The 41,293-nt window shown below is 73.0% G+C and carries 31 protein-coding genes; 11 read left to right on the top strand and 20 right to left on the bottom strand.

What is annotated here, in order from left to right; genetic code table 11:
* Together ABD207_RS16755 and ABD207_RS16750 are read right to left on the bottom strand one after the other, a co-directional pair.
* On the bottom strand, window positions 1-621 hold a 621-nt coding region (locus tag ABD207_RS16755), incomplete at its 3' end, for a TerD family protein (protein WP_344013802.1).
* A gap of 298 nt (window positions 622-919) precedes the next feature.
* A complete protein-coding gene (locus ABD207_RS16750; RefSeq protein WP_344005638.1) occupies window positions 920-1,549 on the bottom strand; it encodes a M48 metallopeptidase family protein in 630 nt (209 codons plus the stop codon).
* A gap of 307 nt (window positions 1,550-1,856) precedes the next feature.
* Between ABD207_RS16750 and ABD207_RS16745 the strand changes: the two genes are divergently transcribed.
* Together ABD207_RS16745 and ABD207_RS16740 are read left to right on the top strand one after the other, a co-directional pair.
* Window positions 1,857-3,071, top strand: coding sequence for a TOMM precursor leader peptide-binding protein (locus ABD207_RS16745; RefSeq protein WP_344013801.1), 1,215 nt, complete (start codon window positions 1,857-1,859; stop codon window positions 3,069-3,071).
* A complete protein-coding gene (locus ABD207_RS16740) occupies window positions 3,064-4,425 on the top strand; it encodes an ABC1 kinase family protein (protein WP_344013800.1) in 1,362 nt (453 codons plus the stop codon). The genes ABD207_RS16745 and ABD207_RS16740 overlap by 8 nt, the downstream gene beginning before the upstream one ends.
* A gap of 94 nt (window positions 4,426-4,519) precedes the next feature.
* On the opposite strand, the gene ABD207_RS16735 is transcribed toward ABD207_RS16740, so the two are convergent.
* The 5 genes from ABD207_RS16735 to ABD207_RS16715 form a co-directional block, all read right to left on the bottom strand.
* Entirely contained in the window at window positions 4,520-4,720 is a 201-nt protein-coding gene (locus ABD207_RS16735) for a hypothetical protein (RefSeq protein ID WP_344013799.1), read from the bottom strand.
* Window positions 4,721-4,875: 155 nt separating this feature from the next.
* Window positions 4,876-5,199, bottom strand: a complete 324-nt coding sequence (locus ABD207_RS16730; RefSeq protein ID WP_344005646.1) for a hypothetical protein — start codon at window positions 5,197-5,199, stop codon at window positions 4,876-4,878.
* On the bottom strand, window positions 5,196-5,564 hold the full coding sequence (locus ABD207_RS16725; RefSeq protein ID WP_344005648.1) for a WhiB family transcriptional regulator: 369 nt from the start codon (window positions 5,562-5,564) through the stop codon (window positions 5,196-5,198). The genes ABD207_RS16730 and ABD207_RS16725 overlap by 4 nt, the downstream gene beginning before the upstream one ends.
* 172 nt (window positions 5,565-5,736) lie before the next feature.
* The gene (locus ABD207_RS16720) at window positions 5,737-6,051 is read right to left on the bottom strand and encodes a hypothetical protein (protein WP_344013797.1); all 315 of its coding nucleotides are present in this window, start codon (window positions 6,049-6,051) and stop codon (window positions 5,737-5,739) included.
* Window positions 6,052-6,215: 164 nt separating this feature from the next.
* Window positions 6,216-8,426 (bottom strand): ATP-dependent DNA helicase UvrD2, encoded by a 2,211-nt coding sequence (locus tag ABD207_RS16715; protein ID WP_344013795.1) that lies wholly within the window; start codon window positions 8,424-8,426, stop codon window positions 6,216-6,218.
* Window positions 8,427-8,724: 298 nt separating this feature from the next.
* Between ABD207_RS16715 and ABD207_RS16710 the strand changes: the two genes are divergently transcribed.
* A complete protein-coding gene (locus ABD207_RS16710) occupies window positions 8,725-8,982 on the top strand; it encodes a mycoredoxin (protein ID WP_344013794.1) in 258 nt (85 codons plus the stop codon).
* Between the two features lie 137 nt (window positions 8,983-9,119).
* Here the strand turns inward: ABD207_RS16710 and nudC are convergent, their stop codons facing one another.
* From nudC to ABD207_RS16685, 5 genes are all read right to left on the bottom strand, one after another.
* Complete coding sequence (gene nudC / locus ABD207_RS16705) at window positions 9,120-10,064, bottom strand: NAD(+) diphosphatase (protein WP_344013792.1); 945 nt, start codon at window positions 10,062-10,064, stop codon at window positions 9,120-9,122.
* Window positions 10,065-10,247: 183 nt separating this feature from the next.
* Entirely contained in the window at window positions 10,248-11,660 is a 1,413-nt protein-coding gene (locus ABD207_RS16700; protein WP_344013791.1) for a dipeptidase, read from the bottom strand.
* Window positions 11,661-11,670: 10 nt separating this feature from the next.
* Window positions 11,671-15,381, bottom strand: coding sequence for a UvrD-helicase domain-containing protein (locus ABD207_RS16695; RefSeq protein ID WP_344013789.1), 3,711 nt, complete (start codon window positions 15,379-15,381; stop codon window positions 11,671-11,673).
* 214 nt (window positions 15,382-15,595) lie between these two features.
* A complete protein-coding gene (locus tag ABD207_RS16690) occupies window positions 15,596-19,615 on the bottom strand; it encodes a UvrD-helicase domain-containing protein (protein ID WP_344013787.1) in 4,020 nt (1,339 codons plus the stop codon).
* Window positions 19,616-19,866: 251 nt separating this feature from the next.
* Window positions 19,867-20,202, bottom strand: a complete 336-nt coding sequence (locus tag ABD207_RS16685) for an MGMT family protein (protein ID WP_344013806.1) — start codon at window positions 20,200-20,202, stop codon at window positions 19,867-19,869.
* Between the two features lie 350 nt (window positions 20,203-20,552).
* Here ABD207_RS16685 and ABD207_RS16680 point away from each other — a divergent pair, with 350 nt between their 5' ends.
* The 3 genes from ABD207_RS16680 (at window position 20,553) to ABD207_RS16670 (ending at window position 26,707) form a co-directional block, all read left to right on the top strand.
* Window positions 20,553-23,387: a lysylphosphatidylglycerol synthase domain-containing protein gene (locus ABD207_RS16680; protein ID WP_344013786.1), complete on the top strand. Its 2,835-nt coding sequence runs from the start codon at window positions 20,553-20,555 to the stop codon at window positions 23,385-23,387.
* Between the two features lie 140 nt (window positions 23,388-23,527).
* On the top strand, window positions 23,528-25,075 hold the full coding sequence (locus tag ABD207_RS16675) for an alpha/beta hydrolase (RefSeq protein WP_344013785.1): 1,548 nt from the start codon (window positions 23,528-23,530) through the stop codon (window positions 25,073-25,075).
* A 135-nt stretch (window positions 25,076-25,210) separates the two neighbouring features.
* The gene (locus ABD207_RS16670) at window positions 25,211-26,707 is read left to right on the top strand and encodes an alpha/beta hydrolase (RefSeq protein ID WP_344013783.1); all 1,497 of its coding nucleotides are present in this window, start codon (window positions 25,211-25,213) and stop codon (window positions 26,705-26,707) included.
* A gap of 665 nt (window positions 26,708-27,372) precedes the next feature.
* On the opposite strand, the gene moeZ is transcribed toward ABD207_RS16670, so the two are convergent.
* From moeZ to ABD207_RS16635, 7 genes are all read right to left on the bottom strand, one after another.
* Window positions 27,373-28,551, bottom strand: a complete 1,179-nt coding sequence (gene moeZ / locus ABD207_RS16665) for an adenylyltransferase/sulfurtransferase MoeZ (protein WP_344013781.1) — start codon at window positions 28,549-28,551, stop codon at window positions 27,373-27,375.
* 62 nt (window positions 28,552-28,613) lie between these two features.
* Window positions 28,614-29,387: a spherulation-specific family 4 protein gene (locus tag ABD207_RS16660; protein WP_344013780.1), complete on the bottom strand. Its 774-nt coding sequence runs from the start codon at window positions 29,385-29,387 to the stop codon at window positions 28,614-28,616.
* Window positions 29,375-30,373: an NAD-dependent epimerase/dehydratase family protein gene (locus ABD207_RS16655; RefSeq protein WP_344013779.1), complete on the bottom strand. Its 999-nt coding sequence runs from the start codon at window positions 30,371-30,373 to the stop codon at window positions 29,375-29,377. The genes ABD207_RS16660 and ABD207_RS16655 overlap by 13 nt, the downstream gene beginning before the upstream one ends.
* A gap of 115 nt (window positions 30,374-30,488) precedes the next feature.
* On the bottom strand, window positions 30,489-31,586 hold the full coding sequence (locus tag ABD207_RS16650; protein ID WP_344013777.1) for a hypothetical protein: 1,098 nt from the start codon (window positions 31,584-31,586) through the stop codon (window positions 30,489-30,491).
* The gene (locus tag ABD207_RS16645; RefSeq protein WP_344013804.1) at window positions 31,583-33,289 is read right to left on the bottom strand and encodes a DUF3492 domain-containing protein; all 1,707 of its coding nucleotides are present in this window, start codon (window positions 33,287-33,289) and stop codon (window positions 31,583-31,585) included. The genes ABD207_RS16650 and ABD207_RS16645 overlap by 4 nt, the downstream gene beginning before the upstream one ends.
* Window positions 33,290-33,498: 209 nt before the next feature.
* Window positions 33,499-35,064, bottom strand: coding sequence for a DUF3152 domain-containing protein (locus ABD207_RS16640; RefSeq protein WP_344013775.1), 1,566 nt, complete (start codon window positions 35,062-35,064; stop codon window positions 33,499-33,501).
* 389 nt (window positions 35,065-35,453) lie between these two features.
* Entirely contained in the window at window positions 35,454-36,521 is a 1,068-nt protein-coding gene (locus tag ABD207_RS16635; RefSeq protein WP_344013773.1) for an alpha/beta fold hydrolase, read from the bottom strand.
* 207 nt (window positions 36,522-36,728) lie between these two features.
* Here ABD207_RS16635 and ABD207_RS16630 point away from each other — a divergent pair, with 207 nt between their 5' ends.
* From ABD207_RS16630 to ABD207_RS16615, 4 genes are all read left to right on the top strand, one after another.
* Window positions 36,729-36,956 carry a hypothetical protein gene (locus ABD207_RS16630; RefSeq protein WP_344013771.1) on the top strand — a complete coding sequence of 76 codons (228 nt, stop codon included), beginning with the start codon at window positions 36,729-36,731 and terminating at the stop codon, window positions 36,954-36,956.
* Window positions 36,957-37,132: 176 nt separating this feature from the next.
* Window positions 37,133-37,801 carry a TetR/AcrR family transcriptional regulator gene (locus tag ABD207_RS16625; RefSeq protein WP_167997239.1) on the top strand — a complete coding sequence of 223 codons (669 nt, stop codon included), beginning with the start codon at window positions 37,133-37,135 and terminating at the stop codon, window positions 37,799-37,801.
* 144 nt (window positions 37,802-37,945) lie between these two features.
* The gene (locus tag ABD207_RS16620; RefSeq protein WP_344005685.1) at window positions 37,946-38,173 is read left to right on the top strand and encodes a DUF3107 domain-containing protein; all 228 of its coding nucleotides are present in this window, start codon (window positions 37,946-37,948) and stop codon (window positions 38,171-38,173) included.
* A 182-nt stretch (window positions 38,174-38,355) separates the two neighbouring features.
* Window positions 38,356-38,625, top strand: coding sequence for a hypothetical protein (locus tag ABD207_RS16615; RefSeq protein ID WP_344013769.1), 270 nt, complete (start codon window positions 38,356-38,358; stop codon window positions 38,623-38,625).
* Window positions 38,626-38,821: 196 nt separating this feature from the next.
* On the opposite strand, the gene ABD207_RS16610 is transcribed toward ABD207_RS16615, so the two are convergent.
* Window positions 38,822-39,580, bottom strand: a complete 759-nt coding sequence (locus tag ABD207_RS16610) for a ferritin-like fold-containing protein (protein WP_344013767.1) — start codon at window positions 39,578-39,580, stop codon at window positions 38,822-38,824.
* Between the two features lie 483 nt (window positions 39,581-40,063).
* Between ABD207_RS16610 and ABD207_RS16605 the strand changes: the two genes are divergently transcribed.
* The coding region (locus ABD207_RS16605) for a DEAD/DEAH box helicase (RefSeq protein WP_344013765.1) at window positions 40,064-41,293 on the top strand (1,230 nt) is incomplete at its 3' end.

Raw genomic sequence — 41,293 nt, 5'->3', positions numbered from 1 at the left:
GGCGAACGGCGGCGGCGAGGCGGTCTGCGCCGGCGGCGCGAAGCCGGGCGCGGCACCGCCGGCCTGCGGCTGCTGCGCGGCGGCCGGCTCCTCCTCGGCGACCTCGCCGCCGAAGTTCTTCAGCAGTGCGTCGAGTCCGCCGTCGAAGCCCTGGCCGACGGCGGCGAAGCGCCAGACGTCCTTGAAGTAGAAGTCACCGAGCATCACGGCCCGCTCGGTGGTGAACTCCGAACCGTTGAACGGATAGCGGGCGACCTCCTCGCCGCCCGCGACGATGCGGAGATAGCCCGGGCCGATCTGGGACATCTGCCCGGCGCCGTCGATGGTGGCGGTGAAGGAGAGCTTCTTGATGTGATCGGGAATCCGGTCCAGCGTGACCCGGAAGGACTCCGTGTCGCCCGCCTGGGCGCCCAGGAGCTGGATGGACTCCTCCGGGGACTTCGGCTGGTTGTAGAACACGAAGTACCGGTCGTCGGAGAGCCGTTCGTCGGCGTCCAGACCGAAGCAGCTGATGTCGAAGGTGAGCCCGGGACCGGAGATCTGTACGCCTACGTACAGATCCGTGCCCGCCGTGAGATCACTGATCTTGGCCTTGTGGCCGCGTTGGAATTCCCTGGCCATGCGTACGACCGTCCCCCATCCCGAATGTGAGTGCGTCGCGCCAGGCTAACGTCAATCCCGGACACCGGATGAAGTCGGTACAGACCCGGTACAGAACGATCGCCGGCACCTTACGGTGGGGCCTCACGGGAGCCGGTCCGGGGCCGGACTTCCCCGGTCCGGGGTCGGTCCTTCGAGAGGCCGGCCGGGTCTGCGGCGTGAGGCCTGCCGTGTCTGCGGTCAGTCGTCCTGAGGCCGGTCGTCCCGCTCGGACGCTCGCCTTGCGGTCGGTCGTCCTGAAATTCGGTCGTGTCTGTGGTCAGTCGTCCTGAGGTCGGTCGTCCTGCGCGGGGCGCTCGTCCCGGGCGCCCGGCACGTGCGGCAGCCGCTCGGCGGCGACCACGCCCTCGAGGTACCCGCGGGCCCGCTCGGTCTTCGGGTACGCCTCCAGCAGCCGCCAGAAGCGCGGCCCGTGCCCGGGCACCAGCAGATGGGCCAGTTCGTGGCAGAGGACGTAGTCGACGACGTACTCGGGCATGCCCTGCAGCCGGTGCGACAGGCGGATGCTGCCGTCGGAGGGAGTGCACGAGCCCCAGCGGGTGTTCTGGTTGGTCACCCAGCGCACCGAGGCGGGCCGGGGACGGCCCTCGAAGTACTGGGCGGAGAGCCGCTCGGCCCGCTCGGCCAGCTGGGCGTCGCCGAGCGCCCGCCTGCTCTCCTGCGCGGCCAGTTTGTCGAGCATGACGGTGACCCAGCGCTGCTCCTCCGCCTCGGACATCCGGGCGGGGATGAGCACGACGGTGCGATCGCCCTCGCGGTACGCGGAGACCGTTCTGCGTCGGCGGGCGCTCCTGCGGACCTCGATCGCGCTCGCCCGTGAGCCGCTCGTCGGCTGGCTCGTCGTGCTGCGCTGTGACTTTCCGGCGCGGTGCAGTGGGTCGGCGGGCACGCCCCGACCGTACCCGCTGAGCACCGGGAAGTCCCGGCTCCGGGACGGTTCGATGCGGTTACGGCCACCGGGCGCCGGATTTGTACGACGAATCCCGCCCGCCTGTGGACAACTTTCGTCGGCCCTCGCCGCATCCGGGCATGCTGGCAGTCGCCGGGCCTCGACCGGGCCCGGCCGGAACACGGGGACGACCCGGACGGACGTCCGGTGGACGATCCACGCACGCCAGTGCGCGATTCAGGCACACGAGGCACACGAGGCACACGAGTACGCGATCCAGGCACACGAATACGTACGGGGGACTGTCATGCATCCGGTGGTGAAGCCCGCGCTCCGGCGCGGCTGGCGCGATCTGAACACGGTGCAGTTCGGGATGACGCCGGCGCAGGCACTGACGCTGGGGCCGGTGGACACGGCGACGGGCAGCTTTCTCGAGCTGCTCGACGGCACGCGCGGCCTGGAGCTGCTGCGCGCCCAGGGCCCGCGGATGGATCTGCCCGGCAACCAGGTCGACCGGCTGGTGAGAAGGCTGGCACGGGCCGGGCTGCTGGACGACGCTCGGGGCGGCGGGCCGGCCGCCGACGCGCTCCGCGAGAAGCGGGAGGTCATGGAGCGGCTCGGCCCCGATCTGGCCTCGCTGACCCTGACCACCTCCGAGCCGGGCGAGGCCCTGAGGCGGCTGGCCGCCCGCCGCGAGACGCGGGTGCAGGTGCGGGGTGCGGGCCGGGTGGGCTCGGTGCTGGCGGCACTGCTGTCCGGGGCCGGCGTCGGAGGGGTCGAGGTGCGCGACGTGGGGCAGGTCGAGCCGTGGGACGTGACGCCGGGCGGGCTGCCCGCCGAGGCCGTCGGCGAGCGCCGGGAGGCGGCGGTCCGCCGGATCGTGCGCCGCGCGGCACCGGACCGGCCGCCCCGCCGCGCCGAGCGCCCTCGGCTGTCGGCGGACACCCCCTGCTTCTCCCTGGTGGTGCTCGCCCCGCGGGACGACGTCGCCGTGCACGCGCCCGACCCGGTCTCCGCCGAGCCCCTGCTGGCCTCGGGCACGCCCCATCTGTACGCCGGGGTGGTGGAGGGAACCGGTGTGGTGGGCCCGCTCGTGCTGCCGGGCGAGACCGGCTGCGCGGGCTGTCTCCAGCAGCACCGCACCGACCGGGACCCGGTCTGGCCACGGCTGGTCGCCCAGTGGCGGTCCGGGAGAAAGCACCGAATGACTGCCTGCGACCTCGCTCTTGCCACTACGGTGGCCGGACTGGCAGCCGCCCATGTGCTCGCCTTTCTCGACGGCCGTCTTCCGTCCAGTGCGGGAGCCCGGTGGGAGGTCGCGCTTCCCGGCCTCGACTGGCATGCGCGCCGGGTCCTGGCGCATCCGGCATGCCCGTGCGGAGCGGCGGAGAAAGGTAAGGGAGAACACACCTCCGGTCAGGGGCGGTCGCACGAGACAATGGCCGTGCACGGGCCGCCGGAGGGGTCGCTCCACGAGGCGCACGCACAGCGGCCGGCAGGGACTTGGAGGGCGCATGTCTGATCTTCCCCGCAAGGCGGTCACCAGGACCGCCAAGCTGGCGGCGCTCCCGCTCGGCTTCGCCGGGCGGGCGACCTGGGGACTCGGCAAGCGGATCGTGGGCGAGTCCGCGGAGATCGTCGGCCGCGAGCTGCAGCAGCGCACCGCCGAGCAGCTGTTCAAGGTGCTCGGTGAGCTGAAGGGCGGGGCGATGAAGTTCGGTCAGGCCCTGTCGGTCTTCGAGTCGGCGCTGCCCGAGGAGATCGCCGGTCCCTACCGTGCGACGCTCACCAAGCTGCAGGAGGCGGCCCCGCCGATGCCCAGCCGCACCGTGCACGGGGTGCTGGACGAGCGGCTCGGCGAGAACTGGCGCGATCTTTTCCTGGAGTTCGAGGACAAGCCCGCGGCGGCGGCCTCCATCGGCCAGGTGCACCGGGGCGTCTGGCACGACGGCCGCGAGGTGGCGGTGAAGGTGCAGTACCCGGGCGCGGGCGAGGCCCTGCTGTCCGACCTGAACCAGCTCAGCCGCTTCGCCCGGCTGCTGGGCCCGCTGGTGCCGGGCATGGATGTGAAGCCGCTGATCGCGGAGCTGAGGGACCGGGTCTCCGAGGAGCTGGACTACGGCCTGGAGGCGCAGGCCCAGCGAGTTCACGCGGAGGAGTTCGACGGCGATCCGGACGTGGTGGTGCCGGTGGTGGTCCACCAGACCGACCAGGTGCTGGTCACCGAGTGGATGGACGGCATCCCGCTGTCGGAGATCATCTCGAACGGCACCGAGGAGCAGCGCAACCGGGCCGGGCAGCTTCTGGCGCGCTTCCTCTTCTCGGGTCCCGCCCGCACCGGTCTGCTGCACGCCGACCCGCACCCGGGCAACTTCCGGCTGCTGCCCGGCGGTCCGGACGGTGAGGACGACTGGCGGCTGGGCGTGCTGGACTTCGGCACGGTGGACCGTCTGCCGGGCGGACTTCCCGTCACCATCGGCGAGGCGCTGCGGATGACGCTGGACGGTGAGGCGGAGACCGTCTACGAGATGCTGTGCGAGGAGGGCTTCGTCAAGGAGTCCATAGAGCTGGACCCGGACGCGGTCCTCGACTATCTGCTGCCGATCATCGAGCCGGCGCAGGTCGACGAGTTCACCTTCACCCGCGGCTGGATGCGCAGCCAGGCGGCCCGGGTCGCCGATCCCCGTTCCCCCGCCTACCAGTTGGGCAAGCAGCTCAATCTGCCACCGGCGTATCTGCTGATCCACCGGGTGACGTTGAGCACGATCGGTGTGCTGTGCCAGCTGGGCGCGACGGTCCGGCTGCGGGAGGAGCTGGAGGAGTGGCTGCCCGGGTTCGTGCCCGAGGCCGAGGAGGAGCAGGCGGCCGAGGCGTGAGAGGCGCCCGGCTCCCGGCTGGGTGACCGCCGGCCAGGTCACCGCCGGCCCGGGTTCCGCTGCCCGCCGCTTCCTCCATGTTCCTGGACGCTCCCTACCACCACTGCGAGTCCAGCCTGCCCTCTATCGCGCGCAGGTTCTCCCGTGAGCAGGCCTCGCAGTAGTGGCGGTGCTCGCCCTGCTCCACGGAGAAGGTCCAGGTCGGTTGTGGTCCCTTGGCCCGGGCGCCGCAGCGGGCGCACACGAGGGACTCCGCCGGGGAGCCGTCGTCGCTGTCACCGGGATGACTCGTCATCCGGCGACGATAGCGCCGCACCGGGCGGCCCGCCCCCGGACGCACCGCGGGGGCCGGCCCGCTTCGATACGGACCGGCCCCCGCAGGGGAGCTCTCCTCCCGGTCGGGAGGCCAGCGCTCTCAGCTGGTGACGGTTACTGCTTGACTGCTGCCGGCTACTGCATGACGGCCATGGCGAGCGCACGGCGGGCACGCCGCGAGGCACGCTCGGCTCGCCGCTGCATGCGGCGGGCGGTCGCCAGGCGCGAGGCCAGACGCTCGCGCTCGGCCTCCTGCAGTCGCTCGTGCATATGCGCACGGGCCAGGGCTTCTGGGATGAGTTGCATCTCTCGGGTCCTGTTCTGGCGCGAGTCGTTCGCGCCGCTGGTGGTGAAGTCTTCGGTTGCGGAGCCTGCGGGCTCGTGAGTGGACGGCGTCATCGGGGCCTGCTTCTGGGGGTCGTGCGTGAGGGGACGGTCGATCGTTCCGCGGGTGTTCATGCCGTGACCGGGTTCTTGCGCGGGCGACCACGCGGCCGCTTCCGGGCAACGACAACCCCCTGGACGAACAGCTCGCCACCCCAGACGCCCCAGGGCTCACGCCGCTCCTTGGCGCCGGCGAGGCAGGCCTCGATCAGCGGGCAGGTGCGGCAGAGGGACTTGGCGTACTCCACGTCCGCCGGCGACTCCGCGAAGAAGACCTCCGGGTCGTAGGAGCGGCAGGGGACGGGCACGTCCAGGTTCTCGATGGCGTCGTCGAGCGCGGTGAGCGCGGTGAGCGGAGTCAAGGTCGGGTCCTCCGTGGAGCCGGGCTTGGGGATCGTGTCGGAAGGCGGTACGGACGGGGCGTGCGCTTCGAGTTGCACGGTTCGTCTTCCTCGTCTGGTCGTGTCCGGCCGGTTGGCCGGATGGGCGGCTGGTACCGGGTCTCTTCTTGTCCCGAGGCCCCTTCGTTCCGCTGTCCGCGTTGGTGGACAAACAGAAGGGCCGCGGATCCCGGATGGGGTTCCGCGGCCCTGAAGGCGCCGGCCTGACGAATCAGGCTGGATCACTCCAGGGTTCTGGCCCACGGAAGGCCCACATCTGGTTGTGCTGCGTCTGCTTCCGGAATCCGGCACCGGTCGCCGCAAAGGCATAGGCCTGCGCCTGCGCCACTACTGCTTCCAGTGCCTCGGTCGGTCGCTCGTCGCGCCCACGAATGGCAAGACCCGCGGGAGCAATGGCGGACTCCAGGTGCGCGGCGGCACGGAGGCCGGACACACCGGTGCCCTTGTTCGAGGCGCCGAGCATGCACAGGGAGACGGCCGAGCGATCGGTCATTTTGACGTCGGAGCTGAAGTTGATGCTGATCACTGGACTCGCCTCCTCTCGGCGCATCGGGGACTGGGCTGAGCCAGTCCGGCGGATATGCAAGTACAACACGGAATCAGCGCCTCCGAGAAGGCCGCCGCTTCCGTGCCTAAGAACCTATGGGGATTCCCGGGGCATGCGCAAACTATTTTTTCGACGAGTTCGTATCAGTCCCGTTCCTGCTCCCCGGCGGGCTCCCGGCCTGCGCAGATGGCCAGAACGTCCGCGCCGTAGCGGCCCAGCTTGCGTCTGCCCACACCGGGGATGCGCGCGAGTTCGTACTCGTCCTCGGGCGAGGACTCGGCGATCGCCATCAGGGTCTTGTCGGTGAAGACGCAGAAGGCGGGCTGCCCGCTGCGCCGCGCCTGCTCGGCCCGCCACTCGCGCAGCCGCTCGTAGAGGCCCTCGTCCATGTCGGACGGGCAGTCCTCACAGCGCATCAGTTTCATCTCGCCCGCGTCGGTCAGCGTGCGCCCGCAGACCCGGCAGCGGGCGGGGGTGCGCAGTCTGCGCCGCGGGCTCCCGGTCCCCGCCGGCCCGGTGCGCGCCGCCGGGAAGCCGCGCTCCACGCCTCCCGTGCCGCCGGCCGCTCCCCTGGCCCCGGTGCCGGTCGATCCCGGTCGCAGGCCGTCGAGGAAGCGGCTGGGGCGGCGGTTCGGGCGGCCGCCCGGGGAGCGGGAGAGCGCCCAGGACAGGTGCAGCCGCTCGCGCGCGCGGGTGACACCGACATAGAGGAGGCGGCGTTCCTCCTCGATCTGCTCGTCGGTCTTTGCGTAGGTGATCGGCATCATGCCCTCGGCGACCCCGACCAGGAAGACCACGTCCCACTCCAGGCCCTTGGCAGCGTGCAGGGAGGCGAGGGTGACGCCCTGGACGGTCGGGGCGTGCTGGGCTCCGGCCCTCTCGTCGAGTTCGACGACGAGGTCGGGCAGGCCGGCCTGGTGCCGGACGGCGGCGAAGTCCTGGGCGAGGTTCACCAGGGCGGCCAGGGACTCCCAGCGTTCCCGCACCGCTCCCGAGCCGGCCGGGGGCTCGGGGGTCCAGCCCTCGCCGGAGAGCACGGCGCGCACCTGGGAGGGCAGGTCGACGGCGTCGTCGAGGAGGTGGTCGTTGCCGCCGAAGCGGGCCGCGGCGCGCAGGGCGGCGATCGCCTTGCGCACCTCGGGCCGGTCGAAGAAGCGCTCGGCGCCGCGCAGCTGGTAGGGCACCCCGGCGTCCGCGAGGGCCTGCTCATAGGTCTCGGACTGGGAATTGGTGCGGAACAGTACGGCGATCTCGCTGGCCGGAACACCGGATTCGATCAGTTCCCGGATCCGGTGGGCGGCGCCCTCGGCCTCGGCCGGTTCGTCGCTGTACTCGGTGAAGACCGGCTCGGGGCCAGGGGCGCGCTGGGAGACGAGCTCCAGCCGGTGGTCGGCGGCGCGGCCGCGGGCCTGGGCGAGCAGCCCGTTGGCGAGGTGGACCACCTGGGGGGTGGAGCGGTAGTCGCGGACGAGTTTGACGACGGTGGCGCCCGGATGGCGGGTGCGGAAGTCGAGGAGGTAGTCCGGGGTTGCGCCTGTGAACGAGTAGATCGTCTGGCTGGCGTCGCCGACCACGCACAGGTTCTCCCGGTCGCCGAGCCACAGTTCCAGCAGGCGCTGCTGGAGGGGGCTGACGTCCTGGTACTCGTCGACGACGAAGTGCTGGTACTGGGCGCGGACCTGCTCGGCGACGTCGGGGCGGTCCTGCAGCACGGCCACGGTGAGCAGCAGCACGTCCTCGAAGTCGATTACGCCGCGCTCGCGCTTGAGGTCCTCGTAGACGGAGTAGATCTGGGCGATCTCGGCGGGGTCGCGGGGGGTCTCGCGGCCGGCCTTCGCGGCGGCGGGCGCGTAGTCGCCGGGGACGGTCTGGGTGACCTTGGACCACTCGATCTCGGAGGTGACGTCCCGCAGCTCACCGCGGTCGAGCCGGATGCGGCAGGCGGCCGCCGCGTCGGCGACGAGCTGGACCTTGCGGTCGACGAGCCGGGGCATGGACCCGCCGATGGCTTTCGGCCAGAAGTACTGCAGCTGCCGCAGGGCCGCCGAGTGGAAGGTGCGGGCCTGGACGCCGACGGCGCCGAGCTGGCGCAGCCGGCCGCGCATCTCGCCGGCGGCGCGGTTGGTGAAGGTGACGGCGAGCACGCTGGACGGCTGGAGGATGCCGGCGCGCACCCCGTAGGCGATCCGGTGGGTGATCGCCCGGGTCTTGCCCGTACCGGCGCCGGCCAGCACGCACACCGGACCGTGCAGCGCGGTGGCGACCTCGCGCTGCTCGGGGTCGAGCCCTTCGAGCACCGCATCGGCCGAGTCGGGTACCTGCGGGAAGAGCGAGGAGTGCGTTGCTGCTGTCACACGGCCATGCTGCCAGGTCGCGGGAGACGGGTGAGCCGGTTGTCCACAGGCAGGGGCTTGCAGTCGTATCAATGCGGCAGGCGTCACGTCCGCCGCATGCGGCGGGCACCACTTCCGGCCAGGGCGGCGGGCATCACCTCCGGCCAGGGCGGCAGGCGTCGTCCGGCTGATGCGGCGGGCATCACGTCCGTCTGGCCCGGCCGGGCACCGACTGCGGGAATTGTGGCGCTTTCAAGTACGTTCCCCTGTCAGCAGCACCGACTTCTTTCCCTCAGCCGCCGAAGGAGCGCACAAGGACATGCTGGGCACTGTGACGATGTACAGCACCACGTGGTGCGGCTACTGCCGCCGACTGAAGAGCCAGCTGGACCGCGAGGGCATCGCGTACACCGAGATCAACATCGAGCAGGACCCGGAGTCCGCGGCGTTCGTGGAGAAGGCGAACAACGGCAACCAGACGGTGCCCACGGTGCGGATCGTGCCCGCCACCGGCGGCGAGGAGATCGTGATGACGAACCCGAGCCTGGCCCAGGTGAAGCAGGCCCTCGCGGTCTGATCCCCGGCGTCCGGGCATCGGCGAACGAGAGGGGCGGTTCCTTGGCCGGAACCGCCCCTTTCGCGTGCTCGGAACCGTCCCTTTCGCGTGTCCGGAAGCGCCGCTCTCGGAGTGCTCGGCACCGCCCCTCCCGGTGCTCAGACGAAGCTGCGGGTCGGGAGCGGCCTGCCGTACCAGCGTTCGATGAGGCGGGCGGCGATGGAGATGCCGTAGGGCGGGAGGACCTCGCCGGACTCGAAGGCGGCGGTCAGGTCGTCGCGGGAGAACCAGCGGGCCTCGTGGATCTCGTCCCCGTCGACGCTGATCTCCGTGGAGGTGGCCCGGGCGAAGAAGCCCAGCATCAGGCTGGACGGGAAGGGCCAGGGCTGGCTGGCGATGTACTGGACCTCGCCGACGCTGATGCCGACCTCCTCGTGCACCTCGCGCCGCACCGACTGCTCGATGGACTCGCCGGGCTCCACGAAGCCGGCGAGCGTCGAGAAGCGGCCCTCGGGCCAGTGGACCTGGCGGCCCAGCAGGATGCGGTCGTCCTGGTCGGTGACCGCCATGATCACGGCCGGGTCGGTGCGGGGGTAGTGCTCGGCGCCGCAGGCCGTGCAGCGGCGGATGTGACCGGCCGCGGCGATCACGGTGCGCTCGCCGCAGCGGGAGCAGAAGCGGTGGGTGCGCTGCCAGTTCTCCAGCCCGACGGCGTGCACCATCAGCGCGGCGTCCCTGGGGGACAGCAGCAGGCCCGCCTCGCGCAGGCCGGCGGGACGCGCCGACTGGTCCATGCGGCCGGGCAGGGAGTCCTTCTGGAGGGCGAAGTAGGCGACGCCGTCCTCGTCGATGCCGAGGAAGTAGCGGTGCGCCTCGGTGAGCGGGGCCTCGAAGGAGGGCGTCATGACGAGCTCGGTACGGCCGTCGGGCGTCTCGTCGATGAGCACCTGGCCGCCGGAGACCACGAAGCAGCGCGTCGAGGGGTGGCTCCACGCCGCCGCGAGCCATGCCTCGTCGAGCCGGTGGTGCGCGGCGCGGTCGATGCCGCTGGGCGCGGTGAGCGAGATGGGGCGGTCGGCGGTGTGGTCGGTCCAGGTGGTCACGGGTGCTTCCAACTCCCCCAGTGGAACGGATCGGGTCGGCGGGCGGTTCGGCGGACGTGGGGCGGGAGGCGACCGGTCCGGCGGCGCTTCCGGCCGGTGGGCGGGGTTCTTCCAGTGTGCCCCGGCCGGGTGGCCGGTCCGGACCCGCCCGTCGGCGGGCCGGGCCCGGGGCCGCTCGGTTCTTCAGGGGGCGTGCCGCCAGTGCTCGGCGAGGTCGCCCCACAGGTGGGCGGAGGTCTCGACGCCCTTGAGCAGAAGATCGAGCTCGACCTTCTCGTTGGGGGCGTGCCAGCCGTCGGACGGGACGGAGATGCCGAGGAAGAGCACGGGGGCGCCGAGCACGTCCTGGAGGTCGGCGGCCGGGCCGGAGCCGCCCTCGCGGGTGAAGCGGACGGGTTTGCCGAAGGCCCTGCCCATCGCTCGGACCACGGACTGCAGCGCCGGGTGGTCCAGCGGGGTCAGGCACGGGCGGGTGGCGGAGCTGAAGCCGATCTCGCAGCGGATGCCGTCGGGCACCTGGGCCCGGGCCCAGTCGCCGACGATCTTCTCGATGTGCGCCGGGTCCTGGCCGGCCACCAGCCGGAACGACAGCTTCACCATGGCGGAGGACGGGATGATCGTCTTGCTGCCGGCGCCCTGGTAGCCGCCGCCGATGCCGTTGACCTCGGCGGTCGGGCGGGCCCAGATGCGCTCCAGGGTGCTGTAGCCGGCCTCCCCCGCGGTGCCGTGGGACTTGGCCGTGGCCAGCCACCGCTCCTCGTCGAAGGGCAGCTCGGCGAAGAGCTCCCGCTCGCGGTCGGTGAGTTCGATCACGCCGTCGTAGAAGCCGGGGATCGCCACGCGCCCGTTCTCGTCGTGCAGGGCGGCGACCAGGCGGCCGATTGCGGTGGCGGGGTTGGGCACGGCGCCGCCGAAGGACCCGGAGTGGATGTCCTGGTCGGGGCCGTACAGCCGTATCTCGCACTCGGCGAGGCCGCGCATCCCGGTGCACACGGTGGGGGTGTCCTCGGACCACATCCCGGTGTCGGAAACGATCACGGCGTCGGCGGCGAGCCGCTCGGCGTGCTGCTCGACCAGCGCCCGGAAGTGCGGCGAGCCGGACTCCTCCTCGCCCTCGATCAGCAGCTTCAGGTTGACGGCCGGGGTGGTGCGGCCGGTGGTGGCGAGGTGGGCGCGGACGCCGAGGAGGTGGAAGAACACCTGCCCCTTGTCATCGGCCGCCCCGCGCGCGTACAGGCGGTTCCCCTTGACCACCGGTTCGAACGGCTCGCTGTCCCAGCCGTCCGCGCGGGCGGCGGGCTGCACGTCGTGGTGGCCGTAGACCAGCACCGTGGGTGCGCCGGGGTCGGCGGAGGGCCACTCGGCGTAGACGGCCGGGGCACCCGGGGTCGGCCAGACCTCGGCGGTCGAGAACCCGGTCTCCTTGAGCTTGGCGGCGAGCCACTCGGCGCTGCGGTGCACGTCGGCGGCGTGTTCGGGCTGGGCCGACACGGAGGGGATGCGCAGCCATGCGGCGAGGTCGTCGAGGAAGGCGGCGCGGTGCTGATCGATGTATGCACGGACGGCGTCGACGGCACTGTCAACGGGCTGGCTCATGCCCCCGAGCCTATCGGCCCGCGGGGGCGTCCTCGGCGTGCGGTATCTCACCGGACGGCTCCCCGAGCAGCAGCCGCTCCAGCCCGGCGCGGTCCGGCAGCCCCTCGGGGCGGACCACCTCGCCGGTGCGCACGTACAGGAACGCGGCCGTGACGTTCTCCAGGGGTACGCCCTGCTGCTCGGCCCAGGCGAGCCGGTAGACGGCGAGCTGGAGCGGGTCGGCCGTGGGGGCGCGGTTGGTCTTCCAGTCGACGATCTCGTACGTGGCCTGTTCGCCCTCGCCCTCCCCGGTCCGGTAGACGGCGTCGATGCGGCCCCGCACCACGCGCCCGGCGAGGCTGAGCTGGAACGGGGCCTCCACGCGGTAGGGCGTGCGGCGGGCGTACTCGGTGCGCTCGAAGGCTTCCTTGAGCGCCTCGAGATCGCGTTCGTCGGCGATCTCCGCCTCGCTGCCGGGCAGCTCCTCCGGCTCCAGCATGGGCAGGGTCAGCTCCTCGAAGCGGGACTCGACCCAGGCGTGGAAGCGTGTGCCCCGGCGGGCGGCGGGCTGCGGCGGGCGGGGCATGGGGCGGGCCAGCTCCTTGGCGAAGCCGTCCGGGTCGGCGGCCAGCCGCAGCAGCTCGGAGGCGGTGAGCGAGGCCGGCAGCTGCACCTCGGTGACGCTCTGGCGGGCGCGCAGCAGCTCCCCGGTGAGGGCGTCGAGGTCGCGGTCCCAGGAGGCGACGGTGCGGGCTTCCTCCGGGGTGAGGCGGCTGTCGGCGGGCTCCGCGGGGTGCGAGGTGCGGAGCTGTGCGGGCCCCGGCGCGCGGGTGCGGCCGCTGTCTTCCGGGGCTGTGGTCTGGCGCGGGATGGTGGGGCGGTCCGGGGCGGTGGGCCGGTCGAGGCGGTCCGAGGGGTCCGGCAGGTGGTGGTCGCGGTCCTCGGCGAGCGTGCCGCTGGTTTCGGCGAACGACTCGCCCTCCCCGGGGAACGGGTCCTCGTCCCCAAGGGACGGATCGTCCTCCCTGGAGAACGGATCCTCGTCCCCAAGGAACGGATCGTCGTCCCCGGAGAACGGATCCTCGTCCTCCGGCAGGAGCTCCCCGTGCTCCGGCAGGAGCTCCCCGTGCTCCGGCAGGAGCTCCTCGTCGTCCGGCGGAGGGGGCCAGTCCGGGTCCTCGTAGGTGTCCGGGTATGTGTGCGGCTCGGGCGCGGCCGCCGGGTGGCCGTTCTCGCGGGCGGCGAGTGCGTCGAGGTGGGCGAGGACGGTCTCGGCTGCGGCCCGGCGACGGGCGAGGGCGGCGTCGTCCAGGGGCAGGGGCCACATCTGGTCGCCGGCGGGCCGGTGCAGGCTCGGGTTCTCCTCGTCCTCGGCCGGCTTCTCCGCCCACGCCTCGATCTCGCCGTACCCGGCGGCGCAGTGGTCGTGGAGGGCCAGCAGGAACTCGGAGGGGCCGCGCGGCTTCTTCTGCGAGGGACCCCACCAGTGGCCGGACCCGAGGAGCAGGGAGCGGGGCCGGGTGAAGGTGACGTAGCCGAGGCGCAGCTCCTCGGTGTGCTGGTGCTCCTTCATCGCCGCGTGGAAGGCCTTCATGCCGCGGGCGTCCCAGGAGGTGACGTCGGGCAGGGTGGCCGCGTCGCCGCGCAGCCGGTGCGGCAGCACCTTGCCCTGGGCGGTCCACTTCTCCCGGCCCTGGCTGCTGGGGAAGGTGCCCTTGACCAGGCCGGGGACGGCGACGACGTCCCACTCCAGGCCCTTGGACTTGTGCGCGGTGAGCACCTTGACGGTGTTCTCGCCGCCGGGCAGCGCGTTGTCCAGACCCTTCTCGTACTGGGCGGCGGTGCGCAGGAAGCCGAGGAAGGCGAGCAGGGTCGCCTCGCCGTCGCCGGCGGCGAAGGAGGCGGCGATGTCGAGGAAGTTGGCCAGGGTCTCGCGGCGGCGGGCGGCGAGCGCGTGCGGGGACGCCGACAGTTCGACCTCGAGGCCGGTGACGGCGAGCACACGGTGCAGGACGTCCATGAGCGGGTCGGCCAGGGAGCGGCGCAGATCGCGCAGTTCGGCGGCGAGGCGGGCGAAGCGCACCCGCGCGTCGGGCGAGAAGGGCAGCCCGTCGTCGCCTCCGTCGCCGTCCAGCGGGGTCTCCAGGAAGGTGTCGAGGGCGTCGGCGAGCGAGATCACCTCGGCCGGGTCGACTCCTTCGACGGCCTCGGCGAGCCGCCGGTCGGGGTCGTCGTCGCCCTCCACGCGCGCATGCGACACCAGCAGCCGGGCGCGGCGACCCAGCAGGGCCAGGTCGCGGGGGCCGATGCGCCAGCGCGGCCCGGTCAGCAGCCGGACCAGGGAGGCGTTGGCGCCCGGGTCCTGCAGCACCTCGCAGACGGCGACCAGGTCGGCGATCTCCGGCAGGTGCAGCAGGCCGGACAGGCCCACGACCTCCACGGGCACGTCCCGGGCGACCAGGGCGGCCTGGATGTCGGCGAAGTCGGTGGCGGTGCGGCACAGCACGGCGATCTCGCCGGGCGGCTTCCCGGTGCGCACCAGGTGGGCGATGGAGTCGGCCATCCACTCCAGCTCCTCGGCGTGGGTGCGCAGCAGGGCGCAGCGGACCATGCCGTCGCGTTCGGCGCCGGGGGCCGGGCGCAGGGCCTCCACCCCGGCGTGCAGCTCGCGCAGCGGTTCGGCGAGGCCGTTGGCGAGGTCCAGCAGGCGTCCGCCGCTGCGGCGGTTCTCGCTGAGCGACTGGCGGGTGGCCGGGCGTCCGTCGGCGTGCGGGAAGTGCTCGGGGAAGTCGTCGAGGTTGGCGACGGAGGCGCCGCGCCAGCCGTAGATCGCCTGGCAGGGGTCGCCGACCGCGGTGACGGGGTGGCCGGTGCCGCCGCCGAACAGCCCGGCGAGCAGGACGCGCTGGGCGACGGAGGTGTCCTGGTACTCGTCGAGGAGCACCACCCGGAACTCGTCGCGCAGGATGCGGCCGACCTCCGGGATGGCGGCGAGCCGGGCGGACAGGGCGATCTGGTCGCCGAAGTCGAGCAGGTCGCGTTCGCGTTTGGCGGCGCGGTAGCGCAGCACCAGGTCCGCCAGTTCGCGCCGGGCGGCGGCGGCTTCGGGGACCTTGCGCAGGTCGGCGTTGGTGAGCTTGAGCCGGCTCAGGGTGGACAGCAGCTCGGTGTCGTGGGCGCGCAAGTCCTCGGGGCGCACCAGGTGTTCGGAGAGCTCGGCGTCCAGGGCGAGCAGGTCTCCGACGAGGTCGGCGAAGGAGCGGGTGAGGGCCGGGTAGGGGCCGGGTGCCTCGCGCAGCACCCGGGCGGCGAGCTGGTAGCGGGTGGCGTCGGCGAGCAGCCGGGAGCTGGGCTCCAGCCCGATGCGCAGTCCGTGGTCGGTCAGCAGGCGGCCCGCGAAGGCGTGGTACGTGGAGATCTCGGGCTCGCCCGGCGGGTTGTCCGGGTCGATGGCGTCGGGGTCGGTGACGCCGGCCTTGATCAGTGCCTTGCGGACGCGTTCGGCGAGTTCACCGGCGGCCTTGTTGGTGAAGGTGAGGCCGAGCACCTGCTCGGGGGCGACCTGGCCGGTGCCGACCAGCCAGACCACGCGCGCCGCCATCACCGTCGTCTTGCCGGAGCCGGCTCCGGCCACGATCACCTGCGGGGCGGGCGGCGCGGTGATGCAGGCCGTCTGCTCCGGGGTGAACGGGATGCCGAGGAGCTCCTTGAGCTGCTCGGGATCGGTGATACGTGCGGGCACATCGAGGAAGGCTAGCGGCGGCCACTGACAACGGATGACGGGCAGGTGCGGGCGCCGGCAGCGGGGAGCCCCGTGCGCCGGCAGCGGGGAGCCGTGCGCCGGCAGCGGGGAGCCCCGTGCGCCGGCAGCGGGGAGCCCCGTGCGCCGGCAGCGTGCGCCCCCTGCGCAGAGTCCGCGAGCCGCCCCTCACTCCACCACGAACCTCGGAGCCGCCCTACTCCACCACGTGCCGCCCCTCCGGCCGGGCGCTGCACGAGGCGCGGAAGGCGCAGCGCGTGCAGTGCTGGCCCGCGCTCGGGGTGAACCGCTCGTCGAGCACCTTCCCGGCGGCGGTGGCCAGCAGCTCGCCGACCCACTCCCCCTCCAGCGGCTGCTGCGCCTGCACCTTGGGCAGGGTCTCGCCGCCGTCCCGCTGGGCGGCTCCCTGCCGCAGCTGGACCAGTTCGGCGCCGCCCGGCTCGGGACGCACCCCGTCGAAGGCGTCGTCGACGGCGCCCTCGCGGACGGCGAGCTGGTAGACGGCGAGCTGCGGATGCCGCTCGACCTCCTTGGCCGTGGGCGCCTGCTTGCCGGTCTTGAAGTCGACGACGTAGGCGCGGCCCTCGCCGTCGGCCTCCACGCGGTCCATCTGGCCGCGGATGCGGACCTGGTAGTCGCCGGCCTCCAGGGTGACGTCGAAGTCGTGCTCGCTGGCCACCGGGGTGCGTCCGGGGCGCAGGCGGTTGGAGTCGACGTGCCACTTCAGGAAGCGTTCCAGCGCCACCCGGGCGTTCTCCTTCTCCTGCGCCGACTTCCACGGCGCGTCGAAGGCGAGGGCGTTCCACACGGAGTCGAGGCGCTCCATGAGTACGTCGAGGTCCGCCGGGGTGCGTCCGGAGGCCACCTCGTCGGCGAGGACGTGCACCACGTTGCCGAAGCCCTGGGCGGCCGTGGCGGGGGCGTCGGCCTTCACCTCGCGGCCCAGGAACCACTGCAGGGCACAGGTGTTGGCGAGCTGGTCGAGGGCACTGCCGGAGAGCACCACGGGCTGGTCGCGGTCGCGCAGCGGCACCTTGGACTCCGTCTGCTCGAACATGCCCCACCACCGGTAGGGGTGGGCGGCCGGCACCAGCGGGCGGCCGTCCTCGTCGGTGAGTGCGGCGAGCCGGGCAAGGCGCTGTGCGGCGGCCTGACGGAGCGCGTCGGAGACCCGTGGGTCCACGGTGGTGGCGCGCAGCTCGGCGACGAGCGCCGCCACGGACAGCGGGCGGCGCGGGCGGCCGGTGACGTCCCTGGGTTCGACGCCGAGCTCGGTGAGGAAGCGGGAGGGCTGGTCGCCGTCGTCGGCCGGTGCCTTCACCGCGGTCACCACCAGCCGGTCCCGGGCACGGGTGGCGGCCACGTAGAACAGGCGGCGCTCCTCGGCGAGCAGCGCGCCGGGGGTGAGGGGTTCGGCGAGGCCGTCGCGGCCGATGCGGTCGGCCTCCAGCAGGGAGCCGCGGCGGCGCAGGTCCGGCCACAGCCCCTCCTGCACGCCCGCCACCACGACCAGCCGCCACTCCAGCCCCTTGGAGCGGTGCGCGGTCATCAGGCGTACGGCGTCGGGGCGGGCGGCGCGGCGGGTGAGGGTGTCGGCGGCGATGTCCTCGGCCTCGATCTCCTCGAGGAAGTTCAGGGCGCCGCGGCCCCCGGTGCGCTCCTCGGCGCGGGCGGCGGTGGCGAACAGCGCGCAGACGGCGTCGAGGTCCCGGTCGGCGTTGCGTCCGGCCGCGCCGCCGCGCCGGGCGGCGCGCTCCAGGCGCTGCGGCCAGGGCGTGCCGCTCCACAGCTCCCACAGGACCTCCTCGGCGGTGCCCCCGCCGGCCAGGCACTCACGTGCCTTGCGCAGCAGCGCGCCCAGGCGCTGCGCCCCCCGCGCGTACGCCGGGTCGTGCACGGCCAGCCGCTCGGGCTCGGCGAGCGCCCGCGCGAGCAACTCGTCCGACGGCGGCGGCAACGGGTTGCCCGCGGCCCGCTCCTCCTCCCGCAGCGCGCGCCCGAGGCGCCGCAGATCGGCGGTGTCCATCCCGGCGAGCGGCGAGGTGAGCAGCGTGAGCGCGGTCTCGGTGTCCAGCCAGCAGGCCTCCTCGCCTCCGCCGCGCTCCGCGACACCGGGCTCGGAGTCCCCGGACCCCGCATGGCCGGACTCCGGGCCGCCGGACTCCACGCCACCGGCACCCGGCCCGCCGGCCTCAGCACCACCGTCACCCGACCCGCCGGACTCCGCCTCGCCGCGCTCGTGATCACCGGACGCCGTCTCACCGACGCTCGGACCGCCGCGCTCCGCGGCCCCCGGCCCGTAATGCCCCGACACCGCACCAGCCGACACCGGACCACCGGCTCCGGCTCCGGCTCCGGCTCCGGCTCCGGCTCCCACACCACCGGCAGCCAGGTCACCTGGCTCCCCGCCACCGGCACGCGGCCCGCCGACCTCAGCACCACCGTCACCCGACCCGCCGGACTCCGCCTCGCCGCGCTCGTGATCACCGGACGCCGTCTCACCGACGCTCGGACCGCCGCGCTCCGCGGCCCCCGGCCCGTAATGCCCCGACACCGCACCAGCCGACACCGGACCACCGGCTCCGGCTCCGGCTCCGGCTCCGGCTCCCACACCACCGGCAGCCAGGTCACCTGGCTCCCCGCCACCGGCACCCGGCCCGCCGGCCTCAGCACCATCAGCACCCGACCCGCCGGACTCCCCGTCACCGGATGCCAGACCGGCGCTCTCCGACCCCGCACTCCCCCGGCCACCGGTCTCCGGAGCACCCTCCGTGCCCGCCGCGTCCCCCGCGACCCCCGCGCCCCCGGCGTCCCTGCGCCGTACCTCCGCCGTGGCGACCGCGCGCAGTGCCGTCAGCAGTGGGGCCACCGCCGGCTCGTGGCGCAGGGGTACGTCGTCGCCGTCGACGTCGACGGGGACGCCGGCCGAGGTGAGGGCGCGGCGGAGTGTGGGCAGGGTGCGCGCGCCGGCGCGGACCAGGACGGCCATCTCGCTCCACGGGACGCCGTCCTCCAGGTGGGCGCGGCGCAGGATGTCGGCGATGTTGTCCAGCTCGGTGCCGGGCGTCGGGTAGGTGTACACCTCGACCCGGCCGCCGTCGCGCGCCGCGGTGAGCTCGCGGTGGGCGCGGACCTTGTCGGCGGGCAGCCGCGGCAGCGGCATGCGCTGGGTGATCAGACGGGTGGCGGCCAGCAGCGCCGCGCCGGAGCGGCGGGAGGTGCGCAGCACCTCGACCGGGGCCGGCCGGCCGTCGGCCCGGCGGAAGGCGTGCGGGAAGTCGAGGATGCCGTTCACGTCGGCGCCCCGGAAGGCGTAGATCGACTGGTCGGGGTCGCCGAAGGCGACCAGGGTGCGGCCGCCGCCGGCCAGGGCGTGCAGCAGCCGTACCTGGGCGGGGTCGGTGTCCTGGTACTCGTCGACGTACACGGCGTCGTACTGCTCGACGAGCCGGGCGGCGACCTCGGGGCGGCGGGCGAGCAGCACCGCGCGGTGGACGAGCTCGGCGTAGTCGAGGACGCCCTGGAGGTCGAGGACGTCGAGGTACTCGGCGAGGAAGGCGGAGGCGGCCCGCCAGTCGGGGCGCCCGATGCGGCGGGCGAAGGCTTCCAGCTCCCGGGGCCCGAGCCCCAGTTCGCGGCTGCGGGCGAGCACCGCGCGGACCTCGTCGGCGAAGCCGCGGGTGGTCAGGCAGGCGCGCAGCTCGTCCGGCCAGCGCACATGCGCGAGGCCGAGCTTCTCCAGGTCGGCCTGCCCGGCCAGCAGCTCGCGGACGGTGACGTCCTGCTCGGGGCCGGACAGCAGCCGCAGCGGCTCCACGAAGAGGTCGCTGTCCTGGTGGGCGCGGACCAGGGCGTAGCAGAACGAGTGGAAGGTGGTCGCCTGCGGGGCGCGTGCGGCGCCTGTGCGCAGCGCCAGGCGGTCGCGCAGTTCCACCGCCGCGCGCCGGCTGAAGGTGAGCACCAGGATGCGTTCGGGGTCCTGGCCGCGGGCGACGCGGGCGGCGACGGACTCGACGAGCGTGGTGGTCTTCCCGGTGCCCGGACCGGCGAGGACCAGCAGCGGACCGGAGTCGTGGTCAACCACGGAGCGCTGTGCGGCGTCCAGTGGAGGGGGATTCACGCGAGCCGGCGGGGTACGCACCAGCCGATAGGCGCCACGGCTCCCCCGGCGCACCCGGGGGTGCGGCAGGTCGCTGGTGGAGGAAGAGGAGCTCACGTGGTTCGCCGGTCCTGGTGGTTGTGCTGGGTGTCCCGCGCGGTGCGGGCGGTGGCCGCGGGATGAGGGGGACGCGTGCAGCCGACGCTACGCCGGTGGAGACCCCGGAAGCAGGGCTTCCGCTTCTTCCCGCCAGGCACGCGCGCCACCCGCGTCCCTCGCCTCACGAACGTACGTCATGGCACGGACGTGCCCTTCTTCCCCCGTACGGATCACAGGCCACACGGCGCGGCGCCGGATGCCGGAAGCTGTCAGGTGTGACCCTCCGTGTGTCCGCCGCCGTCCCACCGCGCGCGTCTCATGTCGAGGCGCGGGAGGTGGCCCTCGGCGGCCCGGCTCGCCGCCTTCAGCGGCGTGCCCTCCGCGCGGTAGTGGGCCAGGGCCCGCAGTTCGTGCCCCGGCAGCAGGACGCCGTCCGCGCGGACGACCCGCCACCAGGGGACGGCGCCGCCGTACAGGGACATCACCCGCCCCACCTGGCGCGGGCCGCCCTCCCCCAGCCACTCGGCCACGTCCCCGTACGTCATGACACGGCCCGGAGGGATCAGCTCGGCCACCTCGAGGACGCGTTCCACGTACGGCGGCAGAGCGTCACCGGCACGGGCCTCCCCGGCACCGGCGGCACCGGCGTGGGCCCGACCGGCCGCATCCGCGCGGGCTTCCCCCGCACCGGCGGCATCCGCGCGGGCCTGACCGGCGCCCTCGCTCCCGGTGCCGGCAGTGGTGTCCGGCAGTCGGCTCTCCTGACTCATCCGGCCCATCCTGCACCACGCCACCGACAACGCGACGCGCACGGGCGCACGCGAGTGTCTCGCCCCGGGGCGGCGCTTCCGGCAGACTGTGCGGCCCGCATATGGACCCTGATGCCCCCTTGTACCGGTACGGCATGCCACCATCGTGCGGGCGGTGACTGGTGATACGAGACCAAGAAGAGACGATGAAGCAGCAGGGTGCGCACCCCGAGGGCACGGAGGGCACCTCTGACGCTTCGTCGCGCCCGGAGACCCGCCCGGAGACCCCGGACACCGGCCCGACGGGCGGCAGCAGGCCGGGCGATCCGCAGCACGGTGACAAGTCGGGCAAGTCGAGCGAGTCACGCGAATCCGGTAAGAACACCCGGCGTGAGGCGGCAAAGAAGCAGGACGCGCCCGACATTTCTGACACGGTGCACATCGACGAGGTCGAGGGCGACGAGCCGCTGCTCCCGGCCCGCGTGCACCGCCCGTCCGACCTCATGCGCCTGCTGGTGGGCATCCTGGCCGTCGGCGTGCTGCTGGCGATCGCCGCGTTCGCCCACGGCACCACGGCCGGCCTGGAGCAGGACATCAACAAGGGCACCGGACAGGCGCCCGACCTGCTCATCAAGATCGCGGGACTGGCCTCCAGCATCGCGATCCTGCTGGTGCCGGTGGCGTTCGCCATCGAGCGGCTGATCAAACGCGACGGCCTGCGGATCGCCGACGGCGTGCTCGCGGCCGTCCTGGCGCACGGGGTGACCCTCGCCACCGATCTGTGGGTGGCACGGGCCGCCCCCGACTCCATCCAGGAGGCGCTCACCCAGCCCTCCCCCGGTGACGTCAACGCCCTGACCGATCCCGTGCACGGCTATCTCGCCCCGGTGATCGCGTACATGACGGCCGTCGGGATGTCCCGCAGACCCCGGTGGCGCGCGGTGCTGTGGGTGGTGCTGCTGCTCGACGCCTTCTCCATGCTGGTCGCGGGGTACACCACCCCGTTCTCGATCATCCTCACCGTCCTGATCGGCTGGACCGTCGCCTATGGCACGCTCTACGCCGTCGGCTCGCCCAATGTGCGTCCCACCGGGCGGACCCTGATGGCGGGCCTGCGCACGGTGGGCTTCCGCCCGGTGACCGCCTCCCGGGTGGAGTCCGCGGAGTCCCCCGAGGCCGGCGACCGGGGCCGCCGCTACTTCGTCACCCTGGAGGACGGCCCGCCGCTGGACGTGACGGTGGTGGACCGCGAGCAGCAGGCCCAGGGCTTCTTCTACCGGGCGTGGCGCAACCTCACCCTGCGCGGCTTCGCCACCCGCCGCAGCCTCCCCTCGCTGCGCCAGGCGCTGGAGCAGGAGGCGCTGCTGGCCTACGCGGCGATCGCGGCCGGGGCCAACGCGCCCAAGCTGATCGCGACCTCGGAGCTCGGCCCCGACGCGGTCATGCTCGTCTACGAGCACATCGGCGGACGCACCCTCGACACGCTGTCCGACGAGGAGATCACCGACGAGCTGCTGCGCGACACCTGGCTCCAGGTGCGGGCGCTGCAGTCGCGCCGCATCGCGCACCGCAGGCTGGTGGGCGAGGCGATCCTGGTGGATCGTTCCGGCAAGGTGTTCCTCACCGATCTGCGGGCCGGTGAGATCGCGGCCGGCGAGCTGCTGCTGCGCATGGACATCGCCCAGCTGCTGGTGACGCTCGGCCTGCGGGTGGGCGCCGAGCGCGCGGTGAACTCGGCGGTGAGCGTGCTCGGACCGGACGCCGTGGCGGACTGCCTGCCCATGCTCCAGCCGATCGCGCTGAGCCGCTCCACCCGCGCCACCCTGCGCAAGCTGGCCCGGGAGCGCGCGGAACGCGAACGCGAGGCGGTGCTGGAGGCGTCCCGGCAGGCCAAGCAGCTGCGCGCCGAGCAGTCCGCGGGCACCCCGCCCGGCAAGCCCGGCAAGCCCGGCAAGCCCGGCAAGAAGGCCACGCGGGCCGAGCAGCGGGCCGAGAAGCGGGCGCTGGACGAGGCCCTGGAGGAAGCGCGCGAGGAGGATCTGCTCACCCAGATCCGGCACCAGGTGCTGCGGATCAGACCCCAGGCGCCGGTGGAGCCGGCCCGTCTGGAGCGGGTGCGTCCGCGCACGCTGATCAGCTTCATCGCCGGAGCCATCGGCGCGTACTTCCTGCTCACCCAGCTCACCCACATCGAGTTCGGGCCGCTGATCGCCAACGCGGACTGGCGCTGGGTGATCGCGGCGGTGCTGTTCTCGGCGGCCACCTACTTCGCGGCGGCCCTGGCGCTGCTGGGGTTCGTGCCGGAGCGGGTGCCTTTCCTGCGCACCGTGGCCGCCCAGGTGGCCGGCTCCTTCGTGAAGATCGTCGCCCCGGCGGCGGTGGGCGGCGTGGCGCTGAACACCAGGTTCCTCCAGCGGGCGGGGGTGCGGCCGGGCCTCGCGGTGGCCAGCGTCGGCGCCTCGCAGCTGTTCGGGCTCGGCTGTCACGTCCTGATGCTGCTGGCCTTCGGCTATCTGACCGGCACCGAGAAGACGCCCTCGCTGTCGCCGTCCCGCACGGTCATCGCGGGCCTGCTGACGGTGGCGGTGCTGATGCTGGTGGTGACCTCGGTGCCGTTCCTGCGGAAGTTCGTCGTCACCCGGGTGCGCTCGCTCTTCGCGGGTGTGGTGCCGCGCATGCTGGACGTGCTGCAGCGGCCGCAGAAGCTGATCACCGGCATCGGCGGCATGCTGCTGCTGACCGCCTGCTTCGTGCTCTGCCTGGACGCCTCGGTCCGCGCCTTCGGCGACGAGTCGACCTCCATCAGCATCGCCAGCGTCGCCGTGGTCTTCCTCGCGGGCAACGCGCTGGGCTCCGCGGCGCCGACCCCCGGCGGTGTGGGCGCGGTCGAGGTGACCCTCACCGTCGGTCTGATCGCCGTGGGTCTCCCGCAGGCGGTGGCCACCCCGGCCGTGCTGCTGTTCCGGCTGCTGACGCTGTGGCTGCCGGTGCTGCCGGGCTGGCTCGCCTTCAACCACCTCACCCGCAAGGAAGCGCTGTAGCCCTCGCCTGCTCGGAAGCGCTGCGGGCGTCACCGGCTCGCAAGCGCCGAAGCGCTGCCGCCGCAGCGGTCCCCGGGGCCGTTTCGCCCGGACGGCCGGTGCCCCGCGCCTACCGCCGGGTACGGCCCCAGGATGGGGTCATGCCCAAGTCCTTCCGTGCGCGCGCCGCGGCCCTGACCGCCTCCGCCCTGCTGCTGCCGGCGCTGCTGGCCGGCTGCGGCGAGGACGGCGACCCGGGGCAGGACCTGACGAGTCAGAAGCTCGGCTGGAAGGACTGCCCGGCCCCCTCCGACGCCCAGGGCGGCGGCCCCTCCCCCTCGCCCCTGCCCCGCGGCGGGACCTGGCAGTGCGCCACCATGAAGGCGCCGCTCGACTGGGACGACCCCGAGGGCGACACCATCAATCTGGAGCTGATCCGGGCCAGGTCCAGCGGACCGGAGGACCGGCGCATCGGCTCCCTGATCTTCAACTTCGGCGGACCGGGCGGCTCCGGGGTCCGCACCCTGCCCGCCTTCGGCGAGGAGTACGAGCGTCTGCGCACCCGCTACGACCTGGTGAGCTTCGACCCGCGCGGCGTCGGCCGCAGCGCCCCGGTGCTCTGCCTGAACGACCGGCAGATGGACGCGCACTTCCAGCAGGACGCCACCCCCGACGACAGCGCCGAGCGCACCGAACTGCTGCAGGGCACCAAGTCGTTCAACGCGGCCTGCGAGGACCGGTCCGAGCGGATCCTGCCGCATGTGCGCACCACGGACACCGCCCGCGACCTCGACCTGATGCGGCAGGTCCTGGGCGACGACAAGCTGTACTACTTCGGCATCTCCTACGGGACCGAACTCGGCGGCGTCTACGCGCACCTCTTCCCCGAGAAGGTGGGCCGTGCCGTGTTCGACGCGGTCGTGGACCCCACGCAGGACCCGGAGCAGGGCTCGCTCGGCCAGGCGCGGGGCTTCCAGCGCGCCCTCGACAACTACGCGGAGAACTGCGTCTCGCAGACCGAGGAGTGCCCCGTCGGCGACACCGCCCAGGACGTGAAGGACCGCATCGCCGCCCTGCTGAAGGACCTCGACAGCAAGACCATCCCCGGCATCCCGCCGCGCGAGCTGACCCAGACGGAGGCGATGAACGGGATCGCCCAGGCCCTGTACTCGCAGGAGTTCTGGGAGTTCCTCACCGACGGCCTTGAGCGGGCCTACGACGGCGACGGCACCATCCTGATGGCCCTGTCCGACAGCATGACCGGCCGCAGCGAGAACGGCGAGTACAGCAACTTCGTCCCCGCCAACGTGGCCATCAACTGCGCCGACGACAAACCCCGCTACACCGAGGAGGACGTGGAGCGCAGCCTGCCCCGGTTCCGCGCCGCCTCCGAGCTCTTCGGCGACTACCTGGCCTGGGGCCTGGTCACCTGCACCGACTGGGCGGTGCCCGGAGCCGCCGACCACCCCGATGTCAGCGCGCCCGGCGCCCCGCCGATCCTGGTGATCGGCAACACCGGCGACCCGGCCACCCCCTACGAGGGGACGCGCAGGATGGTGCGGGCGCTCGGTGAGGGAGTCGGCGTCGAGCTCACGTACAAGGGGCAGGGGCACGGCGCCTATGACAGCGGCAACGGGTGCGTGCGGAACGCGGTGCACGGCTATCTGCTGGACGGAAAGGTGCCGCCTGCCGGCACCGTCTGCACCTGATTGCGCCGGTCTGCGCCCGAAGCAGCAGGTCAGAGGGTTGTCCACAGGCTGCCACGGCACGGCCGGGGTGCGCCTACCATGGCCTGACCGCCGTCCGCGGCACGTGCGGAGGGCACCCGAGGGGGGATGTGGCACATGACGCGCTTCGTACGGTGGACGGCTCTCGGGGTCGCCGCCGCGCTTCTGACGGCGGGCTGCAGCGGCTCGTCCGGCGACGACGGGGCCCGCGACGACGACAAGAGGGGCAACTCGGCGCTCGACTGGAAGGAGTGCGAGTCCACCGGTGACGCCCCCGCGCCGGGCGACGAGTGGCAGTGCGCCACGCTCGAGGTGCCGCTGGACTGGTCGAAGCCGGACGGCAAGAAGATCGACCTGGCGCTGATCCGCGCCGAGGCCACCGGCGACGAGCGCCGTGGCTCGCTGGTGTTCAACTTCGGCGGCCCCGGCGGCTCCGGCGTGTCGATGCTGCCGTCCTACGCCGACACGGTCGCGAAGCTGCGCGAGCACTACGACCTGGTGAGCTGGGACCCGCGGGGCGTCGCCGCCAGCGAGGGCGTCCGGTGCCGGGAGGACAAGGACATCCAGGCGGCCGAGGCGAAGGTGGACACCACGCCCGACACCCCGGCCGAGGAGCGTACGTTCCTGTCCGACGCCGCCGACTTCGGCAAGGGCTGCGCCAGGTCGGCGGGCGAGCTGCTGGGCCATGTCTCCACCAGCGACACGGCCCGCGACCTGGACCGCATCCGCCAGGCCGTCGGCGACGACAAGCTGAACTACTTCGGCATCTCCTACGGCACCGAGCTGGGCGGCGTCTACGCGCACCTCTTCCCCGAGAAAGTGGGCCGGATGACCCTCGACGCGGTCGTCGACCCGACCGCCGACATGGTGGGCCACGCCCGCAACCAGACCCTCGGCTTCCAGCGCGCCCTGGACGCCTACCTGAAGTCCACCGGCAAGGACCCCGAGGAGGGCTCCCGCGAGATAGCGGACCTGCTGCGGCGGATCGACGCCGAGCCGCTGCCGACCTCCACCAAGGGCCGCGAGCTCACCCAGTCCCTGGCGCTCACCGGCATCATCCTCCCCCTCTACAGCAAGGACGGCTGGCCGGCCCTGACCAGCGCCCTGCAGGCCGCCGAGGAGGGCGACGGCTCCGAACTCCTCGCCCTGGCCGACGGCTACAACGAGCGCGACGCCTCCGGCCGTTACGGCACCACCACCCACTCCCAGCGCGTCATCTCCTGCCTGGACGACAAGGCGCGGCCGAGCCTCGAGGAGACCAGGAAGCTGCTGCCGGAGTTCGAGAAGATCTCCCCCGTCTTCGGCCCCGCCCTCGGCTGGGACATCGCCGGCTGGTGCCACGACTGGCCGGTCCCCGGCCAGCACGACACCCCCGAGGTGAGCGCCCCGGGCGCCGGCCCCATCCTGGTCATCGGCAACACCGGCGACCCGGCCACCCCCTACGAGGGCGCCCGCCGCATGGCCGACGAACTCGGCAAGAACGTAGGCATAGTCCTCACCTGGAAGGGCGAGGGCCACGGCGCCTACGGCAACGGCAGCGACTGCGTCGACTCCACCGTCAACGCCTACCTGATCGAGGGCACGGTCCCGAAGGACGGGAAGGTCTGTTCCTGACGAAGCCGCGAGGCGCGGTTGCTGCCGCCCCCATGATCACCGCGCCCCGGATTCGTCGGCTGCTCGTGGGTTCCCCTTCTTTCCCGAGAGGAAGGAAGCCGCCCCGACTCCAGCAGTGACCAGCCCCGCGACTGCGGTGATGGTGCTGGGAACGTCGAGTCCTGCCTTTCCACCGCTGCCCCCGGGCAGTTCCGTCTTTGTTTCCGTGACCGTGATGGTCACCACCGCAGGAGCTGACGGGGGTCGAGGCGATCCCTCTTCCGCGGCAGTCGATCCCTCTTCCTCGGTAGGTTCGCTGGAATCGGCGGGACGCGAACCCTCGGGTATATCGCTGGTTGACGTGGCTGCCGCCGAATCCCGTTCCTCACTGGTGGATGGTGTGGGCGGCGGCCTCGTTGATTCGTTCGACGACGTCAAACCTCTGATCAGAACCACGGCCAGCAATGTCAGGCCTACCACCATCAGGGCAGCGCCGGCCCACACTAGGCGTGATCGTCCCACACGGACTCGCCCGGCGTTTCGATCGGTCACGCCTCCAGGCTCCGGCACGACCACAGAGCGTGCGACGCGGCTACGGCCATTCGAGGCAGAAGCCCACGGCGTCTGACCAGTTCAGAGCCGTGGGCTTCGTCAGTCCCGTCGGTGCGCCGGCGGGCGGACCCGGGTCAGTACACCGGCTTGTGGGGTTCGATCTGGTTGACCCAGCCGATGACGCCGCCGCCCACGTGGACCGCGTCGGCGAAGCCGGCGGACTTGAGGACGGCGAGGACTTCCGCACTGCGGACACCCGTCTTGCAGTGCAAGACGATCTTCTTGTCCTGCGGAAGGCCCTCCAGGGCGTTGCCCATGAGGAACTCGTTCTTGGGGATCAGGCGGGCGCCCGGGATGGAGACGATCTCGTACTCGTTCGGCTCGCGGACGTCGATGAGCTCGATGTTCTCGCCGTCGTCGAGCCACTCCTTGAGCTGCTTGGGAGTGATCGTGGAGTCGGCGGCCGCCGCCTGGGCCTCCTCGGACACGACGCCGCAGAAGGCCTCGTAGTCGATGAGTTCGGTGACGGTCGGGTTCTCGCCGCAGACCGCGCAGTTGGGGTCCTTGCGGACCTTGACCTGGCGGTACTGCATCTCCAGGGCGTCGTAGATCATCAGGCGGCCGACCAGCGGCTCACCGATGCCGGCCAGCAGCTTGATCGCCTCGTTGACCTGGATGGAGCCGATGGACGCGCACAGCACGCCGAGCACGCCGCCCTCGGCGCAGGAAGGAACCATGCCGGGGGGCGGGGGCTCCGGGTAGAGGCAGCGGTAGCAGGGGCCGTGCTCCGCCCAGAACACCGAGGCCTGGCCGTCGAAGCGGTAGATGGAACCCCAGATGTACGGCTTGCCGAGCAGCACGCAGGCGTCGTTGACCAGGTAGCGGGTCGCGAAGTTGTCCGTGCCGTCGACGATCAGGTCGTACTGGCTGAAGATGTCCATCACGTTGTCGGCCTCGAGCCGCTCTTCGTGCAGGACCACGTTCACATACGGGTTGATGCCCTTGACCGTGTCACGGGCGGACTCGGCCTTGGGGCGGCCGATGTCGGCCTGGCTGTGGATGACCTGGCGCTGCAGGTTCGACTCGTCGACCTCGTCGAACTCCACGATGCCGAGCGTGCCCACGCCCGCGGCGGCCAGGTACATCAGCGCCGGCGATCCCAGGCCGCCGGCGCCCACGCACAGCACCTTGGCGTTCTTCAGCCGCTTCTGCCCGTCCATCCCCACGTCGGGGATGATCAGGTGGCGGGAGTACCTGCGGACCTCGTCTACGGTGAGCTCCGAAGCGGGCTCGACCAGGGGTGGCAGCGACACGGGGACTCCGTTGGTCGGTCAATCAGTACGGTTGTTCCTCCGTAACACTGCCATGGGCTTTTTCATTCCGAGACACCTGTTCCGATCCGCGAGACGATTTCATCCCAGTAGCCGGGCAGCACCTCCCAGGGGTTCGTCTCCCAGGTCTCGGACCGGCCCCCGCGCCCGGTGCGATCGGTGTGGTCGGTGAAGTAGATCGTCGCGGCGCCCTGCCAGCGGGCGATGCGCAGCGCCTCCTCCAAGTGGGGGCGCGGCACTCCGTGGACGAAGTGGCAGAACCGCTCGGGCGGCAGGTCGGCCGTCCACTCGGCGACCTGCGACCAGCGGTAGTCGCTCCAGGGGCCCGAGAAGGTGACCAGCTGGTCGGCGATGTCGGCGTAGCCCGGGTGCGGATGGATGCCGTGCCCGAGCACGATGTGGGCATCGTCACGCAGCGCGCGGAGCGCGGCGGTGGTGCGCCGCACCTCGTAGAGCCGCAGCGCGTCGGCGGGGCACCGGTCCAGCAGGAAGCCGTCGACCTCGTACCAGTCGAGGTAGCGGTGGGTGTCCGCGAGCACCTGGCCGAAGCCGCGGTCGCCGTACGCCGAGTCGAGGCGGCCGAGGACGCGGACGCCGGCGTTGCGCAGCCGTCCGGCCGCGTCCAGGCAGTGCGGGTCGGGCTGGGCGCCGGGCCCGTCGGCCACGTCGAGGACGACCCAGTGCAGGGGTGCGCCGGGCGCGGTGAGCGCCTTCCACTCGGCCGGGGCGACGAGCGGGTGCGCGATGCCGGGGATGCCGAAGCCGGTGCGGAAGTCCGTGCAGGTGATGCCCGGTTTGGCACGGCTCAGATACGGCATGCCGCCTCCATCCAGATGTCGGCCAGGGATTCCTCGAGGTTGATGCGGGGGCGCCAGCCGAGCCGGTCGCGGGCGGTGCGCACGTCGGCCTGCTGCCAGCTGCCGCAGCCGTCCGGGTAGGGGAAGGCCACGGGGGCGGGGTGGTGGTCGGCGTCGCCGGAGCGGGGGTGGCCGATGGCCGGCCGCAGATGCGGGCCGTGGGCGTGGACCCCGTGCGGGGCGTGCACGCCGGGGCTGTCGAGTTCGTGAAGCGCGCCGCCGTATCCGGCGACCCGGGCGAGGATCGCGGCGGCGTCGCGCAGCCGCACCGCCCGGCCCGAGCCGATGTTGATGACGCCCTGCGCCGCCGACAGCGAGGCGGCGTGCACCGCGCGCGCCACGTCGCGCACGTCGACGAAGTCCCGCTGTGCGCCGAGGCCGCCCAGCTTCAGCTCCCCGTCGCCGGACTGCATGGCCCGGCGCATGGCCTCGGCGAGCCGGCCGAGCGGGGATCCGGCGGGGGTGCCGGGACCGGCGGGCGAGAAGACCCGCAGCACGACGGCGTCCAGGCCGGAGCCGAGGACGAGTTCGGTGGCGGCGAGCTTGCTGACGCCGTAGGGGCCGCCGGGCCGCGGCACCGCGTCCTCGGCGGTGGAGGAGCCGGGCTGGCTGGGGCCGTACTCCGAGCTGCAGCCGATCTGCACCAGCCGGGCACCGCAGCCGCTGCGGCGCAGTGCCTCGCAGACGGTGGCCACGGCGACGGTGTTGTGCCGGGTGAGTTCCCGGGCGCCGCCCCGGGTGGCGCCGGCGCAGTTGACCACGACGCCGGGATGGACGGCGTCGAGAAAGCGGGTGAGCGCTCCGGGGCTGCCGGTGGCGAGGTCGAAGCGGACGTCGGCGTCGTCGCCGCGGCCGAGGGCGGTGAGCTGTACGGCCGGGTCGGCGAGCAGGCGGTCCGCCACGAAGCGGCCGATGAATCCGTTGGCTCCGATCAGCAGGACTCTCATCGTGCGACTCCTTCGGCGTCGTCCGAGGCTCCTGGACGGGTGGTCATGTGGGGTTCTCCTTCGTGCGGGTGAGGCCGTGTGCGGCTGCCGGTGGACGCCCCGGCTGCCCGTGGGGTCATCGGCGGGCCTCCACGTGGGCGTGGGCCGAGGCCCGGGTGAGCCGGCGAGCGGCGTGGAGCAGCAGGACGCAGGCCGCCGCGCCGCAGGTGAGGGCGGGGAGGGCGGCCGGCGTCCAGGCGGTGACGAGGGTCTCCACGGGGATGGCGAGGGCGGCCAGGCCGGGCAGACGCGCGGCGAACACACCGGCCAGGGCGGCCGCCTGGGTGAGGGCCGTGGCGGTGAGGATCACCCGGGGGGCGTGGGTGAAGCCGTGCACGGCGAGGAGGCGGGACAGGTGGAGGAGAGCGCCCAGGGTGAGGGTGGTGCCGAGAGCCGGGGCCTCGTCGAGGAGGGCGGCGGTGAGCAGGGTGAGGGCGGCCACGGCGAGCAGATGGAGGACGACCGCGCCGAGCAGCAGCGGGCGTACCGAGGTGGCGAAGTCCTCCAGGGCCCGGCTGGCGGTGAGCCGGCGGTGGGTGCGGGTGCGGAAGAGGTGGGTGGTCCAGGCGGCGGGGGCGCAGGCCAGGGCGAGGGCCGCGAGACTCGCCGCGGTGAGGGGCCAGCCGGCGGTGGCGGGCGGGGTGTCGGGGCCGCCGGTGAGTGCGGCGCGCAGCAGCCTTTCGCCCAGCAGGGCGTAGGCGATGAGCCAGCAGACCGGCAGGGCCGTGCCCGGGAAGCGGGGGCCGCTCAGGGGGCCCCGGCGCAGGGCGGCGCGCAGGGCGAGGAAGACGGCCAGGGCGCCCGCGGCGGCGGTCAGCAGGCGCGTCTGGCCGCCGGTGAGGCGGAGGGCCGCGAGGGTGGCGAGGCAGAGCAGGCCGGGCAGGAGGGTGAGGACCGCCCAGGTGGTGCGGGGCGCGGGTGCGGGCGGTGCGGTGGGGGGCGCGTCGGTGTGGTGGTTGGCGCGGGCGTAGAGCTCCTCGGCCAGGGAGAAGACGTCCCGGTGGCGGAAGCGGGCGGCGGTGCGGTCGGTGACGCCGTGCGCCTCCAGGCCTGCCGCGATCTCCAGGGGGTCCACGGCGGTCTCGCACAGCTCGCGGTGGCGGTGCAGCAGGGCCTTCACCGGGTCGGCGCCCCGGCGGGGGGCGGGGGTGCCCGGCGCGCTGAGGTCGGTCATCGTGCTGCCTCCGTGACGGGGACCTGCTCCTGCGCGGCCCAGCTGGGCACGGGGCGGGGCGCGGGGTCGGTCCAGTGGCCGGGGACGTGGGCCTCGGCGGGGGTGGCGAAGGGCTGGGGGGCGCCGGTGTGGTCCAGCGGCAGGCGGCGGACCGGGGTGTGGGCGACGATCTCCAGATACAGGCCGTGGAAGGCGGCGATGTTCTGCTCGACGGTGAACAGCTCGAGCGCGCGGGCGCGGGCGGCGGCCCCGAGGCGCTCACGGCGCTCGGGGTCGCGCAGCAGGGAGACGCACGCCTCGGCGAGCGCCCGCGGGTTGCGCGGCGGGACGACCAGGCCGGTGCCGCCGATGACCTCGACGACCGCGCCGACGTCGGTGGAGACCGTGGCCCGGCCGCAGAACATCGCCTCGACCAGCCGCACGGGGAAGCCCTCGACCACGCTGGACAGCACGGTCACCGCTCCGGTGGCGTAGGCGTCGGCCGGGCTGGGCAGTTCCGGGCCGCCGATCTCCTCGAAGGACACCGGGTTGTCGCCCACGGCGTGCGGTCCCTCGGCCTCGTCGGGGAAGAGCTGGGCGGCCAGCATCCGGCAGTGGCCCAGGTAGGCCTCGCCCTCGGGCCCGGCGGGGCCGCCGATGATGCGCAGCCGGGTCCCGGGCTCCTGCTTGCGGATCTCCGCGAAGGCGTGCAGCAGCGACACCAGGTCCTTCGCCGGCTCGACGCGCCCGACCCAGACCAGGGTGTGCGGATCGGCGCTCTCCTGGCCCTCGCCCACCTCGGCGAAGGGGGCGGCGTCCATGCCGGGGTAGACCGTGCGCAGTTTCGCCCGGTCGGCGCCGCACCGTTCCTGCCAGCGCCGGGCGTGCGTGTTGCCCGGGGTGACGAAGGCGGCCTGACGGTAGATCTCGGCGGCGAGCCTGCCGTGGAAGGCGGCGAGCAGCGAGCGGACGGCCGGTGAGGAGTCGGGCCGGGTGAGGTAGTGGGTGCGCAGCCGCACGCCGTACTCGGTCACCAGCAGCGGGACGCCGAAGAAGTGACGGGCCAGCAGGCCGGGCAGCGCGGCCGTGCCGCCGGAGGCGGCGTGGCACAGGTCGACCGCGCCGAGGCCGTCCTCCTCGTACCAGTCGAGGGTCAGGGGGCGCAGGGCGCGCTCCAGGTGCGCGGCCACGGTGAGCAGATCGGGTACACGCGCCTCGCGCGCGGGGCGCTGGGCACCGGGCGCACGACAGGCGTGCTCCAGGGCACGCACGGCGGTCTCCGAACGCAGGGCCGCCGCCAGTCCGCCTTCCTCGCGGGCGAGTTCGGCGAGACCGTAGAGGGCATTGGCGAAACGGTCCCCCTGGGGCGGGACGCCGGGCGTCTCGGCGGTGGCGGGGCCCGCGTCGGAGCGGGTGCCGGTCGGGGCGGGGCCGGCGGCGCAGAGCGCGACGGCCAGGTCGGCGTAGTGCTCCGTGAAGCGCCGGCGTGCGCGGCGCCCGTACACCACCCCGTCGTCCTCCGGCGTCCACAGCGGTGCCGTTCGTACGCGGCTGACCTGCGGTGGCAGCGGGACCCAGCCCTCGTCCTCCTCCGCCTGGCTGCGGCTGAACGCATAGACGTCGAACTCGTGCTGACCGAGCCCGCGCACCAGTCGGTCGCACCAGAGCCTGGCGTCACCGCTCACATACGGGTAACCACCCTCCGTAAGCAGTCCGATGCGCACAAGCACCCCCGATCTCCCGTGTGAGGAGCCGCCGTTGCCCCGGCGGCTCGCAGCGGGACGAACGTATGCGGACAAGGCGGTGGAGCGACGGACGGTTGTCCGTCGCTCCACCAAAAGGGGTGAACGGTCGTAACTTTCCTGTGCGGGGCGCGTTTAGCCGCGCTACGCGCCCGCCGCCTGCTCGCCGGTCACGGTCAGGTGATCGCCCGTCAGCTGTTGGGGTAGGCCCAGGGGTTGGGGCGGCAGCTGATGCCGTCGTGGTTCAGGAACTTGGTCTGCTGCTGCATCACAGGGGCCAGATCGCCGTCCTTGTCACAGGTGACGTGGCCGTAGCCCAGGCGGTGGCCGATCTCGTGGTTGATCAGCATCTGGCGGTAGCCCAGCAGGTCGTCGCCGTAGGTCTCGGCGCCCTGCGCCCACCGGTAGGCGTTGATCATCACGCGCTCGGTGGCGGCCGAGTCGCAGGAGACGTTGTCCTCGGTGGTGTCCAGGCCGGACTTGGCGCACCACTTGGCGGTGGTGCCCGGACTGGCCAGGGTGATCACGAAGTCGGGGCGGCCGGAGTAGATCCGCTCGAAGGTGCGTGCGCCGTTGTGTGCCCAACTGCGCTGGTCGTTCAGCGTCTTGTGCACGGCCTCGGCGAACAGCTCGCCGTCCAGGCCGAGCCCCTTCTCCACGTCCACCCGGTAGGTGATCTTCTGCCCCCGGCCCGGGGCCTTGTCGACGCCGCGGATCGCCTCGAACACGCCCGAGCCGGTGAAGTCCGCGCCGAGCGGGTACCTCTTGCTCATCTTCTGCACGTACGTCGCCGGCTTGGCGTCGGGTGCCTCGCGGCCGTCGCCGCGCGAGGCGGGATCCCGGGCGTCGCGGGACTGCTCGGGGGCGGACTGCGCCTGCACCGCGTCACCGCTGCGGTCGTCGGCGACCTGCCCGGCGACGACGACGGCCAGCGCGGTGGTGACGGCCGCGGCCGCGATCCCGGTGAACGTACGTCCCTTGCCGCCCCGCGGCCGCGCGGGCGCACCGGTGGGCGGCGCGTCGTCGTCCGCCGCGTCCGTTTCGTGCGGGGCGTCTGGGGCCTCGGCCGCGGAGGCGGTGTCCCAGTCGGTGACCGTGGCGCAGGGGTCGGAGGCCGGGCGGGTGCGGGGCGCCGGCTTGGTGCGCGGGGTGAAGAGATCGCCGGGCTCGTCGAAGGCGTCGAGGTACTCCTGCCGGACGCCACCGGCCCCGACAGTGTCATCGGCAGGTGCCTGCCGCTGCCGCGGCAGGGGCGCGGTCATCCCGGCCTGCCTGCCGTAACCGGCTGCCGCGGCCGTCCGCCCGGTCAGCTCGCCCCAGCCGCCTCCGCCTTCCCGCTGCTCCGGGTGACCACCGCGGACCTGCGGCGTGCCGTGCACGGGCGTGCCGTCGGGGAAGCGGGGGACGCCGTGGGCGGGGGTGCCGTCCGGGAAGCGGGGGACGCCGTGGGCGGGGGTGCCGTCGGGGAAGCGCGGAACACCGTGAGCGGGAGTCCCGTCAGGGAAGCGCGGAACGCCCTGCGCCGGAGTCCCGTCCGCGAAACGCGGGACCCCCTGCGCGGGCGTGCCGTTCGCGAAGCGCGGAACACCCTGCGCCGGAGTCCCCTCCGCGAAACGCGGGACCCCCTGCGCGGGCGTGCCGTCCGGGAAGCGCGGGACACCGTGGGCCGGGGTCCCGTCAGGGAAGCGCGGAGCGCCCTGCGCCGGAGTCCCGTGCGGCGGAGTTCCGTAGCCGCGCGGCGTCTCGCGTTCCGGCATCGGACGCGGCGAGCCGCCGTAGGCCGGGGCACCGTACGCCGGGCCACCCTGCCCCGGAACCCCTCGCCCCGGAGCCCCGTGCCCGGGAGCACCCTGGACCGGCGTCCCGTGAGGCGGGGTCCCATGAGCCGGGGCGTCGTACCGGGCACCGTCGTACGCGGCAGCCCCCTGCCCCGCGGCCGGGTACGTGCGCCCGCCGGGCCCGGGTCCGGGACCCGGTCCGGGTGGCGCCTGCTGCGGCCGGGCGGCCTGCGGGGCCCTGGTGTCCCAGCGGCCCGTGCCACGGCGTGTCTCGTCCACGCCCGTGCGGCCCTGGCGCACCGAGGTCGTCTCCGTGGTGCCGCCCTGGGGGGCGGGTCCACGACGGCTGTGGCGTCCCACGTCGCGCCTCAGCCCCTCACGTTGTCGGCGGTGGCTCCGCCGTCGCCGGCCTCGTCCGCACCGGCGGACGCGTCCGGGGCGCCCTTCGCGCCCCGGACCAAGGTAGCCCCCTCGGCGGAGGATTCCTCCGCATCGGCGAGGAGTTCACGAAAGGCGGCGGCCACCGTCTCGGGGTACTCCATCATCGCCACATGGCCGGCGTCGGGCAGCGTCACCAGCCGGGAGTCCCGGAAGGCGCGGGCCGCCCGCTGGGCCATGCGGAAGCCGACGAGCTTGTCCCGGCCGCCGTAGATCAGCAGGGTCGGCGCCAGCACCCGCTCGGCCTGGCGCCACAGAGCGTGCTGGCCACCGAGGGTGTAGGCGTTGACGAGGCCGCGCGCGGAGCGGGCCATCGCGTCCCAGAAGTACGGCAGCCGCATGCGCCGCTCCATCTCGTGCACGGCGTTGCGGAACCCCTCCGGGGTCACCCGCGAGGGGTCGCCGTAGCAGAGCGCCAGCACGCCGCGCACCCGCTGCTCCGCGGTCCACTCACGGGTGATGCGGGTGAACAGGGGTGCCACCCCGGGCACCGCCAGCAGTGCCGTCGGCACGGCGGTGCGCTGCACCCGCAGCTCGGGCAGGGCGGGCGACACCAGGGTGAGCGTGCGGACCAGGTCGGGGCGCACGGCGGCGACCCGGGTGACGACCGCCCCGCCCAGCGAGTTGCCGAAGAGGTGGACCGGGCCGCGCCCTGCCTCGTCCAGATAGCGAATCACCGCGCGGGCGTGCGCGGTGATCGAGTAGTCGCCGTCGTCGGGCGGCGGGGAGTCGCCGAAGCCCGGCAGGTCGACGGCCTCGTTGTCGAGGACGTCGTCGAGCAGCGGCATCAGCGCCGACCAGTTCTGCGAGGAGCCGCCCAGGCCGTGGACGCAGAGCGCGGGCGGCAGCCCCTCCCGCGCGGGCCTGCGTGCACGTAGGGTCAAAGTGACGCCGGGCAGCCGGACCGACCTGAGATGCTCGCCCTCCCCGACCCTCACGGCGGCCGCTTTGGGCAGCACGTTTGCGGGCGGCACGGACGGCAGCTCGGTCGAAGACATGCGGCAATGTTACGAGACGATCACGCAGTGGTTCATGTGTTCGCCGTCACAGGCCGGTCGAAAGCGGCCGGTCACCGGGTGCGCACCGTGTCACCTCACGGTCGCTCATCGCATAACGTCCGGATCGGGTGTCTCCTAGGCTCGAACAGAGGGCACCCGGATATAGCCCCTGCATCATTAGGGACGATCGTAGGAAGGGAGCCCGACATGGCCGTTGACCCCACCGACCCCGAGACGCTCGAGGAAGTCGAGGACGCCCTGGAGGGCGAGGAGTACGACGTCGAGGCCCCCGAGGTCGACGCGGCCGAGCAGCAGGCGGACATCGCGCCGGAGGACGATGACCCGCTGACGGGCGTCGATCCGGACCGCGCCAACGAGGCGGACCTGCTGGAACAGGCTCGTATCGTCTCCCTGGACGAGGACGATTACCGCTGATCAGAGCAGGGAAGGGCCACGTGTTGCCCGGTCCTGCGCCTTTTGAAACCGTCCGTGCCGCTTTCGTCGTCGTCCGGTCCGTGAAATTCTGCGTTCTCACCGCGCACACCACGGTTACCGAAAAGTACGATGGCGGCGCGGCTCACACCGCATGTGGACGACCAATGGGAGGCGGCGTGACAGCCATCGAGCAGACAGAGGCGGTTCGCCCGAAGGGCACCCGCCTGCCGCGCCGAGCCCGACGGAACCAGCTGCTGGGTGCCGCCCAGGAGGTGTTCGTCGCGCAGGGCTACCACGCGGCTGCGATGGACGACATCGCCGAGCGCGCCGGCGTGAGCAAGCCGGTGCTCTACCAGCACTTCCCGGGCAAGCTCGACCTCTATCTCGCACTGCTGGACCAGCACTGCGAGTCACTGATCCAGGCCGTGCGCAACGCGCTGGCCTCGACGACGGACAACAAGCAGCGCGTCCGGGCGACCATGGACGCCTACTTCGCCTATGTGGAGGACGACGGCGGGGCCTTCCGCCTGGTCTTCGAGTCGGACCTGACCAACGAGCCCGCCGTGCGCGAGCGGGTCGACAAGGTCACCAACGACTGCGCCGAGGCGATCTGCGAGGTCATCGCCGAGGACACCGGTCTGTCCCGGGACGAGTCGATGCTGCTCGCCTCGGGCCTGGGCGGTCTCGCCCAGGTGGTGGCCCGGGCCTGGCTGCACAGCGACCGCACGGTGCCGCGCGACCAGGCGGTCCAGCTGCTCACCTCGCTCGCCTGGCGGGGCATCGCCGGCTTCCCGCTGCACGGCAGCGACGCCGGTCAGCAGCAGGGCGGCGAGCAGCAGCGCTGAGCGCCACGGGCGGGCGTTCGTTCCCGCCGGCTGTTCGCTCCTGGCGTGGCCGGGCGGACCGTGCAGGTCCCCTCACCGGGCTAATGTGTGCGGAGTACGGCGCGGTAGGCCGCGCACTTCACTGACCGTCGGAGGGACATAGCCGTGGAGGTCAAGATCGGCGTGCAGCACGCGCCGCGCGAGATCGTTCTGGAGAGCGGTCAGAGCGCCGAGGAGGTCGAGCGCGTGGTGGCCGAGGCGCTGGCCGGGAAGTCGCAGCTGCTGAGCCTCATGGATGAGCACGGCCGCAAGCTCCTCGTCCCGGCCGACCGGGTCGCGTACGTCGAGATCGGGGAGCCCGCTCCGCGCAAGGTGGGCTTCGGCGCGCTGTAGGCGGAACGCGCGGGACATGGGCGAGGGCCCGGCGGTACGACACCGCCGGGCCCTCGCTCGTCCGGGTGCGTTCACGGATGGAGCACAGGGCCCCCACAGGGGAGGATTGGATTCCGCAGGCCAGGGGTAAACCGGGCTACGACCGATGTGAGCAGGCCGGCCATGTGGGAGGGACCCCCGAGATGCTCTTGCAAGCGCTCAGCTCCGCGATCCTCGGCCTCGCTCTCGCGTGGGTGGCCGTCCACCGGCTGTCGCATCGGCTTCCGGCCCGTGCGCTGGTGTTGTCCACGGGGGTGGCGGGTGCGCTGTTCGGTGCGTTTCTCGCGGATACGGCGCTGGAGGCGGGGGGCCTGACGGCCAGCCTGCTGGGGGCGGTGATTGTTTGCGTGGCGTCCTTGTCGTTGCTGTTGCGGCCCGCGGGAAGACTGCGGCGTCGGTCGGCGACGGCGTGAAGGCTGGTCGCCGCCGGCGGGGTGTGCGTCGGGGGCGTTGATTTCGTTGGCGCCCTGAGTTGCAAGCTGCGTGCGCGGTTCCCCGCGCCCCTGAGGTGAGTGCAGTCGCCTAGCTGAGGTGAGTGCAGTCGCCTAGGTTCAAGGGCGCCCTTGCTCGAAGCTCCGTGCGCGGTTCCCCGCCCTGGCGTTGGGACGGTCAGGCGGCCAGGCCCAGGGCTGCCATGCGCTTGGTGTGGGCCTCGGTGATGCGGGAGAACATCTTGCCGACCTCGGCGAGGTCGAAGCCGTCCGCGACGCCGCCGACCAGCATCGTCGACAGGGCGTCCCGGTCGGCGACCACCCGCTGCGACTGGGACAGGGCCTCCCCCATCAGACGCCGCGCCCACAGCGCCAGCCGTCCGCCCACCCGCGGGTCCGCCTCGATCGCCGCGCGCACCTTCTCCACGGCGAAGCCGCCGTGCCCGGTGTCGTCCAGCACGGCCAGCACCAGGGCGCGGGTGTCGGAGTCCAGCCGGGCGGCGACCTCCCGGTAGAAGTCGCTGGCGATGGAGTCGCCCACGTATGCCTTGACGAGCCCCTCCAGCCAGTCGGAGGGCGCGGTCTGCTTGTGGAAACCGTCGTACGCGGCGACGAACGGCTCCATCGCGCTGGTCGGGTCCTCACCGATCTCGGCCAGCCGGTCGCGCAGCTGCTCGAAGTGGTGGAACTCGGCCGAGGCCATCTTCGCCAGCTCCGCCTTGTCGTCCAGCGTCGGCGCCAGCTTTGCGTCCTCCGCCAGCCGCTCGAACGCCGCCAGCTCCCCGTACGCGAGCGCGCCGAGCAGGTCCACGACGGCGGCGCGGTACTGCGGGTCGGCTGAGGCGGCCGCCCAGTCGAGGGCGGCGACACCGGTGTGTGCGTCGTCGGTGGTCTCGGGGGCGTCCGCGGCGCGATCAGGCTTGTCAGAGCTCGTCATGAAGCGCACAATAGCCCGCCCGCCGCGTCCGGGAAGGTCCCGGTCGATCAGTGTGACGACGACTACGTGACCAAATCGGCCATCGCATGTGCGCGAATCCGGGGTATGGTGGTAATGAGCCTGCTGAGCACTTCGACGTACTCGACAGGCCGCATGTATGAGGATGCCCGGTCGGTGGCCCGATCGGCTCCGACCAGACAGCCCTCCTTGACCGTACGGCACATTGCGTACGGGATCCGGAGGGGGACACCCTCAGCGGTTCGAGCGCTGGAGCGTAGGCAGTGGTCCCGTGCCTCACGGCACAGCCCGTAAGGCAGCCGACGTCCCCGGCACGGTCACATTAAGACCCCCGCGCTCGCCTCGTACCGCGCACACAGAAGAGGCAGCACCCTGACTACGACGTTCCGAGAGCTCGGGATCCTCCCCGAGACCGCCGAGGCCCTGGAGGCCGTCGGCATCACCACACCCTTCCCCATCCAGGAGATGACGCTCCCCGTCGCCCTCTCGGGCACGGACGTCATCGGCCAGGCCAAGACCGGCACCGGCAAGACGCTCGGCTTCGGCCTTCCGCTCCTCGAGCGGGTCACCGTCCCCGCGGACGTGGAGGCGGGCCGCGCCAAGCCGGAGGACCTCACCGACGCCCCGCAGGCGCTGGTCGTCGTCCCCACCCGCGAGCTGTGCACCCAGGTCACCAACGACCTGCTCACCGCCGGCAAGGTGCGCAATGTGCGCGTCGTCGCGATCTACGGCGGCCGCGCCTACGAGCCCCAGGTGGAGGCCCTGAAGAAGGGCGTCGACGTGGTCGTCGGCACCCCGGGCCGCCTGCTGGACCTCGCGGGCCAGAAGAAGCTGGACCTCAGCCACGTCAAGGCCCTGGTGCTCGACGAGGCCGACGAGATGCTCGACCTGGGCTTCCTGCCCGACGTCGAGAAGATCATCAATCTGCTTCCGGCCCGGCGCCAGACCATGCTGTTCTCGGCCACCATGCCGGGCGCGGTCATCGGCCTGGCCCGCCGCTACATGTCGCAGCCCACGCACATCCGCGCCACCGCGCCGGACGACGAGGGCGCCACGGTGGCGAACATCAAGCAGTTCGTCTACCGCGCCCACTCCATGGACAAGCCGGAGATGGTCGCCCGCATCCTGCAGGCCGAGGGCCGCGGACTGGCGATGATCTTCTGCCGCACCAAGCGGACGGCCGCCGACATCGCCGAGCAGCTCCAGCGCCGCGGTTTCGCCGCCGGCGCGGTCCACGGCGACCTCGGCCAGGGCGCCCGCGAGCAGGCGCTGCGCGCCTTCCGCAACGGCAAGGTGGACGTGCTGGTCTGCACCGACGTCGCGGCCCGCGGCATCGACGTCGAGGGCGTGACGCACGTCATCAACTACCAGTCGCCCGAGGACGAGAAGACGTACCTGCACCGGGTGGGCCGCACCGGCCGCGCGGGCGCCAAGGGCACGGCGATCACGCTGGTCGACTGGGACGACATCCCGCGCTGGCAGCTGATCAACAAGGCGCTGGAGCTCGACTTCAACGACCCGCCGGAGACGTACTCCACCTCCCCGCACCTGTTCAGCGACCTCGGCATCCCCGAGGGCACCAAGGGTGTCCTGCCGCGCTCGGCGCGGACCCGTGCCGGGCTGGATGCCGAGCAGGTGGAGGACCTGGGCGAGCCGGGCGGCCGCGGGCCGCGCGGGCGCGGCGGCCGGGGCGGC

This window comes from Streptomyces thermospinosisporus (assembly GCF_039526425.1).
Classification (GTDB): domain Bacteria; phylum Actinomycetota; class Actinomycetes; order Streptomycetales; family Streptomycetaceae; genus Streptomyces; species Streptomyces thermocarboxydovorans.
This window is presented reverse-complemented; position numbering and strand designations above follow the sequence as displayed.

What these genes read in the sequence shown, in the direction of transcription:
- ABD207_RS16745 (WP_344013801.1), top strand. Translation starts at nt 1,857, where the DNA reads ATGCATCCGGTGGTGAAGCCCGCGCTCCGGCGCGGCTGGCGCGATCTG.
- ABD207_RS16740 (WP_344013800.1), top strand. Translation starts at nt 3,064, where the DNA reads ATGTCTGATCTTCCCCGCAAGGCGGTCACCAGGACCGCCAAGCTGGCG.
- ABD207_RS16735 (WP_344013799.1), bottom strand. Translation starts at nt 4,720, where the DNA reads ATGACGAGTCATCCCGGTGACAGCGACGACGGCTCCCCGGCGGAGTCC.
- ABD207_RS16730 (WP_344005646.1), bottom strand. Translation starts at nt 5,199, where the DNA reads ATGAACACCCGCGGAACGATCGACCGTCCCCTCACGCACGACCCCCAG.
- ABD207_RS16710 (WP_344013794.1), top strand. Translation starts at nt 8,725, where the DNA reads ATGCTGGGCACTGTGACGATGTACAGCACCACGTGGTGCGGCTACTGC.
- ABD207_RS16700 (WP_344013791.1), bottom strand. Translation starts at nt 11,660, where the DNA reads ATGAGCCAGCCCGTTGACAGTGCCGTCGACGCCGTCCGTGCATACATC.
- ABD207_RS16680 (WP_344013786.1), top strand. Translation starts at nt 20,553, where the DNA reads ATGAAGCAGCAGGGTGCGCACCCCGAGGGCACGGAGGGCACCTCTGAC.
- ABD207_RS16675 (WP_344013785.1), top strand. Translation starts at nt 23,528, where the DNA reads ATGCCCAAGTCCTTCCGTGCGCGCGCCGCGGCCCTGACCGCCTCCGCC.
- ABD207_RS16670 (WP_344013783.1), top strand. Translation starts at nt 25,211, where the DNA reads ATGACGCGCTTCGTACGGTGGACGGCTCTCGGGGTCGCCGCCGCGCTT.
- ABD207_RS16660 (WP_344013780.1), bottom strand. Translation starts at nt 29,387, where the DNA reads ATGCCGTATCTGAGCCGTGCCAAACCGGGCATCACCTGCACGGACTTC.
- ABD207_RS16655 (WP_344013779.1), bottom strand. Translation starts at nt 30,373, where the DNA reads ATGAGAGTCCTGCTGATCGGAGCCAACGGATTCATCGGCCGCTTCGTG.
- ABD207_RS16650 (WP_344013777.1), bottom strand. Translation starts at nt 31,586, where the DNA reads ATGACCGACCTCAGCGCGCCGGGCACCCCCGCCCCCCGCCGGGGCGCC.
- ABD207_RS16640 (WP_344013775.1), bottom strand. Translation starts at nt 35,064, where the DNA reads ATGCCGGAACGCGAGACGCCGCGCGGCTACGGAACTCCGCCGCACGGG.
- ABD207_RS16635 (WP_344013773.1), bottom strand. Translation starts at nt 36,521, where the DNA reads ATGTCTTCGACCGAGCTGCCGTCCGTGCCGCCCGCAAACGTGCTGCCC.
- ABD207_RS16630 (WP_344013771.1), top strand. Translation starts at nt 36,729, where the DNA reads ATGGCCGTTGACCCCACCGACCCCGAGACGCTCGAGGAAGTCGAGGAC.
- ABD207_RS16615 (WP_344013769.1), top strand. Translation starts at nt 38,356, where the DNA reads ATGCTCTTGCAAGCGCTCAGCTCCGCGATCCTCGGCCTCGCTCTCGCG.
- ABD207_RS16610 (WP_344013767.1), bottom strand. Translation starts at nt 39,580, where the DNA reads ATGACGAGCTCTGACAAGCCTGATCGCGCCGCGGACGCCCCCGAGACC.